This is a genomic window from Streptomyces sp. 2323.1, assembly GCF_900221035.1.
In the GTDB taxonomy this organism is placed as follows: domain Bacteria; phylum Actinomycetota; class Actinomycetes; order Streptomycetales; family Streptomycetaceae; genus Streptomyces; species Streptomyces sioyaensis.
In genome coordinates this window covers 976,246-1,032,532 of the sequence record NZ_LT907981.1, presented here as the reverse complement: position 1 = coordinate 1,032,532, position 56,287 = coordinate 976,246, and the positions used below count along the sequence as shown (strand labels likewise).

General features: G+C 70.9%; 53 protein-coding genes (1 of these 53 cut by a window edge). 17 read left to right on the top strand and 36 right to left on the bottom strand.

Going from position 1 to position 56,287, the window contains the following annotated elements:
• Nucleotides 1–204: 204 nt before the first annotated feature.
• The gene (locus CPH93_RS03835; protein WP_096211946.1) at nt 205–1,698 is read left to right on the top strand and encodes an FUSC family protein; all 1,494 of its coding nucleotides are present in this window, start codon (nt 205–207) and stop codon (nt 1,696–1,698) included.
• 131 nt (nt 1,699–1,829) lie between these two features.
• On the top strand, nt 1,830–2,870 hold the full coding sequence (locus CPH93_RS03830) for a lactonase family protein (protein ID WP_096211945.1): 1,041 nt from the start codon (nt 1,830–1,832) through the stop codon (nt 2,868–2,870).
• A gap of 16 nt (nt 2,871–2,886) precedes the next feature.
• On the opposite strand, the gene CPH93_RS03825 is transcribed toward CPH93_RS03830, so the two are convergent.
• From CPH93_RS03825 to CPH93_RS03795, 7 genes are all read right to left on the bottom strand, one after another.
• The gene (locus tag CPH93_RS03825; RefSeq protein ID WP_093487097.1) at nt 2,887–3,228 is read right to left on the bottom strand and encodes a nuclear transport factor 2 family protein; all 342 of its coding nucleotides are present in this window, start codon (nt 3,226–3,228) and stop codon (nt 2,887–2,889) included.
• Nucleotides 3,229–3,560: 332 nt separating this feature from the next.
• On the bottom strand, nt 3,561–4,517 hold the full coding sequence (locus CPH93_RS03820; protein ID WP_443031430.1) for a sirohydrochlorin chelatase: 957 nt from the start codon (nt 4,515–4,517) through the stop codon (nt 3,561–3,563).
• Between the two features lie 91 nt (nt 4,518–4,608).
• Entirely contained in the window at nt 4,609–5,640 is a 1,032-nt protein-coding gene (locus CPH93_RS03815; protein ID WP_096211943.1) for an N-acetylglucosamine kinase, read from the bottom strand.
• Complete coding sequence (locus CPH93_RS03810) at nt 5,633–6,766, bottom strand: phospholipid scramblase-related protein (protein WP_096211942.1); 1,134 nt, start codon at nt 6,764–6,766, stop codon at nt 5,633–5,635. Before CPH93_RS03810 ends, CPH93_RS03815 begins: the two co-directional genes overlap by 8 nt.
• 23 nt (nt 6,767–6,789) lie before the next feature.
• The gene (locus CPH93_RS03805; RefSeq protein WP_093487105.1) at nt 6,790–7,467 is read right to left on the bottom strand and encodes a uracil-DNA glycosylase; all 678 of its coding nucleotides are present in this window, start codon (nt 7,465–7,467) and stop codon (nt 6,790–6,792) included.
• Nucleotides 7,468–7,654: 187 nt separating this feature from the next.
• The gene (locus tag CPH93_RS03800; RefSeq protein WP_096211941.1) at nt 7,655–8,740 is read right to left on the bottom strand and encodes a WD40/YVTN/BNR-like repeat-containing protein; all 1,086 of its coding nucleotides are present in this window, start codon (nt 8,738–8,740) and stop codon (nt 7,655–7,657) included.
• A gap of 146 nt (nt 8,741–8,886) precedes the next feature.
• A complete protein-coding gene (locus CPH93_RS03795; protein ID WP_096211940.1) occupies nt 8,887–9,990 on the bottom strand; it encodes an NADH:flavin oxidoreductase/NADH oxidase in 1,104 nt (367 codons plus the stop codon).
• A gap of 160 nt (nt 9,991–10,150) precedes the next feature.
• Here CPH93_RS03795 and CPH93_RS03790 point away from each other — a divergent pair, with 160 nt between their 5' ends.
• Nucleotides 10,151–10,522 (top strand): ArsR/SmtB family transcription factor, encoded by a 372-nt coding sequence (locus CPH93_RS03790; protein ID WP_006601796.1) that lies wholly within the window; start codon nt 10,151–10,153, stop codon nt 10,520–10,522.
• Nucleotides 10,523–10,586: 64 nt separating this feature from the next.
• Here the strand turns inward: CPH93_RS03790 and CPH93_RS03785 are convergent, their stop codons facing one another.
• The gene (locus CPH93_RS03785; RefSeq protein ID WP_173909709.1) at nt 10,587–11,960 is read right to left on the bottom strand and encodes an FAD-dependent oxidoreductase; all 1,374 of its coding nucleotides are present in this window, start codon (nt 11,958–11,960) and stop codon (nt 10,587–10,589) included.
• 213 nt (nt 11,961–12,173) lie between these two features.
• Here CPH93_RS03785 and CPH93_RS03780 point away from each other — a divergent pair, with 213 nt between their 5' ends.
• Entirely contained in the window at nt 12,174–13,220 is a 1,047-nt protein-coding gene (locus CPH93_RS03780; protein ID WP_096211938.1) for a DUF6214 family protein, read from the top strand.
• Nucleotides 13,221–13,409: 189 nt separating this feature from the next.
• On the opposite strand, the gene CPH93_RS03775 is transcribed toward CPH93_RS03780, so the two are convergent.
• The 16 genes from CPH93_RS03775 to CPH93_RS03690 form a co-directional block, all read right to left on the bottom strand.
• Nucleotides 13,410–14,057, bottom strand: a complete 648-nt coding sequence (locus tag CPH93_RS03775; protein ID WP_093487112.1) for a TetR/AcrR family transcriptional regulator — start codon at nt 14,055–14,057, stop codon at nt 13,410–13,412.
• 369 nt (nt 14,058–14,426) lie between these two features.
• Nucleotides 14,427–14,849: a PP2C family protein-serine/threonine phosphatase gene (locus CPH93_RS03770; RefSeq protein ID WP_231977169.1), complete on the bottom strand. Its 423-nt coding sequence runs from the start codon at nt 14,847–14,849 to the stop codon at nt 14,427–14,429.
• 90 nt (nt 14,850–14,939) lie between these two features.
• A complete protein-coding gene (locus CPH93_RS03765) occupies nt 14,940–15,779 on the bottom strand; it encodes a RibD family protein (protein ID WP_159394959.1) in 840 nt (279 codons plus the stop codon).
• A 43-nt stretch (nt 15,780–15,822) separates the two neighbouring features.
• The gene (folE, locus tag CPH93_RS03760; RefSeq protein ID WP_093487118.1) at nt 15,823–16,560 is read right to left on the bottom strand and encodes a GTP cyclohydrolase I; all 738 of its coding nucleotides are present in this window, start codon (nt 16,558–16,560) and stop codon (nt 15,823–15,825) included.
• A 218-nt stretch (nt 16,561–16,778) separates the two neighbouring features.
• Nucleotides 16,779–17,123 carry a DUF488 domain-containing protein gene (locus CPH93_RS03755; protein ID WP_371126859.1) on the bottom strand — a complete coding sequence of 115 codons (345 nt, stop codon included), beginning with the start codon at nt 17,121–17,123 and terminating at the stop codon, nt 16,779–16,781.
• Nucleotides 17,017–17,406: a SpoIIE family protein phosphatase gene (locus CPH93_RS37550; protein ID WP_443031429.1), complete on the bottom strand. Its 390-nt coding sequence runs from the start codon at nt 17,404–17,406 to the stop codon at nt 17,017–17,019. The genes CPH93_RS03755 and CPH93_RS37550 overlap by 107 nt, the downstream gene beginning before the upstream one ends.
• Before the next feature lie 472 nt (nt 17,407–17,878).
• Entirely contained in the window at nt 17,879–19,129 is a 1,251-nt protein-coding gene (locus CPH93_RS03745; RefSeq protein ID WP_096211935.1) for an NAD(P)/FAD-dependent oxidoreductase, read from the bottom strand.
• 196 nt (nt 19,130–19,325) lie between these two features.
• Nucleotides 19,326–20,441, bottom strand: coding sequence for a transaldolase (gene tal, locus CPH93_RS03740; RefSeq protein WP_096211934.1), 1,116 nt, complete (start codon nt 20,439–20,441; stop codon nt 19,326–19,328).
• 387 nt (nt 20,442–20,828) lie between these two features.
• Nucleotides 20,829–22,232: a cytochrome P450 gene (locus CPH93_RS03735; protein ID WP_096211933.1), complete on the bottom strand. Its 1,404-nt coding sequence runs from the start codon at nt 22,230–22,232 to the stop codon at nt 20,829–20,831.
• Nucleotides 22,229–22,828: a GTP-binding protein gene (locus tag CPH93_RS03730; RefSeq protein WP_096211932.1), complete on the bottom strand. Its 600-nt coding sequence runs from the start codon at nt 22,826–22,828 to the stop codon at nt 22,229–22,231. Before CPH93_RS03730 ends, CPH93_RS03735 begins: the two co-directional genes overlap by 4 nt.
• Entirely contained in the window at nt 22,806–23,168 is a 363-nt protein-coding gene (locus CPH93_RS03725; RefSeq protein WP_096211931.1) for a DUF742 domain-containing protein, read from the bottom strand. The genes CPH93_RS03730 and CPH93_RS03725 overlap by 23 nt, the downstream gene beginning before the upstream one ends.
• The gene (locus CPH93_RS03720) at nt 23,165–23,599 is read right to left on the bottom strand and encodes a roadblock/LC7 domain-containing protein (RefSeq protein ID WP_096211930.1); all 435 of its coding nucleotides are present in this window, start codon (nt 23,597–23,599) and stop codon (nt 23,165–23,167) included. The genes CPH93_RS03725 and CPH93_RS03720 overlap by 4 nt, the downstream gene beginning before the upstream one ends.
• Entirely contained in the window at nt 23,596–24,984 is a 1,389-nt protein-coding gene (locus CPH93_RS03715) for an ATP-binding protein (RefSeq protein WP_096215293.1), read from the bottom strand. The genes CPH93_RS03720 and CPH93_RS03715 overlap by 4 nt, the downstream gene beginning before the upstream one ends.
• A gap of 499 nt (nt 24,985–25,483) precedes the next feature.
• Entirely contained in the window at nt 25,484–27,007 is a 1,524-nt protein-coding gene (gene glpK, locus CPH93_RS03705; RefSeq protein ID WP_096211929.1) for a glycerol kinase GlpK, read from the bottom strand.
• 741 nt (nt 27,008–27,748) lie between these two features.
• Nucleotides 27,749–28,138: a nuclear transport factor 2 family protein gene (locus CPH93_RS03695; protein ID WP_096211927.1), complete on the bottom strand. Its 390-nt coding sequence runs from the start codon at nt 28,136–28,138 to the stop codon at nt 27,749–27,751.
• A gap of 162 nt (nt 28,139–28,300) precedes the next feature.
• Nucleotides 28,301–28,594, bottom strand: a complete 294-nt coding sequence (locus tag CPH93_RS03690) for a hypothetical protein (RefSeq protein ID WP_096211926.1) — start codon at nt 28,592–28,594, stop codon at nt 28,301–28,303.
• 470 nt (nt 28,595–29,064) lie between these two features.
• Here CPH93_RS03690 and CPH93_RS03685 point away from each other — a divergent pair, with 470 nt between their 5' ends.
• Genes CPH93_RS03685 through CPH93_RS03675 form a run of 3 tightly spaced genes read left to right on the top strand, consistent with a single transcriptional unit; the run spans nt 29,065 to nt 30,342 of the window.
• On the top strand, nt 29,065–29,379 hold the full coding sequence (locus tag CPH93_RS03685) for a hypothetical protein (RefSeq protein WP_096211925.1): 315 nt from the start codon (nt 29,065–29,067) through the stop codon (nt 29,377–29,379).
• Nucleotides 29,380–29,415: 36 nt separating this feature from the next.
• A complete protein-coding gene (locus CPH93_RS03680; RefSeq protein WP_096211924.1) occupies nt 29,416–29,874 on the top strand; it encodes an SRPBCC family protein in 459 nt (152 codons plus the stop codon).
• Between the two features lie 54 nt (nt 29,875–29,928).
• Entirely contained in the window at nt 29,929–30,342 is a 414-nt protein-coding gene (locus CPH93_RS03675) for an ATP-binding protein (protein ID WP_159394958.1), read from the top strand.
• Between the two features lie 262 nt (nt 30,343–30,604).
• On the opposite strand, the gene putP is transcribed toward CPH93_RS03675, so the two are convergent.
• A complete protein-coding gene (gene putP, locus CPH93_RS03670; protein ID WP_173909708.1) occupies nt 30,605–32,107 on the bottom strand; it encodes a sodium/proline symporter PutP in 1,503 nt (500 codons plus the stop codon).
• Between the two features lie 574 nt (nt 32,108–32,681).
• Here putP and CPH93_RS03665 point away from each other — a divergent pair.
• Nucleotides 32,682–33,095 carry an Asp23/Gls24 family envelope stress response protein gene (locus tag CPH93_RS03665; RefSeq protein ID WP_093487129.1) on the top strand — a complete coding sequence of 138 codons (414 nt, stop codon included), beginning with the start codon at nt 32,682–32,684 and terminating at the stop codon, nt 33,093–33,095.
• Nucleotides 33,096–33,194: 99 nt separating this feature from the next.
• Here the strand turns inward: CPH93_RS03665 and CPH93_RS03660 are convergent, their stop codons facing one another.
• The 3 genes from CPH93_RS03660 to CPH93_RS03650 all read right to left on the bottom strand — a co-directional run bounded on the left by CPH93_RS03660 (nt 33,195) and on the right by CPH93_RS03650 (nt 35,852).
• Entirely contained in the window at nt 33,195–34,499 is a 1,305-nt protein-coding gene (locus tag CPH93_RS03660; protein WP_173909947.1) for an NAD(P)/FAD-dependent oxidoreductase, read from the bottom strand.
• Between the two features lie 322 nt (nt 34,500–34,821).
• Nucleotides 34,822–35,304 carry a DUF5709 domain-containing protein gene (locus CPH93_RS03655; RefSeq protein WP_093487133.1) on the bottom strand — a complete coding sequence of 161 codons (483 nt, stop codon included), beginning with the start codon at nt 35,302–35,304 and terminating at the stop codon, nt 34,822–34,824.
• A gap of 131 nt (nt 35,305–35,435) precedes the next feature.
• On the bottom strand, nt 35,436–35,852 hold the full coding sequence (locus tag CPH93_RS03650; RefSeq protein WP_093487135.1) for a DUF2795 domain-containing protein: 417 nt from the start codon (nt 35,850–35,852) through the stop codon (nt 35,436–35,438).
• Between the two features lie 307 nt (nt 35,853–36,159).
• Here CPH93_RS03650 and CPH93_RS03645 point away from each other — a divergent pair, with 307 nt between their 5' ends.
• Nucleotides 36,160–37,251 carry a baeRF2 domain-containing protein gene (locus CPH93_RS03645; RefSeq protein WP_096211921.1) on the top strand — a complete coding sequence of 364 codons (1,092 nt, stop codon included), beginning with the start codon at nt 36,160–36,162 and terminating at the stop codon, nt 37,249–37,251.
• A gap of 116 nt (nt 37,252–37,367) precedes the next feature.
• On the opposite strand, the gene uriT is transcribed toward CPH93_RS03645, so the two are convergent.
• Nucleotides 37,368–38,807 (bottom strand): uridine transporter UriT, encoded by a 1,440-nt coding sequence (gene uriT / locus CPH93_RS03640; RefSeq protein ID WP_096211920.1) that lies wholly within the window; start codon nt 38,805–38,807, stop codon nt 37,368–37,370.
• Nucleotides 38,804–39,751 (bottom strand): uridine-preferring nucleoside hydrolase UriH, encoded by a 948-nt coding sequence (uriH, locus tag CPH93_RS03635; protein WP_096211919.1) that lies wholly within the window; start codon nt 39,749–39,751, stop codon nt 38,804–38,806. The genes uriT and uriH overlap by 4 nt, the downstream gene beginning before the upstream one ends.
• Nucleotides 39,752–40,108: 357 nt before the next feature.
• Between uriH and CPH93_RS03630 the strand changes: the two genes are divergently transcribed.
• The 3 genes from CPH93_RS03630 to CPH93_RS03620 all read left to right on the top strand — a co-directional run bounded on the left by CPH93_RS03630 (nt 40,109) and on the right by CPH93_RS03620 (nt 43,111).
• Nucleotides 40,109–41,128 (top strand): LacI family DNA-binding transcriptional regulator, encoded by a 1,020-nt coding sequence (locus tag CPH93_RS03630; RefSeq protein ID WP_096211918.1) that lies wholly within the window; start codon nt 40,109–40,111, stop codon nt 41,126–41,128.
• Nucleotides 41,129–41,473: 345 nt separating this feature from the next.
• Nucleotides 41,474–41,992 carry a lytic polysaccharide monooxygenase auxiliary activity family 9 protein gene (locus CPH93_RS03625; protein WP_096211917.1) on the top strand — a complete coding sequence of 173 codons (519 nt, stop codon included), beginning with the start codon at nt 41,474–41,476 and terminating at the stop codon, nt 41,990–41,992.
• Between the two features lie 171 nt (nt 41,993–42,163).
• Entirely contained in the window at nt 42,164–43,111 is a 948-nt protein-coding gene (locus CPH93_RS03620; RefSeq protein WP_093487148.1) for a hypothetical protein, read from the top strand.
• 258 nt (nt 43,112–43,369) lie between these two features.
• On the opposite strand, the gene CPH93_RS03615 is transcribed toward CPH93_RS03620, so the two are convergent.
• The 5 genes from CPH93_RS03615 to CPH93_RS03595 form a co-directional block, all read right to left on the bottom strand.
• Entirely contained in the window at nt 43,370–43,786 is a 417-nt protein-coding gene (locus CPH93_RS03615) for a DUF779 domain-containing protein (RefSeq protein ID WP_096211916.1), read from the bottom strand.
• Between the two features lie 340 nt (nt 43,787–44,126).
• Nucleotides 44,127–44,396: a hypothetical protein gene (locus tag CPH93_RS03610; protein WP_096211915.1), complete on the bottom strand. Its 270-nt coding sequence runs from the start codon at nt 44,394–44,396 to the stop codon at nt 44,127–44,129.
• A gap of 111 nt (nt 44,397–44,507) precedes the next feature.
• A complete protein-coding gene (locus tag CPH93_RS03605; RefSeq protein ID WP_096211914.1) occupies nt 44,508–46,055 on the bottom strand; it encodes an ABC transporter substrate-binding protein in 1,548 nt (515 codons plus the stop codon).
• A 37-nt stretch (nt 46,056–46,092) separates the two neighbouring features.
• Nucleotides 46,093–48,108, bottom strand: coding sequence for a hypothetical protein (locus CPH93_RS03600; protein ID WP_093487156.1), 2,016 nt, complete (start codon nt 48,106–48,108; stop codon nt 46,093–46,095).
• 107 nt (nt 48,109–48,215) lie between these two features.
• On the bottom strand, nt 48,216–49,031 hold the full coding sequence (locus CPH93_RS03595; RefSeq protein ID WP_231977168.1) for an AAA family ATPase: 816 nt from the start codon (nt 49,029–49,031) through the stop codon (nt 48,216–48,218).
• A 162-nt stretch (nt 49,032–49,193) separates the two neighbouring features.
• Here CPH93_RS03595 and CPH93_RS03590 point away from each other — a divergent pair, with 162 nt between their 5' ends.
• The 4 genes from CPH93_RS03590 to CPH93_RS03575 all read left to right on the top strand — a co-directional run bounded on the left by CPH93_RS03590 (nt 49,194) and on the right by CPH93_RS03575 (nt 54,017).
• Nucleotides 49,194–49,751 (top strand): PadR family transcriptional regulator, encoded by a 558-nt coding sequence (locus CPH93_RS03590; protein ID WP_096211913.1) that lies wholly within the window; start codon nt 49,194–49,196, stop codon nt 49,749–49,751.
• A gap of 108 nt (nt 49,752–49,859) precedes the next feature.
• Nucleotides 49,860–51,581, top strand: a complete 1,722-nt coding sequence (locus CPH93_RS03585) for an acyl-CoA dehydrogenase family protein (protein ID WP_096211912.1) — start codon at nt 49,860–49,862, stop codon at nt 51,579–51,581.
• A gap of 474 nt (nt 51,582–52,055) precedes the next feature.
• On the top strand, nt 52,056–52,538 hold the full coding sequence (locus tag CPH93_RS03580; protein ID WP_093487162.1) for a hypothetical protein: 483 nt from the start codon (nt 52,056–52,058) through the stop codon (nt 52,536–52,538).
• Between the two features lie 369 nt (nt 52,539–52,907).
• Nucleotides 52,908–54,017, top strand: coding sequence for an IPT/TIG domain-containing protein (locus tag CPH93_RS03575; RefSeq protein ID WP_096211911.1), 1,110 nt, complete (start codon nt 52,908–52,910; stop codon nt 54,015–54,017).
• 133 nt (nt 54,018–54,150) lie between these two features.
• Here CPH93_RS03575 and CPH93_RS03570 read toward each other — a convergent pair whose 3' ends face one another.
• On the bottom strand, nt 54,151–55,389 hold the full coding sequence (locus CPH93_RS03570; protein ID WP_096211910.1) for a cytochrome P450 family protein: 1,239 nt from the start codon (nt 55,387–55,389) through the stop codon (nt 54,151–54,153).
• Between the two features lie 708 nt (nt 55,390–56,097).
• On the opposite strand from CPH93_RS03570, the gene CPH93_RS03565 reads away from it, so the two are divergent.
• Nucleotides 56,098–56,287 carry the beginning of an RNA polymerase sigma factor gene (locus tag CPH93_RS03565; protein WP_159394957.1) on the top strand. 389 nt of this gene lie beyond the right edge of the window, so 190 of the gene's 579 nt are visible here — the first part of the coding sequence; it begins with the start codon at nt 56,098–56,100; its stop codon lies beyond the right edge, outside the window.

Genomic DNA, 56,287 nt, shown 5'->3' with positions numbered 1-56,287 from the left:
CCGTGGCGGGAGGCCGCCAGTGGCCGCCCTCCCACCCATTGGCCCCCTTCTGGCAGGACAGACCGCGCACCCGCTGTACCAATGGCACAGCGGATCCAGCCTCAGTTGAGCAAGCTGTCGCAAGGGTGCTCTGATGTCCCCGTCGATGGCGCTGCGGATTCCGCGGCGCCTTTTTCATGCGGAACCGTCGAAGGGGCAAAAGCCGTGCTGAAGAGGGTGTTCGTGGCTCCGGATCCGGGTCGGCTGCGGCTGCGCAGCGCCGTGCGGTCCGTCCTCGGCATCGGCCTGGCGGTCACCGTGTGCGGTCTCGCCGGGCACTCGCTCGTCGCCGCCGTCATCGGCGGACTGGCCGCGCTGCTCGCCCTCTTCACGGTCACCGACGCGACGGTCCGCGGCCAGGTGGTCACCACGGCGCTGCTGCCCGCCGTCGGCTTCCCGGTGCTCGCCGCGGCGGCGGTGCTGCACGACCACCCGGTGACCCGCGACACGGTCTTCCTCGCCGTGGTCGGTGCCGGGGTCTACGCCCGCAGGTGGGGGCCGCGGGGTCACGCGCTGGGCGTGTTCGCGTTCATGACGTTCTTCGCGGCGCAGTTCCTGCACACCGAGCCGGGCCGGCTGCCCGAGCTGTACGCCGCGGTCACCCTCGCCCTGCTCGCCTCCTCCACCGTCCGCTTCGGCCTGTGGTGCTACGAGCGCCGGCTGCCCCCGGCCGCCGTACCCACCCCGCCGGGAGGCCGTGGGCTCGCCCGGACGACCACCCGCCAGGCGATCCAGGCGACCGCCGGCGCCACCTTCGCCCTCGTGGCGGGCCAGTTGCTCTCCGACCAGCGCTGGTACTGGGCCGTGGGCGCCACCTGGTGGATCTTTGTGAACACCACCTCGCGCGGCGAAACCCTGGTCCGGGGCTTCCGCCGGGCCCTGGGCACGGTGCTCGGCATCGCCCTCGGCCTGGTCGTGGCCGTCCCGCTGCACGGCGCCGTCGTCCCCACGGTGGCCCTGCTCGCGGTCAGCGTCTTCGGGATCTTCTACACGGCCGCGGTGTCCTACACCTGGATGATGCTCGCGGTGACGCTGCTGGCCGGGCTGCTGTACGGGCTCCTGGGGGTGCTGGACCCCGCGCTCCTCGCGCTGCGCCTCGCGGAGACCGGTGTGGGGGCGCTCGGCGCGACGCTCGCCGTGCTCTGCGTGCTGCCCGTCACCACCCACGCGACCACCGACGCCTGGATCCAGCGCGCCCTGCGCTGTGTGCACCTCTGCACCGCCGAGGCCGCCGCCCGCCTCGCGGGCTCCGAGACCGCCGACCCCACCCCGCACGTCGCCGCACTGGAGCCCCTGCTGAGCAGGGTGCGGCTCTCCCTCGCACCGCTCGTGCACCCGCTGAGCCCGCTGCGGGCCCGTAAGGCGCGGGCCCGTCGGGTGCTCGCGCTGCTCGACGACTGCGCGCGTGAGGTCCGCGGGCTGGCGGCCGTCGCCGCCGACCCGGAGGCCTCCCACGACGCCCGGCTCACCGCGGCCTGCCGGCGGGTGGAGGCCGCCGTCGAGGCCCTCACCACTGGCGACGCCGCCGCCACGGTGTCCGTGGCGCACCCTCCTGAGGCGGAACCCGCGCTGGTGCATCTGCACGGCCTGGAGCGGGCGCTGGCCGAACTCTCCGCGCCCCTGCGCAGCTCCCCGCGCTCCCCGTTGGTCGACGCCTGATCCACGGCCGGGTACCGCGCATGCGGCGCCGCGCACCCATGGGCGGAACCGGTCATCGTCCCGGCCGCGCCGTCCGTGACTGCTAGCGTCGCCCGAGCAGCTCAACGGGCAGGCGGACGAAGGGCGGAGCCGTGGCGACGGTCGAGAGCGGACTACGGGCGTACATCGGATCGTTCACCTCGGCGGGCGGCCCGGGCCTCACCACCGCGGCCGTGGACCCGGAGTCCGGCGCCCTGACTCCGCTGCACTCCACCGACACCGTCGCCAACCCCTCCTACCTGGCGCCGAGCCCCGACGGCCGGTACCTCTACGCGGTCAGCGAGACCCCGGACGGCGCCGCGGCCGCCTTCGTGCTCGCCCCCGGCGGACCCGAACTGCTCGCCCCCGCCGTGCCCGTCCAGGGCGCCGACCCCACCCATCTCACCCTGGCCGCGGGCCGTCTCGTCACCGCCAACTACAGCTCCGGCAGCGTCAGTACGCTCCCGGTACGGGCCGACGGCACACTGACCGGCCCCGCCACCGTGCTCGCCCACGAGGGCAGCGGCCCGCGGACCGACCGCCAGGAGGGCCCGCACGCCCACGCCGTGCTGCCCGACCCCAGCGGCCGCTGGCTGCTCAGCGTCGACCTGGGCACCGACTCGGTCCGCAGCTGCACCCTGGCCGCCGACGGGGCGCTGACCGTACGCGCCGAGACCCGGCTGCGGCCCGGCAGCGGCCCGCGCCACCTCGCCTTCCACCCGCGGGGCGACCTCGCCTATGTCGTCCATGAGCTGGCTCCGATGGTGACGGTCTGCCGGTGGGACGCCGGCGCCGGTGCGCTGACGCCGGTGGGGGAGACCCGCCTGCTGCCGGACGGCGCCGCCGCGGACGGCACCTTCCCCTCCGGACTGGCCGTCTCCCCGGACGGCCGGTTCGCCTGGGCCGCCAACCGGGGCCACGACAGCGTCTCCGTGCTCGCCCTCGACGGCGCTGCCGCAGCCCTCGTCACCACCGTCCCCTGCGGCGGCCACTGGCCCCGTGACCTGGCGCTGCACCCCGGCGGCCGGCATCTGTACGTCGCCAACGAGCGCTCCGGCGACGTCACCTGGTTCACCGTCGACCCGGCGACCGGCATCCCCGCCCGCACCGGATCCGTCGCGGCGCCCGCGGCCTCCTGCGTCGTCTTCGCCTGACCGGACCCGCGGCCGCTCAGCCCTGCGGAAAGCGCCCGCCGAAGTACACCTGGGTCTCGGTGAGCCGGCCGTCCCGTACCGTCGTCACCTCGACATTGCGATGCCGCTCGCCCGTCGTCAGCTCGTACTCGTAGCGCACACAGACCTGCTCGTCGTCGAGGGCCACCGCATCGAGGATCTCCTGCCGGCGCAGCCGGTCCGCGGTGGGGAAACAGACCTCCAGGAACGCGGCCTTGCCGATGTGGTCGTCCTGCGGGCTGGTGAAGACGTAATCCTCGGCGAGCAGCCGGTCCATGGCCGTGCGGTCCTGGGCGAGATAGGCCGCGAAGGCGGCGCGGACGACATCGACGTGCGACATGAACTTCCTTCCGTGGGCGGCCCGCTCACGCCCCCGGGCGCGCGCGGCCGGCGAGTGACCTGTGCAGGACGCTAGGGGTTGTCCGGCGGGTGCCCACACTCCTCGCCCGGCGCGTCAGGCGTACGGCAGGCGCCCTGCGCGGTGCTCTGGCAGCCGTAGGGCCGGTGGGTGCTCGGCACCTTGGTCACTGCTCTCCCGGGCCGTCTGACGGGCATCTGTGCCGCTCGGGGCGGGAACGGATTCCGCGCCTCCGTCTGAACGAGGCGAAGGGCCGCCCCCGCGCGCTGCGCGAGGACGGCCCTTCGAAGCCGTGTGTCCAGGAGGGAGGAGTCCTAGCGGACCGGTACCCCCTGCGACTGCGTCGGGAGGTTGATGCCCACCGCCGCCGCGTAGTTCGAGAGCACCAGCCGGCCCACCGTGCTGTAGGCGCCCAGCGCCTCGGCCGAGGCGCAGCCCGCCTCCGCCGCGGCCGCCCCCAGAAGGCCGTCGGCGATCTCCGGGCCGATCAGGTACGGAGCCAGCGCCAGCTGCTGCGAACCGGACTCGCGCAGCTGCTCGGCCGTACGGGAGATGGCGCCCTCCTCGTCGAGGGCGGCGGCCAGCACCGGCACCGCGAGCCGCGCGGAGAGCAGCATGCCGGTGATCCCGGCGGCCTGCACGGCCTCCTCGCCGCCCACGGTGGCGAGGATGATGCCGTCGGCGGCCGTGGCGACCGTGAACAGCCGGGCACGGTCGGCGCGCGCCAGACCGGACTCGGAGAGCCGGACGTGCAGCGCCTCGGCGAGCAGCGGATGCGGGCCGAGGACATCGGTCAGCTCCGCGCCGGAGCCGCTGTTCATGATCGCCTGGCGTATCCGGCGCAGCAGGGCGCTGTCCGGCCCGGCCAGCAGCGGCACCACCACGGCGACGGGGCCGGAGTCGGGCTGCCCGTCGGCGTCCTCCCGCGCCTTGTGCTCCGTGGCGGCGTGCGCCAGCACGGCCTCCAGCGACGGGAACTCGTCGTCTCCGCCGTCCACGTAGCCGATGCGGGCGTCGAGGCCGGGGAGTTCGGAGCGGGCGATGCTGGAGACCTCGTCGGCCAGGCTGCGCGCGGCGGACGAGGGGGTGCCGGGCACGGCCAGCACCAGGGCGGGCGCGCCCTCGGGCGCGGCCAGCGGTTCCGGCTTGCGGTGGCGGCCGGACTGCCGCGCGCGCGGCATTCGTACAGGCAGGCCGGGTGCGGCTCCCGGGCTCGGGGGTGCGGCGTCAAAATGGGGCGAGCCAGGTGCGGGCCCAGTGGGGGAACTCATGGCGCCGCATGCTAACGCCTCGGGTCCTACCCGCGCGGAGGGAGGGTTCGGTGGAGCGGTATCCGTCCCGTTTTATCCCGCGCGTCAAGGGTCACGGACCTGGCGCAGGCCGTGTGATCTGCAACAACTCGGCGTCGGCGGGGAGCTTCAGACGGTCGCCGGCCAGTGCCGCGGCGATGGCCAGCGCCCCGTCGAGCGGGCTCCCGGCGGCGACCGTCCGGCGCGCCCGCGGCAGCCGCTCGGCGAGCGCCGTACGCAGCGGCGCCAGCAGCGGCTCGCCCAGGTTGAACAGCCCGCCGGTGCAGGCCACCACGCTGTCCGCGGCCGGCGGGCAGACCGCGGCCGCGGCATCGGCGAGATGGCCCGCGGCGGCCCGCAGGATGCCGAGCGCCACCGTGTCGCAGTCGGTGGCGCAGCCGGCCACCTCCGGGGCGAACGAGGCGAGTACGGCGGGCCGGTCGGGGCGGGGATAGAGCGCGCCGGGCAGTGCGCCGGCCGGCCCGAACACCGTTTCCGCGCGCGCCAGGAGGGCGGCCGAGCCACCGGGCCGGCCGTCGTACTCCCGCAGCGCGGCCTCCAGTCCGGCGCGGCCGATCCAGGCGCCGCTGCCGCAGTCGCCCAGCAGGTGCCCCCAGCCGTCCGCGCGGCGCCAGCCCCCCGCCGCGGTCAGATCCGTGCCCAGGGCGACCATGCCGGTGCCCGCGGCGACCACGGCACCGGGCCGCTGTCCCAGTGCCCCGGCGTACGCGGTGACCGCATCGGCGGCCAGGGCGCAGTGCCGCGCCCCGAAGGCGGTGGCCAGTGCGGCGGGCAGCCGGGTGCGCAGCTCGTCGCCCAGCGTGGCCGCACCGGCCGCGCCCACGCACACCGCGGTGAACCCGTCCGCGCCCGCTTCCCGCTGCAACTCCTTTGCTGCGGGCAGCAGTTGGGACAGCAGATGTCCGGCGTCGATACCGGCGGGGCCGATGCGCACCGGCTCGCCGGAGACGCGTACGGCCAGCGGGCGGGCCGCCTCGTCGTCCGCGCGGGCGACGGCGATCCGCAGGCCCGACCCGCCCGAGTCGACCCCGAGCACATGGCCGGCCCCGACGGCTCCCCGGCCGCGGCCGGAGGGCTCACCCAAGGCCGCGGGCGTCCTGCTTGAGGGCGGTGTCGACGGTCAGGGCCGTGGCGACGACCAGGCTCAGCAGCGGGTCGGGCAGCTGGTGGTGGATCTGCAGGACGTAGTTGTCCGCGGACGTGAACATCGTCTTGGCCAGGCCCTCCCAGGTCTTGGTGATCCGGGCGATCTCGGTGTCGGCGTGGTCGACGATGGCGAAGTTCCAGGCGCGCCAGTTCTCGGCCTTGATGGCGCCGATCTGCTGGCCGTTGACCATCATCCCGAAGTTGATCTTCCCGATGGCGTTCTGCTGCACGATCTCGCCGACGGGCGAGCCGTCCGGACGCTGCACGATCACCTTGGACTTGAGGATCTTCGCCGGCCGGGTCAGCACCAGCTGCGGCTGGCCGTAGGCGTCCCGGATCTCCAGCTTGTGGGTCATGTACTGGTCGAGGCTGGAGACGACGCGCAGCACCTTCTTGGCCGTGCTCTGGCCGACCTGGACGACCGTACCGATGGTGTTGCCGTGCTGGTCGAAGACGCTGTACTCGTTGCTGACCTCGATGAGCTTGGCCTTCTGGTTGACCACCAGCACCGGTTCGGTGAACAGGCTGCCGCCGCCCGGCCCGCCGGGCGCCACCCCGGCCTGCTGCTGCACCTGCCGCTGCACGGCTCCCGGATTCCCGGCGGGCTGCCCCGGCATCGGCTGCTGCCCGTACGGCTGCTGCATCGGCTGGCCGGGCGCCTGTTGGGGGTGCCCGTAGCCCTGCTGCGCGTACGGTGCGCCGCCTTGCTGCGGGCCCGGCTGCGGGCCCGGATACGGGGCCTGACCCGGGGCCTGGTGACCCGGTGCCTGCTGGCCCGGAGGCATCGCCTGCTGGTGCGGCATCGGCTGCTGCGGCGCCGACTGATGCGGCATCTGCTGCGGGGGCTGCTGGGTGGCCTGTTGCTGCGGAGCCTGCTGCTGCATCGGCTGCTGTTGGGGTGCCTGCTGGGGGCCAGGTTGCGGTGGCTGGTTCTGGGCCGGGGCCGCGGGCTGTTGTCCCGCGTGGGTGTGCTCCGTCCACTGGGACCCGTCCCACCAGCGAAGTTGGTGGGGGGTGCCCTGAGGGTCGGCGTACCAACCCGCAGGGATGTTCGCATTCGTCATGCCAGGCACACTATCGCCCGGTGTCAGGGCAGCCTCCAGTCGACGGGCTGGGCGCCCTGTCGTGCCAGCAGGTCGTTCACCCGGCTGAAGGGCCGCGAGCCGAAGAAGCCCCGGTCGGCGGACATGGGGGAGGGGTGCGAGGACTCGACTGCCGGCAGATCGCCGAGCAGCGGCCGCAGATTGCGCGCATCGCGTCCCCACAGCACCGACACCAGCGGGCGCCCGCGGGCCACCAGCGCGCGGATGGCCTGCTCGGTGACCTCTTCCCAGCCCTTGCCGCGGTGCGCGGCCGGTTTGCGGGGCGCCGTCGTCAGCGCTCTGTTCAGCAGGAGTACGCCCTGGCGTGTCCACGGGGTCAGATCGCCGTTCGACGGCCGGGGCAGCCCGAGGTCGGAGTGCAGCTCGCGGAAGATGTTCTCCAGGCTCGGCGGCAGCGGGCGCACCTCCGGCGCCACGGAGAAGCTGAGCCCGACCGCATGCCCCGGTGTGGGGTAGGGGTCCTGCCCGACGATGAGCACCCGCACCTCGTCGAAGGGCTGTTGGAAGGCGCGCAGCACATTGTTGCCGGCCGGCAGATAGCTCCGTCCCGCGGCGATCTCCGCCCGCAGGAAGTCGCCCATCGCGGCGATCCGGTCGGCGACGGGCTCAAGTGCCTTGGCCCAGCCTGGTTCGACAATGTCTTGGAGAGGTCGTGCAGCCACGGGATCACCCTACTGGCCCGGACCCGCTCCCCTTCAATCGATGGCCACGCCCCGGCCGCCCAGGATGACGCGACCCCGGTGGAACCGCCGCTCCCACACACCTCCGACCCCAACTGCCGCTCCTTCACACCTCGTTGCCCGGTAGACGGATCGCCTTGCCCCCACAGCGCCCGGGGCCTGTATCTCCTCAGGCCACGGCGGCCGCCCGTACGCACAGCACATCCGGCAGATGGGAGGCGAGCTGCTGCCAGCTGTCGCCGTCGTCCGCACTGGCGTAGACCTCGCCGTTGCGGTTGCCGAAATACACCCCGGCGGGATCGGTGTCATCGACACACAGGGCATCCCGGAGCACCGTGCCGTAGTGGTTCTCCTTCGGCAGGCCGTCGCTCAGGGGCTCCCAGCTTCCGCCGGCGTCGGAGGTGCGGTAGACCCGGCAGCGGTGTTCGGCAGGCACCCGGTCGATGTCGGCGGTGATCGGGAAGAGGTAGGCCACATCTGCCGTGCGCGGATGAGCGGCCACTGCGAAGCCGAAGTCCGAGGGCAGCCCGCCGCCGATGTCCTTCCACGTCGCGCCCGCGTCATCGCTGCGGTAGACGCCCCAGTGGTTCTGCAAATACAACCGGTCGCGGTTGACCGGGTCCGGTGCGATCTTGTGGACGCACTGGCCGAACTCCGGATGCTGATCCGGCAGGAAGACCGCCTTGACGCCCTTGTTCGACGGCGCCCAGCTGGCACCCCCGTCGAGGGTGCGAAAGACCCCGGCCGCCGAGACGGCCACGGTGACCGCGTCGGCGTTCCGCGGGTCCGTGAGCACCGTATGGACGGCGAGCCCGCCGCCGCCCGGTACCCACTTCTCCCGGCTCGGGTGGTCCCACAGCGGCCGGACGAGGTCGAAGGTCTCGCCGCCGTCCTCGGAGCGGAACAGGCCGCCGGGCTCGGTGCCCGCATAGACCACCTCGGGCGCGGTGGGGCCGGCCGGATGCAGCTGCCACACCCGCTCCAGCGAAGTCCCGGTGTACTTCGGGTACTTGACCGCGGGGCGGGCGGGCTCCTGCCAGGTCTCGCCCAGGTCGTCGGAGTGGAACACCGACGGCCCCCAGTGGGCGCTGTCGGCTCCGGCCAGCAGCCGGGGCGTCGCGCGCCGGGTGTCGATACCGAGGGAGTAGATCGCCTCGGCGGGGAAATGCGGACCGCTCAGTTCCCAGCTGCCGTGTTGTCGACGGCCGAGGAAGAGGCCCTTGCGGGTGCCCACCGCGAGAAGTACATCAGTCATGCCGGAACACCTCCGGGACGCCGTTGTCTGGAGACAGTGGCAAGTCTGCACCCGACCACTGACAATGGCGCCCCGAAGGATGTCCGCGCAGGTCGCACGGTGCGCCCTCCCGCGTCTGCCGCGGGAGTCGCGCGCGGCCGACCCGCTCAGGCGGCCCGGAGGTACTGCGGCGGCACCGTGAGCTGCGCCCCCAGCTCCCGCGCCGCGTGCTGCGCGAAGCTCGGGGTGCGCAGCAGCTCCCGGCCGAGCAGTACGGCGTCGGCCTGGCCGTCCGCGAGGATCTTCTCCGCCTGCCGCGCCTCGGTGATCAGACCGACCGCGCCCACCGCGAGACCGCTCTCCTTCTTCACCCGCTCCGCGAACGGCACCTGGTAGCCGGGGCCGGTGGCGATCTTCGCGTCCGGCGCGTTGCCGCCCGTGGAGGTGTCCAGCAGGTCGATGCCGCGCTCGCGCAGATCACGGGCGAAGCGCACGGTCTCGTCGGCGGTCCAGCCCACGCGCGCATCGCTCGCGTCCTCGGTGAGCCAGTCGGTCGCCGAGATCCGGAAGAAGACCGGCAGGTCGTCGGGCCACACCTCGCGCACGGCGTCCACGACCTCCCGCGCGAGGCGGGTCCGGTTCTCGTACGAACCGCCGTACTCGTCGGTGCGCCGGTTGGTGAAGGGCGAGAGGAACTCATTGATCAGATAGCCGTGCGCCCCGTGGATCTCGACCACCTCGAAGCCCGCCGCCAGCGCCCGCCGCGCGGTGGCGGCGAACTGCCCGACGATCTCGCCGATCTGCGCCACGGACAGCTCCGCGGGGGCCTGGTAGCCCTCGTCGAACGGCACCGGGCTCGGCCCGACCGGCTCCCAGCCGTAGCGCTGCGAGGGGAGGATCGGCCCGCCACGGTTCACCCAGCCGCGCTCGGTGGAGGCCTTCCGGCCGGCATGCGCGATCTGGATGCCCGGAACCGTCCCCTGTGCCTTGAGGAAGCCGGTGATGCGCCGGAACGCCTCGGTCTGGGTGTCGTTCCACAGCCCGAGGTCGTACGGGCTGATGCGCCCCTCGGGGCTCACCGCGGTCGCCTCCGCGAGGATCAGGCCGGTGCCGCCCACCGCCCGCGCGGCCAGATGCTGGAAGTGCCAGTCTCCGGGCGCGCCCACGTCCGGGCCCTCGGGGGCCGCGGAGTACTGGCACATGGGCGCCATCCAGAGGCGGTTCGGGACGGTCAGCGAGCGGAGGGAGAGGGGCTCGAACAGTGCGCTCACAGCAGACTCCTGTGCCTGGGGAGGAGTGGGTCCGGTCGGATCCAGGCTCATACGATAAGCGTCGTACTACGGTGGATGTCAAACTACGATGCTTCTCGTACAATGGGCGGGCGGGCGCACCAGGACGGACCGAGCCCCGCAGAACGAGTCAGGAGCCGTGATGCCGACCGAAACGACCTCCACCCGTGCGCCGTCGGGCGCCCGGTCGCTGGAGCACCCGGACCGGGCGGACATCCGGCTGGCCGACGTGCTGCATGCGCTGGCCGACCCGATGCGGCTGCGGATCGTCCGGGTGCTGGCGGCCGCCGAGGGCGAGCTGAACTGCGCGGACATCGAACTCCCGGTCAGCAAGTCGACCTGCACCCACCACTTCCGGGTGCTGCGCGAGCACGGCGTCATCCACCAGCTCTACCGCGGCACGGCCAAGATGAACGGGCTGCGCCGGGACGATCTGGAGGAGCTCTTCCCCGGTCTGATCGACAGCGTGCTGCGGGCGGCGGATCTCCAGGCCGACCGCCTCGGGGAGGAGTGAACGGACCGGTCCGGTCCGGTGATCCGGGGCGGATCAGCCCGGCCGCGCCCGTCCGGTCGGTGACTCACCCGTTCGCCTGTGCCGCCGCCAACAGCCCCGCCCAGTCCGGGAGCTTGACGGTGCCGCGCCCCAGACCGTGACCCCAAGCGGCCTCGGCGGCCTCGATGGCCAGCCAGCCCGGCCAGGGAACCGGCCGCTGTCCCGCTCGTGCCAGCGCCGCCACCGGATCATCGGCCGTGTGGCGCTCCGCCAGCATCGGGGCATCCGCCAGCAGCGACGAGGCGGTCTCCTTCGCGCACGGCCGGTTGGTGCCGATCACGCCCGTGGGCCCGCGCTTGATCCAGCCCGCTACGTAGACACCGGGAAGCGGTGCCCCGTCCCGCAGTACCCGGCCGGCCAGATGCGGCACGGTCCCGGTGGCATCGTCGAACGGCAGGCCCGGCTGCGGCGTCCCCCGGTAGCCGACCGACCGCAGCACCAACTGCCCCTGGATGTCCTCGAATTCACCAGTTCCCGTGACCCCGCCACGGCCGTCGGGCGCGGTCCGCTCGAACCGGACGGCGCGCACCCCCGAGGCGTCCCCGAGCACCTCGGCCGGCCGCAGGAAGAACCGCAGATGGATGCGGCGCCGGGCCCGGGCCGCAGGCGCCGCGTCCGCCGGACCGGCCGCCGTCTGCTCCGCCCAGCCGCGCAGCACCGCGACGTTCCGCCGTGCCACCGCGGGCAGCTCGCCCGGATCCCGGTACGCCGGATCCAGCGCCAGCTCCTCGGGCCGGACGCATACCTCCGTATCCGGCAGGGAGCCCAGCTCCCGCAGCTCCTTGGTGGTGAACTTGGCCTGGGAGGGGCCGCGTCTGCCGACCATCCAGACGTCCTCGACGCGGCTGTCCGCGAGCGCGCCGAGCGGTCCCTGCGGCATATCGGTGGCGGCAAGCTCGGCGGCGCCGCGCGAGAGCATCCGCACCACGTCCACCGCCACATTCCCCACGCCGATCACGACCGCGGACCGCGCCGCGAGCGTGAAGCGGACCGCGGCCGCATCCGGATGTGCGCTGTACCAGGCGACGAACTCGGTCGCCGGGTGGCTGCCGGGCAGCCCCTCACCGGGGATGCCCAGATGCCGGTCGGTGGCGGCGCCCACACAGAACACCACCGCATCGAAGATCTCCCGCAGCTCCTCGACGCCCAGCCCCGGCGCCCCCGCCTCGACATTGCCCAGGAAGTGCACCCTGGGGTGCTCCAGGACCATCCGCAGATTGTTCTGCAGCGACTTGATCTTCTCGTGGTCGGGCGCGACGCCGTAGCGCACCAGGCCGTACGGGCAGGGCAGCCGGTCCAGGACGTAGACCTCGATGTCCGGGACGGCCTGCTGCTCGATCAGGGACTGGGCGGTGTAGACACCGCTGGGTCCGGAACCGATCACTGCGACACGAAGCACGGTGGCCCCTTCTGCGGGATACCCCCAGGGTCGCACCGGTGGGCGCGCGACGGGAGATGCGCTATCGGGGTTGCTCCCGGTGGGATGAGCGTGCCGCGCTACTGGGCCGGGTGAGCTGGAGGCTAGGTTTTCAATGTGTCGGAAAGTGACTTTTATACCGTTAATCACCGATATGAAGCCCAGGGCGCGCCACTGGAGTGGCCCACATGGGAGGTGCGGGCGCACGGTTCTGCCGCGCCCGCCTCCGAGTCCGCCACCCCGTACGATCCGGCCGGCTCCGACGGTTCCGGGTGCCCGCTGCCCCGGCTCGATCCGCTGGGCCCGTGGTGCAGCGCCCGGCTGACCTTCGCCGACGGCGCCCGGATCGATGTCCTGGTGACGGTCTCCGACGAACGCCTCACCGTCGAGGACGTACGGGCCGACCCGCCGCTGACCCTCGCCGCCCTCGCCGGCCTGGCCCGCTGGATCGAAGGCCCCCTGGACGACGCCTTCCGGGCGGCCACCGGGCGCCCGCAAAAGGCCCGGCCCACACCCCGCCAGCCCGGCCCCCCGGCTGTCCCGGCGGCGGGCGACGAGGCGCTGCCGGCCGGCCCGCAAACGGAGCCGGCCGACGACGCGGCGCCCCGGCCGGCGTCGGGCCCCCGGCCGCCTTCGCCGCACCAACCGGTGCCGCCACCACAGCCGGTGCACGGGCCGCTGCCGGAACGCGAGCCGGAACCGGCGGGTGCCGGGGCGGGGGAGGGCCCGGCACCTTCGGTGACGGAGGCGGCGGCATCGGGGGAGGCGCCGGCGGGGGCGGCGGGCACGGTTCCGGACGACGGCGCGGTCGATCCGACGGCATCGGGCGCCGGGCGTCTCGCCGAAACGTCCGACGGGCCGTCGGCCGAACTGCCCGCCGACGCCTCTGCCGCACCACCCGCCGAACCGTCCGCCGAGCCGTCCACTCCGTGCGCCTCGGCCTCGCCGTCCACGTCGTCCACGGCTTCCGCGTCCTCCACGCCCGGCACTTCACCGCCGCCGTCCGCGCCCCCCGCCGCCGTCCCGCCCCCCGAGCGGACGCGCTCCGCCGTCCTCGCCCGGTCGCGGTCCGGTGAGCGCCGCAGGATCGCCGCGGACGCCTACCGTCAGGCCCAGCAGGAAGGGAGCGATCCGGTACTGGCCGTCATGCTGGCCACCGGCCGGAACCGCCGCAGGTCGCTGCGGCTGATCGCCGGCGCCCGCGACGAGGGTCTCCTGACACCACGTCACAACAAGCGCTAGCGGGGCGACACCAGGACGCCGGACCGCCTTCGCCCGCATCCGCCCGCGCCGTGACGGTGACCGGTCGAGGCTCCGTGCGGTGCACCGTGGCCGGACAACCGGCCTTCCATGGCGCCGGTTTCGGCCTGCGAGGCTGCGGTGATCCGCACCGCCGGCCGCCCGCTCTCACCCCGGCTCATCGCTGACCGGCTACCCCCGTACGGGTCCCCGCGAGCGCGCCACCCGGGGCGGTTCCTCGCCCGGAGGGAACCCCAACTCCCATTCCAGCTCGTACCGTTGGAACAACTCGGCGCGCAGTCGCACGCGCGGCATCGGCGCGCCCGGCAGTAGCATCGGCACCACTGCGCCCATCAACAGGGCCCTCAGCAGCGGATAGTCGGCGTCGGGATCCGGCGATCCGTACGCCACGACCGTCTCGCGCAGCAAGTGCGCCAGCCGTTGCTGCTCGGGGCACTGGATGAACCCCTCGGCGGTCAGAATTCCCGCCATGTGCGTCCGCATCAGCAACGGCCGGTCATGTGCGAGCCCCAGGACGGCATCGATGGCCCGGGCCAGCAGCTCCCGCCCGGCGTCCGGTCCGCTGGGCCGCGGCTCCCGCTCCAGCGCCTCCTGCAGGGTCAGATGCATCAGCCGGTGCACGGCCGACTGGAGCAGTTGGCGCTTACCGGGGAAGTAGTAGGAGATCAACCCCCGTGCGGTTCCGGCCCGTTGGGCGATGTCGCCGAGTGTCGTGGCCTCGAATCCGCGCTCCCCGACCAGCTCGACCGTCGCCCGCAGCAGCCGCTCCCGGGAGCGCCGCCGCAATTCTTCATTGACCGATGCGCTGCGGGGGGACATCCTGATACTCCTGCGTTGACTGGCTGAGAGCCAATATACTCAGGACGACTCCGGATATCCGTCCCAGGACAGGAATCCGGTCAAGCTGCCCGATTCGGGCGACGCGGGGGATCGCCCGAATTGGGTAAGGGCTGGGCCGGGGTCGGCCTCGCAGCCTGCGTTTGCAGGTCAGGAGGGCTAACCCCGGCTCGCGCCGGTTGGGGTGGCGGGCTGCGTCGGGAAGCCCTCTTCCCGGACTGGCTGGCCTGTGCTTCGGCTATACCGCCCGCTGTTCGGACGTCTCAGCGATGAAGCCCTTGCACCGGCTGAGTCGCTGGCGGCGGCGCGTGCCAAGACGGACCCCTCGGAGGTGGACGGTTGGACTGTCCGTCACCTCGACGGTCGAGGTCCGGAAGTAATGGCGTTTTCAGTCGCTTTGGACTCCGTGTCATCCCTGAATCGATCAATGACGAGTACCGCCACGTCGTCTGTCAGCTGCCCCCGGGTGTGGCGGATCAACACCTGATGCAGCCACTCCAGGAACTCCGGCGGTGTACAGGCAGGCGCTGCTTCCAGCGCTTCGGGGAGAGGGAAGAAGTCGTTGTCGATGTTGCGTGCTTCGACCACTCCATCGGTGTACAGCAGGAGACGGTCACCCGGCGCGAAGACATAGCTGTCCGGCCCAGCGGTAGGGCTGTTCATGAGGTCTTCAAGGCCCAGAGGAGGTCGTGGCGAGGCAGGGTGCAGCGCTTCGATCTTGCCCCGGCGCAGCACCAGCGGAGGGGGCGGACCGCAATTGACCACCTGGATCACTGATCCGTGCAACACCTGGAAATCCAACCCCGCTGGTGGACGGCGACATCGCCCGCCCGCAGTCGGAGGTTCGGCGTCGGCTCCTCGGCGTCAATCGGCCATTGCTGGGCCGTCGTTTGCGCGGGGGGCCCGGAGGCGATAGCGGAGGAAAAGATACGAGCCCCGTCGCCGTGCACTGATCAGATCGGTCCACGCTGGCCGGTTCGGCAGTAGTTCGATCCCGGCGACCAGGCCGGGTCGGGAGGTGTCGGCACGGCCGGCGAGTACGGGGGACGTCGTGAGGAACACTTCATCCACCAAGCTCTCACCGAGCAGGTGACCGATGAGGTGAGGCCCGCCCTCGGTGAGCACCACGGTGTGCCCGTGGGAGTGGAGAGCCGCAAGGACGTCATCCATGCGGAGGGTGGATCCTTCGACTGCGGTGAGTAGCGAACATGCGGCCGGAAGGCGTCCGTCCAGTCGGCGGGCGCCGTCCAGCGTGGTGGCCACGCGCGCGCCTGACTGCAGCGCTGGGTGCTCGGTGGGCAAGTCGCCGCTCGCGCTGACGACGACCAGTTCCGGCTGAGCGGCGCGTCCCAGGCTCCGCCGCAGTTCGGCGAAGGCCGGGGCGGCTTGTGGACAGACGTGGTCGGGTGTCCACCGGTGGCGGGGCGTGGCTCGGAGCGTGCCGGCCCCGATGAGTACGGCGTCGGCGCACGCACGCAGCAGCCCCATAACGAATCGGTCCGCAGGCTCACGCCCGCTGATCGCCGAGCCGGATGACGGGTATTCGGGACCGAGGGCGACCACTCCGTCAAGGGAGGTGACGAAGTTCGCGTACAGGCATGGCGAGGTGAAGCCCAGATCACCGCCGTAGGCCGTGGCGAGCGCCGGAGGCAGGCTGAAGTGGGGCTGCCCGGCCTGCTCGTACAGCAACTCCAGCGGATCCACAGTTCCTGGAGGTGTTCCGCCGGCGGGGTGCGGGGTGGTGTGCTCAGCCAAATCCGGCCGGTCCCCGTTGGCCGCACAGCGTGAAGAATTCGGCACGCAGTTGCGGATCCTCGTCGTAAGTGCCGCGCCAGTGGGTGGTACGTGTGCTGGACTCGATCTCCCGTACGCCGCGCATCTGCGTGCACAGATGCACCGCTTCCAAGTGGACCGCGACGCCGTGCGGTTGAAGGATCTGTTGGAGTGATTCGGCGAGTTGGCGGCCGATGCGCTCCTGCATCGAGAACCGGCGGGCGAACAGCCGCACCAGTCTCGTCAGCTTGGACAGTCCGAGGATGTGCTCGTGGGCGATATAGCCGACATACGCTTTGCCGAAGAAGGGCAGGCTGTGGTGCTCGCACAGAGAGAAGAACGGGATCGGTCCTTCGATGATCTGACTGATCCGGCAGTCCGAACCGCCATGGCATTCGGTCTCGAACGCGGTGACCAGCTTCTCGTCGCCTTCGTACCCGCTGGTGGCGTCGAAGAGGGCGCGGAGGAAGCGGCGAGGCGTGTCGGCTGTGGCCGCTGACTCAGCCGCCAGGCCCAGCGCCTCGAAGATCTCCTTCAGGTATTCCTCGAACCGTTGCCACTCGTCGGGGGTGATCTGCCGCGGGGAAACGGCCGCCCACTCGATCTCGTCCGTGATGCGTACGAGCCGTTCGCCGACCATCCCTGCGACGGGTGGCGGACCGTGCATGTGCTCGGATGCATCATTCATATGCAGCCTCAAGGTGGGATGCATGTCTCACTGGAGCTGGCCGCTTCCATTATCGACCGTTCTCTGTGCGAGCGCTGGATGAGCCAGGGATGCCTCCCGCGCCAGCTCACTGAGGTGCTGGTCAGGGCATCGGTCCGCTGCTGGCTGGGGTGCTCCGAAGCCGGTCGGTCCTGCTGCCTTCCTCGACGATGCGGGTGCCCCCGCGGATGGTCATCTGCCGCGATGAGTGCGGACGCATGCTGTCAGCCCCGGAGCAGCTCGGCGAGCACCTCGGCTTCGCTGATATCGGGGTGCTTGGTTGCGGTGAGCAGTGTCAAGGGCCGGTTGTCGGCGAGGTCGCGCAAGTGCGCCAGCGCGTCTGCGTGCTGGGGATCTTGGAGCTCGGTCCGGTAGCGGCGGCTGAACTCCGCGAATCGCTCGGGGGCGTGGCTGTACCACTTGCGCAGCTCCGTGGACGGTGCGACCTGCTTACACCATTCGTCAAGGTGGGCCTTCTCCTTGGTCATTCCCCGGGGCCAAATCCTGTCGACCAGCACCCTGGCGCCGTCGGCCTGCCCCGGATCCTCGTAGACGCGGCGGACGTTCACCGTCCTCTTGTGTGCCATGACGCGCCTCCTCCTGAGTTGGGCACTCCGCTCCTTGCGGGGTCACGCGTAGTAACGGGAGACACCCTCGTACCGCACGACTTCGTCCGGTCCCGGATAGGCCACCAACACCGGAAGGCCGGTTGCCGGCGAGTTCCCAGGGGGAGATGTCCGCCCATGTCCGCAGGCGCTCTTCGAGGGGGTAGAACGTGCCCGTGCTGTTGCGGGCCTCGGTGACGCCGTCGCTGCAGCTGATGAGGGTGGCGCCCGGGGGAAGGGAAACCATGCGACGATCCTGCGATGACATAGGCAATCGGCGCCCTGACTGAACTTCTGAGAGATGGCTCGACATCGCTCTCGGCGCGCGACGTGAGTGGCGCGCCGGGCACACGGGCCGCGACACGTCTGCGGATCACGTATCCAGGTTCCCGCAGTCCACCCGGTCGCCGCAACGTGGGTGAAGGGTCTCCGGCCGCGCCGGCCAGAGGAGTCCTCCACGTCGCGGTCGTCGCGTACAACGGCCCATCAGCCGCATCAAGGCGAGTCTCTCCCTGGGCGCGGATTCATCGTCGCCGTAGCCACAGGACAGCTCGAAGAGATGAAGTAGCCAGGCCGCGGTTGAGCTGTGAGTGACCGCAGCCCTACCACGAGCCACATGGCGGGCGGCCCACAGCCCGGGATTCGCGACCTGGAAGGAGGCAGTACAGCCCGGCTCCAAGGAGCGGCCATCCTGTGCATCAGGCCAGCCCCTTCCCGTGTTATGCCGTCGAGTCGGGACGGTCCAAAAGTTCGTCCAGGGGGACATCGGGGTCGGCGAGCCTGGCGCGGTCGATCTGGTGCCTGGAGGTGACGAGGCTGCGGATCGGGTCCGTGACGTCCCAGACGTTGACGTTCATGCCGGCCAGTACCCGGCCCTCGGCGAGCCAGAAGACGATGAACTCGCGGGTGTCTCTCTGGCTGCGGAAGACCACCTGGTCGTATCCGCCGGGTTCGACGTACCCGGTGTACTCCATGCCCAGGTCGTACTGGTCGGTGAAGAAGTACGGAACGCGGTCGTAGCTTACGTCTTGGCCCAGCATCCCCTTGGCCGCGACCTGGGGCTGGTTGCGTGCGTTGGCCCAGTGTTCGACACGGATGTGCTTGTCGAGCAGCGGGTGGAAGGCGTTGGCGACGTCCCCCGCGGCGTAGATGTCCGGGTGGGAGGTGCGCAGGTGGGCGTCGACGCGGATGCCGTTGTCGACGTCGAGGTCGGCGGCTGCGGCGAGTTGGGTGTTGGGCGTGATGCCGACCCCGACGATGACCGCGTCGGCGTCGATGCGGCTGCCGTCGGCCAGCAGCACACCGTTCGCCCGGCCATCAGCCCCGGTGATCTCAGCGACTTGGGCACCGAAGCGCAGGTCGACTCCGTGGCCGGTGTGCAGGTCGGCGAAGATCTGGGCCACTTCGCGGCCCAGCACACGCAGCAGGGGTAGTTCCGCCGTCTCCAGCACCGTGACCTCCGCGCCGGCCGTGCGGGCGGCGGCTGCGGTCTCCAGACCGATCCAGCCGGCGCCGATCACCGCGATGCGGGATGCGGACGCAAAGGACTCTTTGATGCGGTCGCTGTCGGCGAGCCGGCGCAGGTAGTGGACCCCGTCGAGGTCGGCTCCGGGCACCGGCAGGCGCCGCGGTGAGGAGCCGGTGGTCAGGAGCAGCTTTGCGTAGCCGAGCCGGCTGCCGTCAGCGAGCGTCACCCGATGTTCGGCCGGGTGGATCGCGGTGACGGTGGTGCCCAGGCGCAGCTCGACGTCATGCTCGGCGTACCACTTGGGAGGGTGGACGTAGACCGTCTCACGCTCGTCCTTGCCCAGCAGGTAGCCCTTGGAGAGCGGCGGTCGTTCGTAGGGGCGCTCGCTCTCCTCTCCGAGCAGCACGACCGGGCCGTCGAAGCCTTCTTCCCGGAGGGTTTGTGCTGCCTTCGCACCAGCCAGGCTGGCTCCGACGATCACGAATGCTGTGTTCGCGGCCATGTCCTCTCCTCTGCTGGGTTGGCTCGACCAATGGCGGTGTGCTCGGCGAGTTGGTTCCCGCCGGCGTCGCATGTGGTAAGTCCATCGTCGTCGATACCGCTGCGCTGCGGGCGGTTGAGGTGTTCCCGGTGTGTCTGTCGATCGGTGGTCGCAGGAGGTTGCTCCGCCGGGATCGTGCGGTCGGCGACCGGCTGCATCAGGCGGCGGCGCGCTTGGTGTGCAGTTCGGTATTCAGTTGCTCGAACAGCTCGTTGCCGGAGGCCGTGAACTTGCTGATGCCCTCATCCTCCAACACACGCACCACGTCGTCATAGGACACGCCGACAGCCTCCAGGTCAGCGAGTACCTGGTGGGCTGCCGCATAAGTGCCATGGACGGTGTCGCTCTGGATACGGCCGTGGTCCACGACCGCGCGCATTGTCTTTTCCGGCATGGTGTTGACGACTCCCGGCGCCACCAGTTGGTCGACGTAGCGGGTGTCGTCATAGGCGGGGTCCTTCACCCCGGTGGAGGCCCAGAGCGGGCGTTGCGGGCGCATCCCGGCCGCCGTCAGGGCCTTCCATCGATCTGATGCGCACGCCTGCTCGAAGTTTTGGTAGGCCAGGCGGGCGTTGGCGATCGCGGCCCGGCCGCGCAGGGCCCGCGCCTCCGGCGTGCCGATCTTGTCCAGTCGGCTGTCGACCTCGGTGTCCACCCGGCTGACGAAGAACGAGGCCACCGACGCGATGGACGCCAGGTCACGTCCCGCCGCATGCGCCCTGCCCATGCCGTCCAGGAAGGCGCGGAGCACCTGGTCGTAGCGGTCCAGAGAGAAGATCAACGTCACGTTGATACTGATGCCCTCGCCGAGCGCCGTGCTGATCGCTTCCAGGCCCTTCTGCGTGGCAGGGATCTTCACGAACATGTTCGGCCGGTCCACCAGCCACCACAGGGCCCGTGCCTCGGCGACCGTTGCCGCCGTGTCGTGGGCGACGCGCGGGTCCACCTCGATCGAAACCCGACCGTCCACCCCGTTACTGGCCTCGTACACCGGGCGCAGCACGTCGCAGGCCCAGCGGACGTCGAATGCGGTCAGCAGCCTGGCGGCTTCCTCGACCCGAACCCCCCGCCGGGCAAGATCGTCTACCTGCTCGTCGTAGTGGGAACCCGAGCGGATCGCCTTGGCAAAGATCGTCGGGTTGCTGGTGATGCCCACTACCTGCTGTCCACGCACCAAGTCGGCCAGCTGGCCACCGGCGAGGCGCTCCCGGCTCAGATCATCCAGCCAGACCGCTACGCCTTCTGCGGCCAGCCGGTCCAGGTTCTCACTCATGATCTTCTCCCTTGCGTCGCTTCGGGCGATGCCCTCTACGTGCTACCAGGATCGTCTGCGGGCGGGGCAATCACATCCCCAGGAGGCCGGCGACCACGCCGGCGACTCGATGCCGGGCAGGTGTGGACCTGCCCGCCGAACTCGGCTCCTTGCGGACTGCCAACGAACGACTGATCAGGCGGGCCGTGGACCGGAGGCGACCCGTCGATCACCTCCGGTGATCACACCAGGCGTCCACCCTGCTTCGGCGTGCTGTCCGGGAACGGCTCGTTCGCACCCATTGCGCATCTGTCAAAGGAGAGATGCGCAGGTGTGCCGTCGGGGTGTGGAAGCCGGGTTCCTCCAGCCGGTGACCGGTTCAGCCGCCGAGTGAGCGCGGGCCGTGGCTCATTGCCCATGCCACCACCGTGTCAGGGCGCTCCACCGGAGCTGTCGGACCGTGTGCGCGGATTCCGGTTGCCTCGCCGGGGATGTCGGCACCGGAGGGAGCGATGACGACAGGGCGGGGTTGGAGTTTTGTTCGTCGCGTCGAGGAGGGCGGTCGGCGGGGCCGATCGGCGGGAAGCGTACGGGCAGAGCGGTCAGCGCCCGGTGGAAGGGTCCCTGCCGCCACTCCAACTGCTCGACGGTGATGGCCAGTTCGATGTCGGGGAGCCGGTCGAGGAGCTTCTCCAACGCGATCGTGGCGATCAGGCGGGCGGGGCTCTTCGCAGGGCAGGTGTGCGGTCCCGCGCTCCAGGCCAGGTGGGCGCGGTTGCCGGCCCGGTGGTCGCCGGTGAGAGTGGGGTCGGTGTTCGCGGCGGCGAGGCTGATCAGAACGGGCTCGCCCTCGGGCAGGAGGGTTCCGTCGAGCTCAAGGTCCTGGATCGGGTAGTGAATGGCGTAGTTGGCGATCGGCGGGTCGGTCCACAGCACCTCGTCGATGGCGTCCTCGACGGGCATGCTGCCGCCTGCGAGATCACCGGCGAACCGGTCGTCGGACACCAGCAGCCGCAGCCCGTTGCAGATCAGGTTCTGCTGGGGCTCGGTGCCCGCGCCCATGAGGACCACCAGTTGGTGCCTCATCTCCTCGTCGGTGAGCCGAGCCGGGTGGGCCATGAGCCAGGACGTCACGTCCGGCCCCGGCTGTCTCCGCTTGAGTGCGACCAGCTCGGTGACGCCCTCGGTCAGCACGGCGTTCGCCTTCTCGGAGTCGGCATCGGCGTCGAAGATCCCGGATACGCCCTCGACCAGCTTGTCCCCGGTGTCGGGCGGGCAGCCGAACAGCTGGTTGAAGACCAGCAGGGGCAGGACGGCGCCGTACTCGCCCAGCAGATCCGCCCGCCCCCTGGCTCCGAACCGGTCGATGAGGATGTCGGCGCTGTGTGCCACGTAGCCCCTGAGCGCGCCCGGGTCCACGCGGCCGAGGCTGTCGGTGATGGCGCCGCGCAACCGGCTGTGCTCACTCCCGTCGGTCCACAGGGCGTTCGGCCGGTACATCATCATCGGCACGACCGGGCTGTCCGCCGGCACCGTCCCGTCGGCGAGAGCCCGCCATCGCCGCGGGTCCTTGGAGAAGCGCTCCGGACTGCGCAGCACCTCCAGAGCGCTCTCGTAGCGGGTGACCAGCCAGGCACGTACGCCGGGTGCTATCTCCACGGGAGCGACGGAGCCGTGGGCGCGCAGTCGGGTGTACGACGCCATGGGGTCAGCGGCGAACTCCGGGCCGTACAGCCGCTCGACCGCAGGCGCAACGGCGTGTGCCGGGCAGCCGGGAGGAGCTACCGCGCGCGTGGGGCGGGGGGTCGTCATCCGTGCTCCTGAGGGGTGCGGGTCTGGAGGTATTCGACGAGCGAGATCAGCGCTCTGGAGGACGACGCGGCATCCCGCGCGTCGCAGGTGACCAGGGGAGTTTCGGGAAGCAGGTCGAGCGCCTCGCGGATCTCCGTCTCGGGGTGGACCGGCGCGCCGTCGAACTGGTTGACGGCTACTGCGTACGGCATGCCGTGCTCTTCCAGTAGACCCATGACGTCGAAGGACTGGGCGAGCCTTCGGGTGTCCGTCAGCACCAGTGCGCCGAGCGCTCCGTACAGCATGTCCTTCCACAGCTGGGTGAAGCGTTTCTGTCCAGGGGCGCCGAAGAGATAGAGCACCAGAGACTCACTGAGTGTGAGACGGCCGAAGTCCATGGCCACGGTCGTCGTGGTCTTGTCGGGGGTCCCCGTAAGGTCGTCGACGAGTTCGCCGGCCTGCGTCATCGTTTCTTCGGTGCGCAGCGGCCGGATCTCGGAGAGGGTGCCGACGAACGTGGTCTTGCCGACGGCGAAGTGGCCGACGACGAGGATCTTGACCGTGGTCGTGACCGTGTCCGCGACGTAGACCGGATCAGAAGCGGGAGCGGAGCCCATCCAGTACCTCCTGCAGGAGTCGGGCGTCGGGCAGTTGGGCCTTGGGGACGGGAGGCCGGGCGAGGACGTGGCCGCTGTCGATGAGGTCGCTGAGCAGAACCTTGGTGACGCTCATCGCCAGGCAGAGGTGCCCGGCCACTTCAGCGACCGACAGCGCTCCACCTCGGCACAGTTCCATGATCCGCCGATTCTCCGGGCTCAGGCCGTTGAAGGGACGGTCGTTCACAGCCGTCACCAGCGTCGCCATGTCCAGTGTGTTGCGCGTCGGATGGGCGCGGCCCTCCGTGACGACGTACGGCCGCACGAGTCCTCTCTCACGCCCGGGGCGTGCCGGGGTCATGCCGTACCGGAGCCGTCTGGCGAGCCGGGTGCGTAGTTCAGCCGCGGCGGGCTGGTCAGCTCCTTGCCGAGCCGGTCGACCAGCTTGTGCATGCTGTAGGTGACGGCTTCCATGTCGACTTCCTGCCCCGCGGAGACGGCCAGATAGGCGCCGGCGCCGGCGGCCACCAGGAAGACGTACCCGTCGACGAACTCGACCAGGGTCTGCTGCCACGGGGAGGTCTCCCGTGCGCAGAACTCAGCGGTGCTACGACTGATGGACTGCAGTCCGGACAACGCCGCGGCCTGCCGGTCGGCCTCGTCGCGCTCGATGCCCCGGGAATGGGCGCGGAGCATGCCGTCCGCGGAAAGCAGGATCGCGTGGCGGGCTTTTGGGACCTTCAGGACCTCGTCGAGCATCCAGCCGAGTTCGTTTGCCGTATGGCCGTTCATTCCTGGGCATTCCCTTCGCTGTCGGGAGAGGCGTCGCGGCCGAAGCGGGTGCCGCGGGCGAACGCGCTCATGCGCGAGGCGGCCTCGGCTGCGGGGCGGATCAGCGCGGGACCGGAGCCGGTCGGCGCTACGGGGGCGCCGTCCGCTTGGTGCTGCGGTGTACGTCGGCGGCGCTTGGGCAGGCCTCCCGCGGTGGACGACGGCGCCGCCTCCGCTTCGGGGAAGGGGGACGATTCCACGGACGGCCGGGCAGTCGCTCCGTCCGGACCCGGCTGGGCTGCCGCGTCCCCGACCGCATCGGCCTCGGGCGCCCGAGGGGAGGCGGGTTCCGGAGCGGGAGGCCGCTGCGTCCCCTGCGTGGGGATCGGCGGGCCCATGAAACGCACCCGGTTCAGGAGCGCGTGGGGGAGGAAGAGCACGGCCCGCACACCGCCGTACGGGGACTCGGTGTTGACCGAGACGGTGAATCCGTACCGGGCGGCCAGCACGCCGATGACGGCGAACCCGAACTGCGGTGGCACGCCGAGCCGGTCGATGTCGATTTCCTCGTGGCCGGACAGGCGCCGTGCGGCTTCGTCGGCCTCTCGTGCGTCCATGCCGACACCGGCGTCGTCGACGACGATGCTGACGCCGTTGTGGGCGGGCTGAATGCTGACTTCGACAGTGGTGTTGGGCTGGGAGTGCCGCGCCGCGTTGTCCAGCAGCTCGGCGACCGCGAGGACGACGGGCTCGACAGCACGGCTCGCCACGTCCATGTCGACCCGCGAGTGGACCTGTACGCGTCGGTAGTCCCGGATCCTCGACGTCGCACCGCGTACGACGTCGAGCACCGGTGACGCGGCCCGCTGCCGTCCGAGCCAGGAGCCGCAGAGCACGGTGATGGCCTGCGCCCTCCGGCCGAACTGCGCGTTGGCGTGGTCGATCTCCAGGAGATCCTGGAGCACATCCGGGTCGTCGTGCCGGTCCTGCATGTCTGAGATCCCCAGCTGCTGCTCGTTGGCCAGGGCCTGCAGGGCACGCATCGCCGCCTTCAGCGACGCCTTCGCCGACGTGTCCGCCCGGGACCGTGCGGCCTGCATCACCTCGGTGAACTGCTCGGTGATCCTTTGAAGGTTCTTTCCGTACGTCGTTCCGGCCAGTTCCTCGTCGAGCGGTCCGGGTACGGGCGCGGGCGCGGTACCGAGCGATGCCTCGGCCAGAGCGGGCAGCCGAACCGCTACGAGGTGCCGGACCTCCTCCTCACGGGCGAGCAGGCCGGCATCGCGGCTCGTCAGGTGACGGCGCAGGGTGGCGTTGATCCGGTGCTGGCGTACCAGCAGCGGCAGCGCGGGGAGTGTGACCGCGGCAAGGCACCAGAACACCGCCTCCGGTATGTGTTGTGTCATCAGGTCCTCATGGCGGGGGAGTGCGGCAGGCCCTAGGAGGCGGGACAGGTCGAGGGTTTCGTGGAGTGCGACGGTGAGTGTCGTGCTGCGGCGGTCGGTGCCGTGCTGGTATCCGCAGGGCAGCCGCCACGTGCCGACGGCCCGCAGCTCGCGCAGGTCGACCAACTGCTCCTCCATGCAGTTGCCGAACCCGGCCTCGCGCCCCTCGCGGACCGCCGTCTTACGGGCCGTGGGCTCCTCGAAGCCGCCGGCGGCGAGCACGATGAGGGTGACGGTGTGCACGGCGTCACGGAGCATTGCCGAGAAGCGGGTGCTGGTGGGGTGGTTGAACGTCGGTCCTGAGGCGGGTCCGGCAGGCGGCGCATTCGACCACGCATCCCTCGGTGCCGCGGGGGACGAGGGGGATGCCGAGTACAGCGAGCCGGCGGCGGCCGCTACGGCTGAGGTGGTCACGGTCGCAGCCGCAGCCGCAGCCGGGAAGGAAGAACTCATACCTTTCTCAGTTCTCCTCGTCGATCCAGCCGCTGGCACGCTCGACTGCCTTGATCCAGTGCTTGTATTCGCGCTCACGGGTGTCCGTGCCCATCTGCGGAGTCCATTCGGCGGCGCGGTGCCAGTTGGCGCGCAGCGTGTCGGTGTCCGGCCAGAAGCCCACGGCCAGTCCGGCCGCGTAAGCGGCGCCGAGGCAGGTGGTCTCGGCGACCATCGGGCGCACTACGGGTGCGTCCAGGAAGTCCGAGATGGTCTGCATCAGCAGGTTGTTGGAGGTCATGCCGCCGTCAACCTTCAGTGTGCTCAGGGCGACGCCGGAGTCCTTGTGCATCGCGTCGACGATCTCGCGGGTCTGCCACGCGGTGGCTTCCAGCACTGCGCGGGCGATGTGCCCCTTGGTGACGTAGCGGGTCAGGCCGGTGATCAGGCCGCGGGCGTCGGAGCGCCAGTAGGGGGCGAACAGGCCGGAGAAGGCGGGGACGAGGTAGCAGCCGCCGTTGTCCGCCACCGAAACCGCCAGGGTCTCGATCTCCGCGGCGGTGCGGACCAGGCCCATCTGGTCGCGCATCCACTGGACCAGCGAGCCGGTGACCGCGATGGAGCCCTCCAGCGCGTAGACCGGCGCTTGTCGGCCGATCCGGTAGCCGACCGTGGTCAACAGCCCTTGGTGTGAGTTGACGGGCTGGTTACCGGTGTTCATGAGCAGGAAGGTGCCGGTGCCGTACGTGGCCTTTGCCTCGCCCTCGGCAAAGCACGTCTGGCCGAACAGCGCCGCCTGCTGGTCGCCGAGCGCTGCGGCGACCGGCACGCCGTACAAGACTCCGCCGGCGATGCCGTACACCTCGGCGGACGAGCGGATCCGCGGCAGCATCGCGGCCGGGACATCCATGGCGGCGAGAGCGCGCTCGTCCCACTCCAGGGTGTGCAGGTTCATCAGCAGGGTGCGGGAGGCGTTGGTGACGTCGGTGACGTGGACGCCGCCGCACGGGCCGCCGGTCAGGTTCCAGATGAGCCAGGAGTCCATGGTCCCGAAGAGGATCTCGCCGCGCTCAGCGCGCTCGCGCAGGCCCTCGACGTTGTCCAGCAGCCAGCGGATCTTGGGGCCGGAGGAGTAGGACGTCAGCGGTAGGCCGGTCGTGCTCCGAAAGCGGTCCTGGCCGAGGCTGCCGCCCAGTTCCCTGCACAGTGCGTCGGTGCGGGTGTCCTGCCAGACAATGGCGTGGTGCACCGGCTCACCGGTGTTCTTGTCCCAGAGCACGGTCGTCTCGCGCTGGTTGGTGATACCGATCGCCCTCAGAGCGGGCCGGGCGATCCCGGCTTTGCGGAGGGCACCGGCGACGACCTCCTGGACATTGATCCAGATCTCACTGGCGTTGTGCTCCGCCCAGCCCGGTCTGGGGAAGATCTGCCCGTGCTCCTTCTGGTCGACCGAGACGATCCGGCCGTCCCGGTCGAAGATGATGCAGCGGCTGGAAGTGGTGCCCTGGTCGATCGCGGCGATGAACGGGCCAGCGGTATGCGCGTCGGTCACAGTGTGCTCCTGGAGCGGCTCAATACGGCGCGGGGACGGCGGCTCGATGTCCAGGGGCCAGCTCGTACAGGCAGCGTCGATTGTTCGTCGACCGCACCCAGGCATGGCCGCCCCATCGGGGCGACGCTGCCCCAACTCCCGTCTCCTGTTCGACAATGTCGACCAGTGGGCGGCAGTTTCGCCCGCCCGCGAGAATGACGTCAAGAGGTTGCCGGCCGGTAACTTCGGCGTCGCAAGGATCTGCGCTGGCGAGCGGCCTTTGCCGAGGAGCGCGAACGCCGGGCTGAGTGCACCCGGTTGGCGGTCGAGCGCCAGCAGGCGCGGGCGCCCTTGGCGGAGGACGAGCGGCGTGCCCGGCAGGCCGCGCTCGCGGACCGCCCGCGACCGGTCGGGTCGTGGAGCGCCCAGCGGCTCGGTGTGCACCCCGCCATCCCCGGGCGCCCTGTCGACGACGGCTTCCACGTGCCACGGACCTTTGTCGAATTCCCTGGAGTCCGCCAGGGAATTCGCCTGCGAGGACGCTTCGTTGGCCGTGGCCCTGGACTCTGGCTCGCTGATCTGACCCAGATCCTGGCCGCCGGTCCGGTTCTCGTCGACTTCTACGAGCACCCCGTCGGCAAGGCGGGGATCCACTGCAGGGCCGTTCTCAGCGCCGCGATGGACGCCCACCGCCTTAGGACAGCAGCGCCGACTTCCTCCGCACGCTGAGAGCCATCATGCCTGGACGTGGTCCGCCGCTGGTCACGACCAGAACTCGTCCTCTGTCTGCTGGTCCCCCTGGAACTCGCGGAATGCGACGGCCCTGCCGTCGGCGATCTCCCAGACGTGCACTTCCGGCGAGGACCAGGCCCGACCATTGCGCTCCGCGCTGACCGTGCACAGGACCACGACCCGCGATTCGCCGGTGAGCACGTCGTCGATCCGGATGCGAAAGGAGCCCCCGGACAGCTCCATGACCCGCCCGAAGAATCCGACGAGTTCCTGGTGCCCTCGATAGTCACCGGAGAGCGGGCTGCGTCCCGGAACGTGCCAGGTGATCTCCTCGGCGAAAGCCTGAAGCACCGTGGGGATGTCGCCGGCCCCAAAGGCGTCGTACGCTCCCTCGATCAGTTTCCGGTTGTCGGTGGTCATCGTGGCCTCTCCCGCCCTCCAGAAAGTCAGTCGGGTCTGCCGTCTCCGTTTCCATGCTGGTCCCACAGAGGGCGGGCTGCGAGCCGGATGATTGCGCGTGTGCGGGCCGCGTGCGGGCCCCGGGCCGGTACCCCGCCCGTGCGCGGATCTGGCCGCCGGGTTTCACTCTCCGTCGATGTCCGGCTGGATCTCGATCATGAAGGCCGCGTCCTCAGGACCGGCATCTTCCTCGTCCTCCCAGATGATCACGCGGACGTGCTTGTGGGCGGCGCCGCGGCTGTCCCACTCGGACACCAGGTCGGTGATGACCAGGGCGGCGACGTACTCGGCGTCCTCCTTCGGATCGTCGGTGGTGATGGTCCCCTGCCAACGCTCGGGATGGTCGCCGTAGGGGCGCCAGCCCTCGGAGCCGTGCGGCTCGTCCACCCGGTACACCCAGACCGTCTCGGTGCTCATGGAGCCGATCCTGCCACTTGCCGGCGGTCACCACGTCGCTGTCTGCTCGGCGCCGCACCGAGCGCAGCGTCGCCGCCCCGCCTGGTCGGAGGATGTCGAAACAACCTCGACCCACCTCTGTTCAGGAGGCGCGACCGCATCCGCTTGAGGAGCGGGCCGAGATGTACGTCCTCACCAATCGGTCCACCGCCTTGATCACCACGATGAGTGCGATCGGGACCGGCAACAGCGTGTGGTTCGACTGTCGTGGCTGTTGCACACCAGCCAGGCCGTGCCCGGCGTTCACGCTTTCCCATTGCCACCGTCGGGACACCCGAGCACAGGGACCGCTGTGACCTCCGGCGATAGGTGGCGTGAACCATCGTCCGCGGTCGGGCCCGGATCACCTGTTGCGGAGTACTCCGGGCCGCTTAGCCTGAGATCAAGGTCTTCGAGCGGAAAAAGGTCTTCGAGCGAGAAGGAGCCTTGATATGCATTTCGTCCTGCTGGCGACCCACACGCCGGACACCTGCCCGACCTCCAACGCGACGACGCGCGACCTGCTGCTGAATACCGCTCCGGACATGCCGAACCTCGCCCAGAAGGCAGGCGTCGACATCGTGGCCGGTCCCTTCGTCAACCGCGAGCACACGATTGTCATGGTCGTACAGTCCGACAAGGCCGAGAATGTCGACCGGTTCCTCACGGAGGGTCGCCTCTCCCAGTGGAACAGCGTTCATGTGCTGCCGTCACTGACAATGGAGGAAGGTCTCACCGAGATCCGAGCGCAGACGCAGATCTTCTGACCCTCCCGATCAGGCACGGGGCGGTGCAGGTTCGTGATGACGTACGGCAGCGGGCTGAGTCTGCACATGCGGCGCGTCCTCCGTGCACCGCGCTCGGTTGTATTCCGCGGCTTGACGGAACCAGAGGAGCTGGCCAAGTGGTGGGGCCCTGACGGGTTCTCCACTCCGAGCGTGGAAAGCGACCTGCGGCCAGGAGGTGGTTACCGGATCGCGATGCAGCCTCCGGAAGGCGACCTTTTCCACCTGGTCGGTGAGTTCCTTGAGGTCGCACCTCCTGAACGCCTCTCCTACACCTTCCGGTGGGAGGATCCCGATCCCGAGGATCGGGAGACGGTGGTGACACTGTCGCTCCGCGATATCGGCGGTACGGCGACCGAGCTGGTTTTCACCCAGGGTGACTTCGCCACCGCGCAGCGCCGCGCTCTTCACGAGGAAGGATGGACCCAGGGTCTCGACAAGCTGGAGGAGCTGCTCTCCTCGGCTGCGCCGACCTGAGATCCGACGCGCACGCAGCCCGCTCCTGTGCCGGGGAGAGGTGTCCGGCTCGTCGTGGGCGAGAACGGAAGCGGGGTGCCCCTATGCGTTATTGATCACCACCTGGGGAGGGCATGGAACGCCCACTCGGCCTCACCGCGCGGCCGCTCCGCCGGCCCAGGTAGAGCGCCGAAGTCAAACCGCATCGAGCTCATCGTCGGGGAACTGGCCGGGGACTCGGCCCGCCACGGCCGGGCCGAGACGACGGTGCACCTCACCCTGACCGACCATGACCTGCGCATCGACGTCCTCGACACCGGCCGGCCGATCCACCCACGCCCCCGCCCCACCAGACCCCGGGACGAATGCGGCCGCGGCCTGGGCATCGTCAGCCACCTGGCCGACTGGACCGACATACGGCACCTCCCGCACGGCCGACACGCCCGCGCCGGCCTCCGCGTCGCGCTGGATGTCTGCACTGCGGCATAAGACGCAGTGGCGCGTGTGGAGGAAAGCGTTGAACGGGCTTGCCAGCGGGCGGCTCGGCTTTGGCGAACGTCGTAGCAGGGCGGCGCGGCCTCCTTGCACACTGCGGGACTGAGCGCTTCGTCCGGCCCCGAGCGACCCGCCGTGTCAGGCGGACGCGTACCGGCACCCGGCGCGTCCCCGGCGCCTTCCTGACGCCAAACGACCGGTGTGCCCCGGCACGGGCCCGGCCCGGCGCACCGGCCCGGCCGGTGCGCGCGCGGGTTCAGCCGACCGGCACCGTCGTGGCGTTCTCCCGCTCCATGGAGCCCGACCAGCTGCGTCGCGGCGGACGGCCGACGAACTTCCCGAAGAGCAGCGCCGCCGCGGTGGCCGCGAGCACCCCCGGCACCATCTCGTAGATGCCCGACTGGAGCGGTCCGAGGAGCGGGTCGATCTGCTTCCACAGCACGACGGTGACCGCCCCCGTCACGATGCCCGCCATCGCCCCGGCGCGCGTCATCCGCGGCCAGTAGAGCGACAGCAGGATCACCGGGCCGAAGGCGGCGCCGAATCCCGCCCAGGCGTACGCGACGATGTCCAGCACGGCGCCGCCGCTCAGCGCGATGACGTAGGCGACCACGGCAACGGCCACGACGGTCGCGCGGGCCGCCAGCACCAGCGCCGCATCCGAGGCCTGCCGCTTGACGAACGCCCGGAAGAAGTCCTCGGTGAGAGCCATCGCGGAGACCAGCAGCTGGCTGTCCGCGGTGGACTTGATCGCGGCGAGTACGCCCACCAGCAGGATGCCCGCGATCCAGGGGTTGACCAGCTGGGCGCAGAGCGCGATGAAGACCGTCTCGGGGTTGTCCAGCGGCTGGTCGAGCGCGGCGATCCCCACCAGACCCACGAGCGAGGCCCCGGCCAGGCAGACGACCACCCAGCTCACGCCGATCCGGCGGGCTCTGGGAATCTCGCGGGTGCTGCGGATGCTCATGAAGCGGACCAGGATGTGCGGCTGGCCGAAGTAGCCCAGCCCCCAGGCGAGCAGGGAGATCACTGCCACGGCACCGAGCGAGTGACCGGACGACCAACGGCTGCCGTCGAAACCGGCCTTGGCCCCCATGTCCAGCAGCGAGGCGCTCTTGTGGGTGAGCGCATCGTGCAGGGCACCGATCCCGCCCAGCAGTCCGATGCCGATCGCCGGGAGGGCAACCGCGGCGCCGAACATGACCGTGGCCTGCACCGAGTGCGTCAGGCTCACCGCGCGGAAGCCGCCCAGGACGGTGTAGACCACGATCACGATGGCGAAGACGGTGAGCGCGAACTCGAAGCCGCCGCCGAAGATCCCCTCGAACAGCACGCCCCCGGCCAGGAGGCCGCTCGCCACATAGACGGTGAAGAACACGACGATGACGGTGGCCGAGAGCAGCCGCAGCATCCGGCTGCCGTCCTCGAACCGCTCCTCCAGATAGGCCGACAGCGTCTTGGCGTCACCGGCCAGCTCGGTGTACGTCCGCAGTCGCGGCGCGACCAGCAGCCAGTTGAGATAGGTGCCGATGGCCAGTCCGACGGCGATCCAGGTCGCGCCGATGCCGGCGGCGTACACGGCACCCGGCAGCCCCAGAAACAGCCAGCCGGACATATCGCTGGCCCCCGCGGACAGCGCCGCCAACGGTGCACTCAGCCGGCGCCCGCCCAACGCGAAATCGGAGAAGGTCAGGGTGTCCTGATACGTCCAGAAGCCCACAGCCACCATGGCGAGCAGGAATATCCCAAATGTGATCATGACCGGTACGATCAGGTGTGTCACCACTGCTCCCTCGTTACAGGCATTGCCATGTCATGCACGGGCCCCCGTTGGGGGATCCCACGAGGAAGTCCCGGGGCGGGAAGGCTCCGGCGCGAGCAGACGATACGGATCCTCCATCGGGAGCGGCACCCCTTTGACAGATGTCCGTGGCAATCGCCGTTTCGCCGTCCCCGCAGGCCCGAGGCGGGAGCGGGTTCAGGACCATACCGCGGACTGCCGCTCCGGAGCGCCAACACCCCGCAGTTGACGACGACTTGATATCTCCGGCTGCGTGAGAGGTGTGGTCCGGCAGGGCTCGTGCCGGTCGCCTTGCCGACGGGGGGACGGGCGCGGCCTGCGGGGCGGGGCGCCCTGGCACGGTGACGCGGGCGGGCGCGCAGCCGAGGCGGTTGTCAAGGATTCTTGCCGGAACGGCAAAGTGCCGGGACGGCGCCGCGCGGCGCCCGCAGCGGTGTCACCTTCGGTTCGGGAGGCAGCGTCACCCGTCCGGCCATAGCGTGAAGAGACGGGCCGAAGGTCCCCTACAAGGGAGCACAAGGGGTGATGGGCAATGACCGAATTCGCAGAGCGCCGGCCGCGGAACCCCGGGGAACTGGGGCGGACGACCATCGCCGACAGCGTGGTCGAGAAGATCGCCTACCTGGCGGCCGGTGAGGTGGCAGGGGTGTACGCCCTGGGCAGCGGGCTTTCGCGCTCGGTGGGCGCCCTGCGCAAGCGCGTACCCGGGGGAGGCACGACCACCACGCACGGCGTCAAGGTCGAAGTGGGCGAGAAGCAGACGGCGGTCGATCTGGACATCGTGGTCGAGTACGGCGAGGTCATCCCCGAGGTGGGCAAGGCCGTGCGCGAGAACGTGATTTCCGCGGTGGAGCGGATGACGGGCCTCGAAGTCGTGGAGGTCAACATCGCGGTCAGCGATGTGCGGCTTCCTGAGGAGGAGGAAGAGACGGAACGGGTGCAGTAGCCGTCTCACCGGGCCGGGGCCTCGCGGGGGAGGGGCTCCGGCCCGGTGATGCGGACACCGTGCCCCGCCCCTCCGGGCCCGCGCCCCTCCCAGGGGCCCTCACGCCGATGGGCCGCCCGGTACGCGGGCCACCTCGGGGGATTCGGTGTCCAGTGGCACCGACCAGGAGCTGACCAGACCCAGCTGGACGCCCTGCCGCGGCAGGACCGCGTCCAGCAGCCAGTCGGCGGCCACCCGCACGCGGTTGTCCGGCATTGCCATCAGGTGGTAGCCGCGGGTGACCAGGCCGGCGAGCGGTCCGGAGAGCGGGACGTGCAGGGGGTTGGCCGCAGCCTGGAGTCCGCCCAGGTCGACCATGAACCCCAGGTCGTGGTGCCGATAGGCGCGGGGCGCGCCCCGGCCGCAGGATGCCGCCACATTGCGCGCCGCGACCTTGCCCTGCCGCTGGGCGTGCTGCGCCGTCATCGGCGTCACTTCACCGGGCCGGGTCAGATCCGGGACGGCCGCGGCATCACCGCAGGCGAACACCCCTGGCCGGCCGGGCACGTTCAGGAATTCGTCGACGCACAGCCGCCCCTTGTCGGTGGGCAGCCCCAGCGAGTCGACCAGCGGGTCGGGCCGTACGCCCACACACCAGAGCAGCGAACGGCTGGCGACGAACTCGCCGTCGTCGAGCAGCACTCCGTCTTGGGTCGCTTCCTTGACGGAGGTGCCGGTACGGACGTCGACGCCCTGGGCGCGCAGCACCCGCTCGGCGGTGCGCGACAGCCGCTCGTCGAGCTCGGGCAGCAGACGGTCGGCGATGTCCAACAGCAGCCAGCGGGGGTGGGGGCCGCCGTCTCGCAGTCCGGTGTTCTGCCGGGCCAGCGCATCGGTGAACCGCACGCCCTGGGCGGTGACTTCGGTCCCCGTGTACCCGGCGCCCACCACTACGAATGTGGTCCTTGCGGACCGCTCGGCCGGGTCCTCGGCCGCCCCGGCGAGCTCGATCTGCCGGGTGATGTGGTCGCGGAGGAAGAGCGCTTCGGGCATCCCGCGGAAGCCGTGGGCGTGCTCGGCGACGCCGGGCACGGGCAGCAGCTTGTTGACGCTGCCGACGGTCAGGACCAGCCGGTCGTACGGCAGGGAGCCCTTCCGCTCCTCGGGGTCGGTGTAGTGCACCTGGCGGGCCTCGAAGTCCACGTCATGGGCCTCTCCGAGGACGAGCCGGACGCCCGGAAGGGTCCCGGTGAGCGAGACCGAGATCCGGCGGGGTTCCAGGATTCCGGTCGCCACTTCCGGCAGCAGTGGCACGTACAGAAAGTAGTCATGAGGGTTGAGCAGAACGATCTCGGCGGCTCCCTTTGCCTGCCGGGAGAGCGTGCGGGCACATTCGTAGCCGGCGAATCCGGCTCCGACGATCACGATCCGAGGACGACGTCGATTCACGTGGGCTCCTGCGGTCGAGGATGGTGCGCACGGTGCGGCGGGCGGCCGCGTCGGGTCCGTTACGAGCCGGCGGCTCGCGCCTCCGCACCGGCGGGGGTCGGTGCCCTTCCGGCTTTCCGGCACGCGGCCGGGTACACACATGGATGCCCGCTGTTCTCATTCTGGCGGGATGGGTGCCCGGGCGGCTCGTTGAGGGAGGGGCGTGGGCCGCGCGCTCTACGGCGTATGGGCGCTGGACGTGCTGCGCGGGAGCGCGGCGTAAGCCCCGCGCGTCCGTGAATCTTGCGCGTGTTGCGGGCTAACCCTCGCCGCCCCCGCCGTCCCCCGCATTGTCCCGGGCGATATGCACCGCCGCCTCCTCCGCCGAGGCGGCCCCGCCGTCGATGCCCACGTCGCGGGCGGAAATGTCATTGCTGCCACCGCGCCAGAATCCCTCGTCGGAGCCCACGAGCCGGCCGGCCCGTTCCTCACCGCATTCGAGATCCGTCGGTTCCCCCACCCCGCCCGGCAGATCACCGATCCCGTCGCCGTCGGGTGCGCAGACGTCCGGCACCTCCACCGCCAGCCGGTGGTCGAGCGTCTCGCGGTCGTGCAGCTCCCGTGCGGTGGTCCCGTCGTGATTCACCACGAAGGGCCGCTCCGGAGGCGAATAGCCGGTATCCAGCGTCGCATCGAGGTCCGGCTCGTCCAGGGCGTCTTCCATGTCGAGTTCATTGGGGTTGTCCTGGGGATCGGACCTGGGCGGCTGATAGACCTCATCGCCCATCGTCTCGTCGGACATAACCGCCCTCCCTCTTCCCGTCCACTGGCCCGGCCGCGGGGTGCGGCAGGTGCCGATACCACCAATTGTCCGCCTCCCGGCGCCCGGCGGCAGCGCCAGGAGGCGGAAAGAGGCGGAAACCGGCCCCGGCCTCAGGACCGCCAGTGTTCCGTGGCGATCCCGACGGCCTCCGCGATGCTCTGCACATTGCCGAACCGCTCGTGCGCGGGCAGCCGCTCGGCCATCGTGACCAGGCGGTCCGGGGCGTTGTTGCGCCGGAGGGTCTCGATGATCGCGTTCCGGTCGGCCGGATACAGGCTCCGCCCGAGGTGCCGGGCGAATTCGGAGCGCAGTCCGACGTCCTCCTCGGTCATCCCCCTCGGTGTGCCGCCCCGGAAGTCGCTCTCGGGGGACCACGCCGCCACCGGCTGGTCCTCGCCGGCCGGCTGGAGTTCGTGCTCCTCCTCCAGCCACAGGGAGCGCTCCGCCGTCATTTGCCCCCGCAGTTGCCGCTTCATCACGTCGTCCCGGGCGGGGCCGGTCTTGTCGGTTCCGTGTTCCATGACCATGGGTGCCTCCGGCTCTACGGGTCTGCAGACCCGACGTGTTCCTCCCAGTTTCCCTGGTCCCCCAGCCCTAACAACCCGGCAGCGGCCGTTTCAACCATGCACACGGAAATGGCTGGAACGGGCACGGAACGTGATTGCGGCGGCATATGCCCGCAATGCATATGCCTTTCCGGAACGGGAATTCGTAGGACAGCCGGCTGCTTACCGGCGAATGCCGGCCGCGCACGAATGCGGGCCGCCCACCGACGACCACGCATTGCACCACAGGAGAATCCGCGGAATCCGAGGAAGCCAAGGAGGCAGTGCCATGCACATCTCGCTCCTGCAACCGGTCATCGACCGGCCCGGCCCCTGGGCGTCCGTCTATGCCGATGTCTCGCACGGCACCGAGGACACCGCAAAACAACAGGAGTTGACGGCAAGCGCCACCACGGCGCAGTTGTTCGCCCTCGGCGCGGACGAGGCCACCTGTGGCGCGGTGCACGAGGCCCTGCTCACCCGCCGTGGCGATCCCGGAATGCATGCCGGGCGGGCGCTGTTCGCCGCCCACGGAGCCATCGTCCTCGACACGCCGCTTCCCGGCCCCCCTGCCGTCCCCTTCGCGGCATGGGGGCCGGTGCCCAGGGTCACTCCCTTGCTGGCGGCGATCGGCGACGACCCCGTCTGCCTCGTGGTCCGCCTGGACCGTACGGGAGCGGACTTCGCCGTAGTCGGCGAGCGGGGCGGTGGGGCCGAACGGGGCGACGCTCGCGCCGCCGGGGAACGGTCGGAACGGCACGTCCGGACCGCGGCGGACCACACCGTGGAACAGAACGCCGAGGAGATCGCCGACGCGGTACGCAAGGAGTTCGAGAGCAGTGGTGCCGAGGTCGTCGTCCTGGTCGGTGCGGCGCACGAACGCCGGCTGGTGCACGGCAAACTGCCCGAACCGCTGCGCGCCCTGACCTACGAGAGCGAACACGGCGGGCGGGCGCCGGGCGCCGAGCGCGACCTGGTGGAACGGGACATCGCCCAGGTCAGGGCCGCCCAGGAAAGCGACCACATCGCACAGGTGGCGGACCGCTTCCGCGCGGGTACCGGCCCCGGCGGCAAGCACGCGAAGCCGCACTCCGCGGCCGGTCTCCCCGCGCTGGTCGAGGCGGCCCGGGAACACCGGATCGACACCCTGCTGGTCAGTCCGCACGGCGCGGACAGCGCCCGGCAGGTCTGGGTGGGCTCCGATGTCGACCAACTCGCCGTCCACGGAATGGAGTTGCCGAACCTGGGCGAGCTGCGTCCGGCTGCCGCACGGGCGGACGACGCCCTGGTACGGTCGGCGGCCGCGCACGGCGCCGACATCGTGGTGGTCCACGACCCCGAGCGGGCACCGGCCGGCGGGCTCGGCGCCATCCTGCGCTGAACGGACGCTGACCGGACGAGGCGTCGCGCCACCGTCATGCGACCGCCCGCCGACCGGAAACCGGTCGGCGGGCGGCGGGCGGCGGGCGGCGTGTTGCGCGGCTTTGCTGATACGGCCTAGCTCTGTGCCTCCGCCGTCACCGGCTTCGGGATCAGGAACGACGTGGCGATGGCCGCGGCCAGGATGACCACGCCCGCGATCATGCCCGCGGTGTAGCCGCCGGACGACGCCGGATCCGTCGGCGTGGCCGCCGTCTTGACGGCGTAGAGCACCGCGAAGCTCAGCCCCGCGCCGAGGTTGAACGCACCCGCGTTCAGGCCGGGCAGAAAGCCCGGGTTCTCGGCGGGGGAGAGGACGATGCCCAGCCCGTTGAGGACGATGTTCGCCACGCCCGCGTAGGCGATGCCCACCAGGATGGACGTCACCAGCAGCAGGAGCTGCGAGTGGCTGTGCATCGTGAGCAGCATCAGCACGACCGTCGCCACCGAACCGGCCAGGCCCAGCCGCAGCACCCGGCCGTAGCCGAAGGTGGCGGCGAGCCGGCCGGCCAGCGGGCCCATGGCCAGTCCGGCGAGCGCGTACGGGGACAGCGTCCACCAGGCGGACTGCTCGGCGCTCATCCCGAGGCCGGCCTGGGCGTCCTGGGCGAAGGCCGGGATCAGCCCGTTCATGACGGCGAAGACGCCGGTCATGGTGAGCACGGTGGTCAGCAGGGTCGCCCAGGTCGCCCGCTGCTTGAGGTGCCGGGTGGCGACCAGCGGGTGTCCGCTGCGGTTCTCGGTCCGCCAGAAGAGGGCGAAGGCGGCCGCGGCGACCACGAGAAGGACGGCGATCAGCGGCCAGTTGGCGGCGGCGAGCTTGCCCGCCTCGTTGAGCGCGGTCAGCAGCGAGCCGACCGAGAGCACCAGCAGCGCGACACCGGGCCAGTCCATCCGGCCGGCGACGGGTGCCTTGGACTCGGGGGTGAGCGTGGCGACCAGGACGGTGGCCACGGCCGCGACCGCCGCCATCGCCCAGAAGACCGAGCCGAAGCCGTGCCGGTCGGCGAGGTAGCCGCCCGCGAGCGAGTCGACCCCGGCGATACCGCCGTTGACCGCGGTGATCACGCCGAGCAGGGTGCCGTAGCGCTTGGGCTCCCGCACCTCCACCCGCAGCATGATCAGACACAGCGGGACGACCGGACCGCTGACGCCCTGGATGATGCGCCCGGCGAACAGCATCGGCACGCTGCTCGCCAGCGCCGCGACGACACAGCCGACGACCATCAGGCCGAGCATTCCGGCCAGCACCCGGCGGCGGCCGATGACATCGCCCAGCCGCGGGAGGAACAGCGAGAACAGCGCCGCCGAGGTGAAGAACGCGGTCTGGGTCAGGCCGATCTCCGCCGAGCTGGCGCCGAGGGAGTCCTCGATGTTCTTCAGCGCGGGGCTGAGCATGCTGGCGTTGAGCTGGAAGGCGAAGCAGGCCGCGAGCAGCGCGGTGACCAGCACGCCTATGCGGACACCGGAGCCGCCGGCCGTCGCCCCGGCGGGGCGCTGAGAGGTGGAAACGCTCATGCCTCGACGTCACCGATCCGCTCGAGCGCGTCCACGACGAGGTTCCAGAACCGCTCGTGGTCGAGCTTGACCGCGACCTGGGTGGTGCAGTCGGCCGGGGCGGGCGCACGGAAGTCCGTCACGGTCATCCCGACCGTCAGCGCGCCGCGCAGCTCGATGTCCACCGGGGCCTTGCGCACGGTCATCACGTCGGGGTCGATGACGTAGGCGACCGCGCACGGGTCGTGCACCGGCGGGTGGTCGAAGCCCTGGTTCTCGCGGTAGGCCTCGCGGAAGAAGTCCAGGAGTTCCCCGACGAACCTGGCCGGGCGGGTGCCGACCGCGGCGATCCTGGCGTCGACCTCGGGGGTGGCCAGCGCCTGGTGGGTCAGATCGAGCCCGACCATGGTGACCGGCCAGCGCTCGTTGAAGACGATGTGCGCGGCCTCGGGGTCGATGATGATGTTGAACTCGGCGACCGCGCTCCAGTTGCCCTCGTGGTAGCCGCCGCCCATCAGCACGACCTCGCGGACCCGCTCGGCGATCCGCGGCTCCTTGCGCACGGCCAGCGCGATGTTGGTCAGGCCGGCGGTCGGAACGATGGTGATCTCACCGGGCTCGTGGGACATCACCGTGTCGATGATCAGGTCCACCGCGTGCCGGCGGTCCAGCTCGAAGGCCGGCTCGGGCAGGTCCGGGCCGTCCAGACCGGTCTCGCCGTGGATGTCCGGCGCCGTCTCGATGGCCCGTACCAGCGGACGCGGGCAGCCGGCGGCGAAGGGGACGCCGGTGATCCCGGCGATCCGTGCCACGGACAGGGCGTTGCGGGTCACCTTCTCCAGCGTCTGGTTCCCGACCACGGTCGTCACGGCGACCAGCTCGACATCGGGATTGCCATGTGCCAGGAGCATGGCGATCGCATCGTCATGCCCCGGGTCGCAGTCGAGGATGATCTTTCTGGCCAACGGAAGAGCCCCTTTGCTCTGCTTGCTCGGCTGCGTGGAAAGGCAGCGCGGAGTGGTGGTGTGTGCGGGCCGACATGGGCTCCGGCGCACAGCGCGTCCGGCGGTCACCCCATGGCGAGCCCGGGCGGGGGAGTCAGCCGGCGAGCGAGCAGCATGGGAAAACGTTCTCCGGAAACTTGGCCCATGGACCTGCCGGTTGTCAACGGTTCAATCTCTGACCAACTACATGTTTTCGGGACGAAAGGAGGGCGGGATGACCAGGAGATCCCGCTCTCATGGGACAACGATTGCCAGCAGTTCAAAGGCGCGTATGCTCCCTCCGGTTCGGGCGGGCCGGACGAAGGGAGCCGGGAGACGGTGGCCGAAGTCACGTTGCGGGAGGTCGCGCTGGCCTCGGGCTGCTCCATCGCCACGGTCTCGCGCGTCCTGGCCGGCACCCGCCCGGTCGGTGCCGAGACCGCACGCACCGTCCGCGCGGCCGCCGAGCGCCTGGGCTACCGGCCCAACCACGCGGCCCGCGCCCTGCGCAGCCGCACCACCGGCACCGTCGGGCTGGTGCTGCCGCAGATCACCAACCCGTTCTTCCCCTCCCTGGTCCGGGAGCTGGAACATGCCCTGCACGCCGAGGGCCGGGCCGTGCTCCTCGCCGACTGCGACGACGACCCGGTCACCGAGGCGGCCCGGATCGGCGCGTTCCTCGGCCGGCAGGTCGACGCCCTGCTCCTGATACCCGTCGATGAGCGGCGCAGCCGGGAGGCGGTGGCAGCCGCGGCCGCCCAGGTGCCCCTCGTACTGCTCGACCGCGGATGCGGCCCCGGCGTCGCCGACTCGGTCGCCGTCGACAACGCGGCCGGTATGGCGCTGGTACTCGATCACCTGGCGGCCACCGGCCGCCGACGCCCCTGCTTCGTGGGGGCGGCCGGGACCGCGTCGGCGGCGGTCGAGCGGCGCGCGGCGTACGAGGCGGGAGCCGCGGCCCTGGATCCCACCGCCCCCGGGCGGGTCGAGCTCGGTGACTTCTCGGTGGCGTGGGGCCGGGCCGCCGCCGACCGCATCTGGCCGTCCCGGCCGGACGCCCTGATCTGTGCCAACGACCTGATCGCGGCCGGTGCGCTGCAACGCCTGCGGCAGCTGGGCGCGGACGTGCCCGGGGAGATCGCCGTCACCGGCTTCGACGACATCCCGCTCGCGGGCCTCGCCGACCCGGCGCTGACCACCGTCCGCCAGCCGGTCGGTGAACTCGCCGCCGAGGCCGCCCGCCTGCTGAGCCGGCCCCCGGCCGACGCGGACCCGGCATCACGGCGCACGGTCCGGCTCGCGCCGCAGTTGGTCGTACGGGGGTCCAGCGTCCCGGCCGACGTCATCGCCGGGAGCTGACCGGGGCCGGCGCGCGCCGCCTTGCCCCAGCTCGACAGCGGGGGTCGAGGCGTCCGCCCTGGAAGTGGCTGATGCCCCATCAAAATCGCTACAGGAACCGTCCGTTGGGGCTTCCTTTCCGGTGCGCTCTCTCCACTGCCGCACCCCTTGACCGTACTCGGTCACGCAGTAAAGTCTAGACCAATTGGTTACACCCTCGCGTCACCCATCCCCCCTCAACGAGGCCTCCCCGGGCGGACATTCGGCATTCGGCAGCATCCCCCATCTGTCCTCCGTCTTTCGGCGCCGTCGGCGGCGTCGGTCCGCAGCTCTTGTGTGGGCGGCCTCCCTCGCGAAAGGGTTGACATGCACAAGAAAAGAAGGCTGTCCCTCGCCATCGGTGCGGGCATCGCTCCATTGCTCGTCGTCACCATGCCGGTCAGCCCGGCGAGCGCGCACGGTTATGTGTCCTCGCCGCCGAGCAGGCAGGCGCAGTGTGCGGCGGGCACCATCGAATGCGGCGCGATCAAGTGGGAGCCGCAGAGCGTCGAAGGCCCCAAGGGGCTGACCAGTTGCAGCGGCGGCAACAGCAGATTCGCCGAACTCGACGACGACGCCAAGGGCTGGCAGGTCACCCCGATCGGCCGTGCGCAGACCTTCACCTGGCGACTGACCGCCCGTCATGCCACCAGCACCTGGCAGTACTTCGCCGGAGGCAAGAAGGTCGCCGAGTTCAACGACGGTGGTGCGCGGCCGCCCGAGACGGTCTCGCACACCGTGGACTTCGGTGGCCTCACCGGACGGCAGAAGATCCTCGCGGTCTGGAACATCGCCGACACCGCGAATGCCTTCTACGCCTGCATCGACGTCACCATCGGCGGCTGACCCGGCCGCCCCTCCCACCCCCGGTTCCCCCTCCCGTCCCCTTCACCTCGTCTCCCTGCGCCGGTCACAGCGGTGAGCAGCACCGGCGGCAGGGCGACGAGGCCGGCGCCGCAACCCGTTACGATCGGCCCATTCATGGCCGTTGAGCGTGGCCGCTGCCGGGAGGAAGAGATGGGCCTGTTCCGCCGAGGACCGAAGCGGGATCCCCGCGACCTGGCACGCGACGGGGAGTTCAGCTTCTTCTCCGAGCGCGAGGGCGGCCTCTTCAGATCACAGGTCCGGCAGGCCTTCGCCGAGCACGGGCTCGAAGTCACCGCGTACGCGGGCGTGGTCACCGACTCCGCGGGCCGGCAGTTCGGGCTGGGCAACCTCGCCGCGGTCTGCCATCGCGACCGGCGCGGTGAGCGCAGCTGGCCCGCGCTGATCCGGGACCACGTCGGCAAGGTGCTCCGTACGATGGACGGCCCGCAGCCGCTGGAGATCCTCAGCGAGGACGAGATCCGGGCCTGCCTCTACCCCCGTGTCGTCGCCCAGGAGACGCTGCCCGCCTCGGACTCCTTCCGCTACGGCCGGGCCCCGGCGCCGGGATTGCGGGAGGTACTCGCCCTCGATCTGCCCGAGGCGGTGCAGATGCTGAGCGAGGACTCGCTGACGGACTTCGGGGACGTGGCCGAGCTGCGGATCCGGGCGATGAACAATCTGCGGGCGCTGCCGGTCGAGGGGCATGAGACCGTGCGGCGCGGTGACGGCTCCGCGTTCGAGGTGCTGCTCGGCGACTCCTTCTTCACCGCGAGCCGGGTCCTGGTCCTGGACGAGCTGGTGGAGCGGCTCATGGGCACCGGGCTCACGCCGGACGGTGCGCTGGTCGCCGTGCCGTTCCGGCACCAGCTGGCGTTCCACCGCATCCACGACGCCCGGGTCATCCCGGCACTGCAGGCCATGGCGCAGTTCGCGGCGGCCGGTCACGAGGACGCGGCGGGGGCCATCAGCCCCAGGGTGTTCTGGTGGCGCCGCGGGGTGATGACCCCGCTGAGCGAGCCGGACGGCAACGGGCTGCGGGTGGTGGCGGACGCGGAGTTCCAGGAGATGCTGGAACGGCTGGTGCAGCGGGAAAGCTGACCGGCGAGGGGGAGGCCGGGACCGGTCGCCGCCCTCGCTGCTGCGCCGCGCCGTGCCCATCGCGCCGCACACAGAATTTTCTTGCGAAATCTGCACCCTGGGGGAACCTGCGCGGGCTCCCAACCGTTTAACGGGGTGAGGCCCCACGCTCTCCCCCGTGCGTGGGGCCTCACTCTGTTTCCCTGGGCTCGTCGACCAGCACCTCCGGGCGCCCTGCCCAGCGCTGGCTGCCCGGCCGCCCGCCCGGTCCGGTCGGCCTCAGTCGCCGAGACGCGCCTGTTCCTCCTCGGTGAACAGCCGCGAGCGGATCAGGAAACGCACCCCCTCCGGCGCCTCCAGGGAGAAGCCGCTGCCCCGCCCCGGTACGACGTCCACCGTCAGATGCGTGTGCCGCCAGCGCGCGAACTGGTCCGCCGACATCCAGAATTCCACCGGCTCCGGCACGCCCTCCACGGACAGCCGGCCCAGCAGCGCATCCGACGATCCCGTACGGAATTCCCCGGCCGGGTAGCACATGGGGGCGCTGCCGTCGCAGCAGCCGCCGGACTGGTGGAACATCAGCGGGCCGTGCTGAGCGTGCAGCAGGCGCAGCAGTTCCGTCGCGGCCGCGGTGAGCGCGATGCGCGAGGCGCCCGCGTCGGCCGGGGCGGTCGTCGCCTGCTCGTCGCCGCTCATCAGAAGCGGCCCGATGTCATGGTGAAGCTGCTGACCAGCGGATTCTTGCGCCGAGTTCGGTACATGTGCGGTCCCTCTCTTGCCCGGCTTCTACGGGGGTGATGGCGCTGGACGGTGGCGGTGGCGATCCGGGCCCGGAACCGGCTCGGAACCGACCGGACCGTGGCTCCGGTCGCCCGGGGCAATGAACCAGTGAACGCCCTGCGAGGTTGCGAGGTGGTTGCATGCGGGGGCGGCGCGCGCTCCCGGACGGCCGCCGGCGGTGCGCCCGCCGCTCCGGAAGGTACCGGACCAGGCCGCCGTCCGAGCCGGTGGGGTCTCGGCGCGCCGACGGCCCGGCCTATGGGGCGCCCTCCGTTTGGGCGCCCTGCAGGAACACGGCCTTCTCCGTCGGCGACGGCCGCCCCTCGGCGCGCACCGTGAGGCCGCGGCCGGAATCCCCGCTGAGCAGCCTTTCGTCCAGCAACCGTGTCATCTCGCCCAGGAACCGCCCTCGTTCGACGTCCCGCAGGAACAGGTCGTAGTAGAACGGGATGGCGACGCCCGCCGCGGCGAAGAGCGCGAGTTCATTGAGCGCGGACCACCAGAAACCATGGCGGTCGTTGGACACCGGCGCCAGCTCAGCCCGCCGAGCAGTACACACAAGGTGAGCGCACCGCGGAGCCTGCCCAGCAGACTCCGGCCGCCCGGCACGTCGCTGTTCATCTACCACCGCCGGCCGTCACGGCACCAGATAGGGCGGCTCGGGATCCTTGAGGGGATCGGGGAGTTGGATGACGGGAATCGGCTTGTTGTGCGGCCAGCCGTTGGACGCGTCGTCGAAGCTGAGCTCTCCGCTCGCCGCGGGGACGGTGCTCGCGTCGTGCAGGTTGGTGAGTTCGTTGTAGACGTCCTGGACGTTGGGCGCCTCGCTGGCCGTCTGGCTGGTGACATTGCGGGTGGCCCACACCGCGGTCAGTACGGCGTCGTGGTGCATGATCGCATATCCGTCGTCCATCACCGAGTCGTCGAACTTCAGATCCCGCAGGGCCTGGAGGAAGGGCTTGAAGCCGGCCGGGGCGTGCACGCCGCTGGTCCACTGGTCCGGACTCGTCGCCGAGACATCGACAACGGTGATCTTGTTGGCCTTGAGCAGCCCCCGTACCGACGAGCCCTGGGCGAATGTGCCGGTGGCCCCGGTCATGATCGTGATCGGCTTGTCGTGACCGCATTGGCTGCGGGTGGACAGGGCACGGACGAAGTCGGCGAGATCGCGGTCGCGCCCGGCGTAGAAGATCACTTGCGCCTTGGTCAGACAGATGTTGTTGACGGCGCGGTAGAAGAGCTTCGGCGTGCCGGCGGGCTTGTGCCCCGTCGAGCCGACGAACGAAGCGCGCCGCCGGCCGATGTAGTCGCCGAACTCGTCGTCGAACGCCTTGCGCAGGGTGTTGACGTAGTTGTCGTCCCGGCTGTCGAAGACGAGGTAGCCGCGCTGCTTCACCAGCGGGGATCCGGTCAGGAAGCGGCGGAGTGCCTTGGCGTAGTCGACATTGGACGGGGACACCTTGAACAGACGTGGTGAGTTGAGATCGGTGGCGGTCAGCACTGCGCCGATCGCGGGGATCTTCAGCCGGCTGAGTTCGTCGGCGGCCGCCTGGGTCTCCGGGATGCTGACGCCCATACCCGTGACCGCGACCAGTGGATGCTCGCCCTTGGTCAGCTCGGACAGCTGTTTCACCACCGGCTGCCAATGGGTTTCGTCGCGGCCCTCGTTGGCCAGGACGAGCTCGATCTGCGGGGTCTTGCCCTGGATGCCGAGCGAGTGGGACGGGGGCAGCTGAGGGCAGCCGTTCGCCCGGCACTGCGCGATGAAGGAGCCTTGCAGGCTGGTGAGTATTTCCTTCATGGGCAGCGCGCTGGTTTCGCTGTCCGTCATGGGCGTCAGGACGGCGACCTTGACGTACGGGACGCGGCTCTTGCCCTTGTCGGGCTTCTCCCACTGCTGACGGACCCGTTGGTTCTCCTGCACGATCCGGTCGATGATCCCCTTGAGCCGTGGATCGAAGGTGTACGCCGTCTTGTCCATCAGGCCGACGCACTCGCGCTGCGAGCCCTCGCCGACCCACTGCAGCCCGGGAACGCCCGCCGCGCAGCTGGTGTCCTCCTCGGCGGGCCAGAAATACCACAGTCCGCCGGCGAGGAGGACGAGGGAGAGCGCCAGGGCGCCGATACCCAGCCACCCTTTCCACCACGGGGGGAGTGAGTCGGCCGGTTGCGAGGTCAGATGCATGGTGCCAGCTCCTAGGGGAGGGAACGCTCAGGTGTGCTCACACGTACTTCGCGGCCTCGTGCATGAGCCCGATCCGGGTGGGCACGGAGCGCATGGCCAGGTCCTGGAACATCGCGTTGATGGTGCGGTTGAGCTCGGGGTTGGCGCCGGGCAGCCGATTGCGTGGATCGGACGCCAGCCACAGTGAGAGCACCAGCAGGGTCAGGGGGGTGTGCGCCGCGAACGCGCGCGGCGCGAGCTCCGCGGCCAGCTCCTCCGCGCGCAGCGTGGCGGACTGCTCCGGCAGCACCGGTTCCCGCAGCGGTGCGGCCGTGATGGTGTACAGCTCGTACAGCCAGACATTGGTGTCGGAGAGTTCGACCAGGCGCAGGGCGAGGTGCTCGATGACATCGTCCACCCGGTGCAGCGCCAGTGAGTGGTACAGCACTTCCAGCGGATGGCCGTGCTCGATGTGCCAGGTCCGCAGCCTTCTGTGGACGGCGTTCCAGCGGTCCGGACTGGCGGCGAGCTCCCGCAGTAGCAGCAGGCGGAGCCAGGGGTGCAGCACGGAGCCGCCCCGCAACGGGTTCGGATGGACCCCTTCCAGATATCCGGAGCCGCGGCCGCCACGGGTCTCGGCATCCTGGGGGACGGGGTCGGTCAGCCATAAGCGGGTCGCGACCACCCGGGCCAGCGAATCGCGGGTGTGCACCTGGAAGCGGTCGAGCAGTCCCGCGTCGCACGCCGCGTCGAACTCGCGGGCGGCACAGCACTCGACGAGCGCACGATGCTGGTCGTCGGTCAGACGCTGACGGTCGCCGTCCGGACCGTGGAGCAGATACTCCCGGGCCTTCGCCTCCAGCGACGGCCCCTCGTCGGCGTCCGCCGCGGACGGTGTGGTGCTGGTGAGCACCGCGCGCAACAGCGCCTCCGGTCGCTCGCGGCCCACGATGCGGGCCGAGGCGGTCAGCAGCTGCCGGACGCTCCACGGATGCCCGTCGGTCAACCGGTGGGCGAGCAGCGGTGCCTCCGGCAGCCGCGTGGCGAGGTCCGTCCCGAGCTGGGTGGTCTCCCCGGCCGTCAGACCGCGCAGCTGGACGCAGTACCAGCGCCAAGGGGAGCCGCGCAGCGACCGGTCAATGGACCGTTCCCAGTCGGTGTAGCCGGCCTGTTCGGGGAAGCGGACCTGCACGCCCGCCGGGCCGTTCGCGAACATCCCCGGCACCCGGCCGATGTTCGAGGCGGCGGCCACGGCCAGCAGCGGATCGGGCTCGCCGGCGGCGTCCCGGAGTTCCATCAGCAGGTCGAGGAACTCCCGCCCGCCGGGAGCATCGATGTTGTCCAGCAACACCACGCAGTTGCGGTCGCGTTGGCGCCGCGCGTACTCGCCGCGCAGATCGGCCAGGAACGCCTCGCACAGCCGCCGGTCCACCGCGGCCCGGTCCGTCGGGTCCTCGCTCTTGCTGAGCTGGTTGAGTGCGACCAGGGCGTCCATCGCGGTCAGCGGACCGGCGTACCAGGCGAATCCGGTGTGCCGGGTCACCCGCAGCGGCATGCTGGGCGGCTGCCGGATGAGGCTGGCCAGCAGGCTGATGCCGGGGATCCGGAGGAGGTTGAGGTCCTGCAGCAGCCCGGCGACCGCGACGACCCGGTCGGCCGCGGGCTGGGGTTCCTGGGGTCCGCGCAGCGCCTGGCGCAGCTGCTTCCTGGCCCGCTCGGGGTCCGTCGGGTTGAGGTACAGCTCGGGGGCCACCACGCACAGGCCGAGCGTCAGCCGAGGGAAGACCAGCGGGGTCTGCCGCGGAAGGCGGTGGGACAGCCCGTAGGCGAGGCGGCCGGCGACCTCATGAGGGCGGCGCGCGGCAGAGCCGAAGTCGAAGTACACATGGGGACGCCGCGAGCCGAGGTAGCCGAGCCATTTCAGTGTGGTGGTCTTGCCGCTGCCGTGCGGTCCGACGAGGACGACCGCGGGGAGCCCCGGCCCCGTCGGCGCGGTCCTGTTGTCCTGTACGCGGGTGCGGCACTCCTCGTAGAGGGCCTCGATCCCTTGAATGCCCAACGGACGCTCCGCCATGGCTCATCCCCCTGTTCCGGCCAGCGCCATGACCGCTGGCTGATTACAGAAGGTTGGCACGCGTAAGCGCAAGGTGCCACCGGTTCACCCAAGGTGCCGAAAGCGGTTCACGTTCCTGAGCGGAGGCGTGTGGTTGCGCTGCCGGCCGGCCGCGCGGACCGGGGCGGCCGGGCGAACTCCCATCTTGCAAGGCCCCGGGTCGGGCTGCCGAGCAGGACCACCGAGGCGGCCTCCGCCACGTAGGGGGGAACGAGGAGCGGTGTGCGGTCCGCGGTGACCTCGGGTACCTCGTCCGCGGCGGGCCGGGCGGCGGCCGGGGGCGGACCGGCGGCAGCGGCCTCGGACAGCCGGCGCAGGAGCCGGTCCAGGCCCCGGTGGTGCCGCGCGAACGCGCGTCGTGGTGCGCGCCGGCCGCGGGACTCCTGACCCGACAGCGCTTCGGCCCTGCCCACGTCCAGCAGGACCAGATGCAAGGGGCGGCCCCGGCGCCCCGCCGCCCGGGCCATCCAGCGGCGCACCCACGGCCGGCTGCCGCAGTCGTGGACCAACAGCGGTCCCTCGCCCCGGAGTTCCCGGTGCAGCCAGCGGATGTGCTTCCACCGCGCCCAGGGCCGGTAGAGGCCGTACGGCAACCAGTCCGGCATCACCGCTTCGCAGGCGACATGGACCGCCCGCGGATCGATGACGGTCGCCTGCGCGGGGGCGCGGCGCAGCAGGGTGCTCTTGCCGCTGCCCGGCAGGCCGGACACCACGACCACGGCGTTCGCCGGATAGGCCAGCGTGAACGGGGACGAGGGGGCCGGCGGGGTGTCGGTCCGGCCGCGCAGGTCGAGCAGTCCGCGGTGCAGCGCAAGGGCCGGTGCCTGTGGTGGGCCGGATGGCGCTGCACCCGCCTCCGGCGCGCCAGAGCCTGTGCTGTGCACCGTTGCCTCCCCCGATTCCCCGAAGACGTCATCGTCGCACGGCGCGGCGGGCGGCGGGTGCGTCCTTGAGGGGGTGGGGACGCCGCGGTCGCGTGGGTGAGCCGCGTCTCACCCGCGCGGGGCCCCTTGTTTATGCAACTCGTTGCATAGAAGGATCGGGGCATGGCGCTCGACCACGCGATCCTCGTCTCCCTGCTGGAGAAGCCGGGCTCCGGCTATGAGCTGGCCCGGCGGTTCGAGCGGTCCATCGGCTACTTCTGGACCGCCACCCACCAGCAGATCTACCGCGTTCTCAAGCGCATGGAGAGCGACGGCTGGATCGATGTCCGAGAGGTGCCGCAGCAGGCCCGCCCGGACAAGAAGGAGTACTCCGTCGCCGCGCTCGGCCGGGCCGCCCTCGCCGAGTGGCTGCACCAGCCGATCGAACCGGAGAGCGTCCGGCACGAGCTCGCGGTGAAGATCCGCGGGGCGGCCTTCGACGACCCGGCCGCACTGATCCGCGAGGTCGAGCGGCACCACCACAAGCACACCGAGCGGCTCGCGCACTATCTCGCGGGCGAACTGCGGGACTTCACCGGACCGGACGCCCCTGAGGCCCCCGATGCCGGACAGGAGCTCCAGCACGTCGTGCTGCGCGGCGGCATCGCGTACGAGCGGATGACCATCGCCTGGCTGGAGGACGTGCTCGTCACCCTCCGCCGGCTCGGCACCGCGCCCTGAACCCGGCGCCGACGAGCCACGCGCCGCCCGGCCGCCGCGCTCACACCGGCACCGCCCGCACGTCTCTTGACCTTCCACCCTCCCCGACGAACCGGAAAGGCGAACACCATGGCCGACCCGCTGCTGTTCAACCCGCGTACCTATGACCCCGCGCACTTCGACCCCGAGACCCGCCGGCTGCTGCGCGCCACCGTCGACTGGTTCGAGAACCGCGGCAAGCGCAGGCTGATCGAGGACTACCGCTCCCGCGCCTGGCTGGCGGAGTTCCTGGAGTTCTCCACCAAGGAAGGGCTGTTCGCGACCTTCCTCACCCCGGCCTTCGCCGCCGACGGGCAGCAGGACAAGCGCTGGGACACCGCCCGGATCGCCGCCCTCAACGAGATCTTCGGCTTCTACGGGCTCGACTACTGGTACGCGTGGCAGGTCACCATCCTGGGACTCGGCCCGGTCTGGCAGAGCGACAACGCCGCCGTCCGCACCCGCGCGGCCGAACTCCTCGACCAGGGCGAGGTGTTCGCCTTCGGCCTGTCCGAGAAGGCGCACGGCGCCGACATCTACTCCACCGACATGCTGCTGGAGCCGGACGGCGACGGCGGCTTCCGCGCCAGCGGATCCAAGTACTACATCGGCAACGGCAACGCCGCCGGACTCGTCTCCGTCTTCGGCCGCCGCACCGATGTCGAGGGCCCCGACGGCTATGTCTTCTTCGCCGCCGACAGCCGCCACCCGGACTACCACCTGGTCAAGAACGTCGTCGACTCCTCGAAGTACGTCAGCGAGTTCCGCCTCGACGGCTACCCGGTCACCGAGGCCGACATCCTGCACACCGGCCGCGCCGCCTTCGACGCCGCCCTGAACACCGTCAACGTCGGCAAGTTCAACCTCTGCACGGGCGCCATCGGCATCTGCGAGCACGCGATGTACGAGGCCGTCACCCACGCGCAGAACCGCATCCTCTACGGCCGCCCGGTCACCGCGTTCCCGCATGTGCGCCGCGAGCTGACCGACGCCTACGTCCGCCTCATCGGGATGAAGCTGTTCAGCGACCGCGCCGTCGACTACTTCCGCTCCGCGGGTCCGGACGACCGCCGCTACCTGCTCTTCAACCCGATGACGAAGATGAAGGTGACCACCGAGGGCGAGAAGGTCATCGACCTGATGTGGGACGTCATCGCGGCCAAGGGCTTCGAGAAGGACACCTACTTCGCCCAGGCGGCCACCGAGATCCGGGGACTGCCCAAGCTGGAGGGCACCGTCCACGTCAACCTCGCGCTGATCCTGAAGTTCATGGGCAACCACCTGCTGAACCCGGCCGAGTACCCGCCCGTACCGACCCGCCTCGACGCGGCCGACGACGCGTTCCTCTTCCGGCAGGGTCCGGCCCGCGGCCTGGGCGCCATCCGCTTCCACGACTGGCGCACCGCCTACGACGCCTATGCCGCCGTCCCCAACGTCGGCCGCCTCCGCGAGCAGGCGGACGCCCTGTGCGAGTTCGTCACCACCGCCGCGCCCGACGAGGCGCAGAGCCGCGACCTCGATCTCCTCCTGGCCATCGGCCAGCTGTTCGCGCTGGTCGTCCACGGCCAGCTGATCCTGGAGCAGGCGCAGCTGACCGGGCTCGACGAGGAGGTGCTCGACGAGCTGTTCGCCGTCCTCGTCCGGGACTTCTCCGCGCACGCCGTGGAGCTGCACGGCAAGGACTCCGCCACCGAGGAGCAGCAGCGCTGGGCACTGGGCGCGGTCCGCCGCCCGGTCGTCGACGAGGCCCGCTCGGCCCGCGTCTGGGAGCGCGTCGAAGCGCTGGCCGGGGCGTACGAGATGGCCCCGTAACCAGCGGGCACCCGGACCGCCGGCTCGCCGCCCGCACGGACTCAGCCGACCCCGCCCGGGGTCGGCTGAGCACTGCGGTCCTGGAAGCGAACGGGCGGGCCCGGGGCGGCCGCACGCCGGGGCGCTCCGCGAACCTGAGTACCTACCCGCCGGCGCCGCGCCCGCACCCTCCTCGTGACACGTACGGAAGCACCGCCGCCGACGTCGCCGTCCAAGCACCGGACTGTGCCCGCGGCATGGGCCACCGGCTGCCGGACGGGCCGTGCGATGCGCCCTCTTCACGCCCCGCGCTCACCACGCACGCGCTGTTCACCACCGGTCTCCGCCGGCCGCGCGGACCGCGTTTCGCTTGCCGGTACGGGTCTTCACACCTTCTGCTGAAGGCCTCTGGAGGCAGCCGTGACGCCGGACGGAATCGACCGATCCTTCTCTCGGACCGGGCGCTTCGTGCGCCCACGACGGAAGGACATGGCTATGCGACGCACCATCGTCGGCACCTGCGCCGCCCTCGCGGTGCTGGGTATCGGGCCGGCCGCCCCGGCCGTTGCCGCCCCGGTTCCGGTGACCGCGCTCAACTGCGATGGCGACACCTACAAGTGCACGGCCAACCTCCGCTTCGGCGACAACAATTGGAAGGCCCGGTGGGACGCGTCCATCTTCCACCAGGCGAACCGGTCCGCCTCCCGCGCTCCCGTACCGGCAACGAGCCTGAACTGCGACGGCGACAACGGCACCTGTGTGGCCAACCTGATGTTCGGTGACGGGCGCTGGCGGGCCAGCTGGCCCGCGACCATCTTCCATCCGGCGCTCCGGTCCGCCGAAGGCAGGCTCGTCGCACCCGTGCCGGCGAACAGCCTGAATTGCGACGGCGACACCGGCCGGTGTTCCGTCAACCTCCAGTTCGGCGACGGGGGCTGGAAGGCCGCCTGGGCCGCCACCATTTACCACCAGCCTTAATCGACAGGCCCCGTGGGACCGGGGCTGAGGAGCACGATCAGGCCCGGGGACGTGCGGCGCGCGTCCCCGGGCCGCGCGCATGAAGTCCACAGGCGGGGCGGCGAAATAGCCTCCTGGGAGGCTCGAATGAGGGGGCCGCGGAATAACGGCGCGCGCCGTTGCAGAATGCGGGAGTGACGCTCATCTACGTATTGTCATTTTGATCGCCGAACGCACCATTGCTGTCACGTACGCGCCTTTTTCCGAACTGTCGGGAACCTTACTGTCGCAGGCATCCACCATTCGACGGCAGCAATTTCCGCTCCGGACAGATCCGTTCACGAAAGGGCTCGTGTGCGGAAACGAAGCGGGGCTGCCCAGGGAGAAGCCATGTCCGCAGTCGTACAGCAGGCAGCAATTGCGCAGTCCACGGGTTCCTGGCCCGGCGGGGACGGAGGCGGGGGGAACTGGCCCAGATATCCGAGACTCTTCGAGGCCACCCCCAACTCGGGCCCGACCATGGGAGGAAACACCGTCCAGCTCACCGGGACGGGTCTGCAGGGCGCAAGCCTGGTCACCTTCGGCGGCATCCCCGCCACCATCGTCGCCGTCGACCCCTACGGCAACTGGATCACCGTGATCGCACCGCCGCACGCGGCGGGCGTCGTCCAGATCGTCGCCACCACACCCAGAGGCACGTCCAACCCGGTGTATTACACGTACGTCCCGCCGGCGGGCCCGACCGTCACCTCTCTCGTGCCCAACAGCGGCCCCACCACCGGCAACACCGCGTTCGCCATCACCGGGACCGGCCTCACCGGGGCGACGGTCACCTTCAACGGCGTGCCGGCCACCGGAGTGTCCGTCAATGCCGCGGGCACCCTGCTCACCGGAAACACACCGCCCGGCCCCGTCGGCAATGTGCCGGTCGTGGTCACCACACCGTCCGGCAGCACCCTCGTCCCCGGCGGGTTCACCTACACCGCACCCCCGCCCGTGGCGGTGTCGATCTCGCCGCCGTCGGGGAGCGCGGCGGGTGGTACGGCGTTTGTGATCTCGGGGAGCAATCTGAACGGGGCGTCGGTCACCTTCAACGGGGTGCCGGCGACGGGGGTTTCGGTGAACTCCGCGGGGTCGTCCCTGGTGGGCTTCACCCCGCCCGGAGCGGTCGGCAACGTGCCGGTCGTGGTCACCACGCCAGGCGGCAGTACCACCGTCCCCGGCGGTTACACCTACACGCCGCCGCCCCCGCCCGTGGCCACGTCCATCTCGCCGCCGTCGGGGAGTACGGCGGGTGGTACGGCGTTTGTGATCTCGGGGAGCAATCTGAACGGGGCGTCGGTCACCTTCAACGGGGTGCCGGCGACGGGGGTCTCGTCGAATGCCGCGGGGTCGTCCCTGGTGGGCTTCACCCCGCCCGGAGCGCTCGGGAATGTGCCGGTCGTGGTCACCACGCCAGGCGGCAGCACCCTCGTCCCCGGCGGCTACACCTACGTGTGAGCGGTGACCACGCCACCGTCGCGCGGGGACCGGCGGCGACCGCGTAAGGGGGCCGGCGTCGGGAACCCCGGGCGGGCGGACGAGGTCGGTCCGCCCACCCGGGGCGAGGCGTTCCGGATCCGGCTGCGGCCCGTCAGACGGCGGGCCGCAGCCGGACCGGCAGGCGCTTGTGCCCGTAGGTGAGCAGCGAAGGCACCGGCTCCAACTCCTCGGCGGCTACCGCAAGTTCGGCCTCGGGGAAGCGTGCGAACAGGGCCCGCAGCGCGGTGACGGCTTCGAGGCGGGCCAGCGATGCCCCCAGGCAGTAGTGGACACCGTGGCCGAACGCCAGGTGTTCCGGTCCCGGTGCGGTGCGGGTGAGGTCGAAGGCGGCGGCGCGGGCGCCGTGCCGGCCGGGGTGGCGGTTGGCCGCGGCGTACGAGGCGAGGATCGCTTCGCCCGCGGGGATGACCTGTCCGTCGGGCAGCGGAATGTCACGCACGGCGAAGCGCAGCGGCAGGTGCTTGACGGCCGGTTTCAGACGCAGGGTCTCCTCCACCACATCGGCCCAGCCGGCGCGGCCGGCACGGACATGGGCGAGCTGCTCGGGGTGGGTCAGCAGCGCGGCGACGGCCTGATCGATCAGGTTGACGGTGGTCTCGTACCCTGCCGAGATCACCAGCAGGAGGGTGTCGCGCAACTCGTCGTCGGACAGCGCCGATTCCTCGCCCTCCTCGTCCCGCGCGGCGATGAGCAGCGAGGTCATGTCCTCGCCCGGCTCGGCCCGTTTGGTGGCGATGAGCCGGTCGAGCACGGTGTAGAGGCGCGCTGTGTTCGCCGCCGACTCTTCGGGCGTGAGCGTGGTGGCGAACACCCCGTCGACGACGTCGCGGAAGCCCTCGCGCTGGTTCGGGGGCAGCCCCATGAGGTGGCTGATGACCTGGATCGGCAGCGGGTAGGCGAAACGCTCCCGCAGGTCGACCGGCTCGCCGGGTGCGGTGGCCGCCAGGTCGTCGAGCAGGCCGGTGACGACGGCCTCGATGTGCCCGGCGAGCGCGGCCACGCGGCGTGCGGTGAAGGCGGGTGCCACCAGGCGGCGCAGCCGTCGGTGCTCGCTGCCGTACGCGGTGAACATGTTCTGCACCGTGACCCACAAGGCGAGTGGCCAGGTCCCGCTGACCTCCTCGAAGCGCGGCCAGTGCTGCCGGGCGTCCTTGGAGACGTCCGGGCTGGTCAGCAGCTCTCTCAGCAGGTCGGGTTCGCTGACGGCCCACGCGGTGACGCCGAGGACATCGACGCGGGCCGCAGGCCCCAGGGAGTGCAGCGCGCGGATTTCGGCGTCCGGGTCGGCGCCGTGGGGGTCGAGGACGAGGAGTGCGGGCTCGGGGGGCATGGCGGACTTCCTTGCCTTCGTGGGTCCGGTGGGTGAACGCGCGCTGATGTCGTCAACTCGGCGGTGCGGGGGTAACGGCCGGGCGGGCGCGGACAGTCGTCTCCGTCACCAAGCGTTGATAGCGCCGCCACGACGGCTGCTGCGGGAGAACGCGAGGGCGCTCACCCCGGCGGGTGGCAAGTCATACCGGGGCCGCAGCCGCGGCAGTTCCTCCGGTCGGCCGGCCGACCCCGACCGCACGCCCCGTACGGGCATGTGATCCGCGCCACTCTGCCGCGTCACGCTTTCCCCAACGCCGCAGGTCAGAAGCTCAACGTGAGCATCCGACTGCGGGCCGTCATATGTCATCCCTGGATCTGATTAACAATTTCGGCTTCGCGAACGGTTTACGGACAAGCAAGCGGTCTCCTCGACGTCGCCCGGATGTCGGGGAGTTGACCGTGGAACCTCGAAAGGAGAGGCAGTGGACCACCAGTGGCCCTGGAACGCGCCGGCCATGGGCGGCACGGCCAGGACGACTCCGGCCGTGCGCCGCGCCCGTGTGCGCGAGCGCACCCACACCGCCTCGCGGACCTGCCGGCCGCCGGCCTCCAGCACCTTGCGCCCGCCGTTCCGCGGAAGCCGGTGGAGTTGCGAACGTGATCTTCGTACGCGGGTCCACCCGGGTGCCGTCCGCCCGCCCGTGGCAGGCCGAGGGACGGCGGCCCGGTGAGCGATTACGGAGACGGACAGCAGTTGCGCCCCGACCCGATGGGCCGGCTCCGGGTCGACTTCACCGCCTTCTTCAAGGAGGTGCAACAGGGCTACCTCGGCTACGCGATACAGATGCTGCGGCACCGTCAGGACGCCGAAGACGTGGTCCAGATAGCCGGGATGAAGATCCATGCGAAATGGGACG

Excerpts from the sequence above, each read along its gene's own strand:
- folE (WP_093487118.1), bottom strand. The coding sequence starts at position 16,560 with ATGCATCCCACCTTGAGGCTGCATATGAATGATGCATCCGAGCACATG.
- putP (WP_173909708.1), bottom strand. The coding sequence starts at position 32,107 with ATGATCACATTTGGGATATTCCTGCTCGCCATGGTGGCTGTGGGCTTC.
- CPH93_RS03585 (WP_096211912.1), top strand. The coding sequence starts at position 49,860 with ATGGCCGACCCGCTGCTGTTCAACCCGCGTACCTATGACCCCGCGCAC.
- CPH93_RS03580 (WP_093487162.1), top strand. The coding sequence starts at position 52,056 with ATGCGACGCACCATCGTCGGCACCTGCGCCGCCCTCGCGGTGCTGGGT.
- CPH93_RS03665 (WP_093487129.1), top strand. The coding sequence starts at position 32,682 with ATGACCGAATTCGCAGAGCGCCGGCCGCGGAACCCCGGGGAACTGGGG.
- CPH93_RS03800 (WP_096211941.1), bottom strand. The coding sequence starts at position 8,740 with ATGACTGATGTACTTCTCGCGGTGGGCACCCGCAAGGGCCTCTTCCTC.
- CPH93_RS03620 (WP_093487148.1), top strand. The coding sequence starts at position 42,164 with ATGGGCCTGTTCCGCCGAGGACCGAAGCGGGATCCCCGCGACCTGGCA.
- CPH93_RS03725 (WP_096211931.1), bottom strand. The coding sequence starts at position 23,168 with ATGACCCCGGCACGCCCCGGGCGTGAGAGAGGACTCGTGCGGCCGTAC.
- CPH93_RS03605 (WP_096211914.1), bottom strand. The coding sequence starts at position 46,055 with ATGCATCTGACCTCGCAACCGGCCGACTCACTCCCCCCGTGGTGGAAA.
- CPH93_RS03615 (WP_096211916.1), bottom strand. The coding sequence starts at position 43,786 with ATGAGCGGCGACGAGCAGGCGACGACCGCCCCGGCCGACGCGGGCGCC.
- CPH93_RS03655 (WP_093487133.1), bottom strand. The coding sequence starts at position 35,304 with ATGTCCGACGAGACGATGGGCGATGAGGTCTATCAGCCGCCCAGGTCC.
- CPH93_RS03575 (WP_096211911.1), top strand. The coding sequence starts at position 52,908 with ATGTCCGCAGTCGTACAGCAGGCAGCAATTGCGCAGTCCACGGGTTCC.
- CPH93_RS03625 (WP_096211917.1), top strand. The coding sequence starts at position 41,474 with ATGCACAAGAAAAGAAGGCTGTCCCTCGCCATCGGTGCGGGCATCGCT.
- CPH93_RS03600 (WP_093487156.1), bottom strand. The coding sequence starts at position 48,108 with ATGGCGGAGCGTCCGTTGGGCATTCAAGGGATCGAGGCCCTCTACGAG.
- CPH93_RS03720 (WP_096211930.1), bottom strand. The coding sequence starts at position 23,599 with ATGAACGGCCATACGGCAAACGAACTCGGCTGGATGCTCGACGAGGTC.
- CPH93_RS03590 (WP_096211913.1), top strand. The coding sequence starts at position 49,194 with ATGGCGCTCGACCACGCGATCCTCGTCTCCCTGCTGGAGAAGCCGGGC.
- CPH93_RS03690 (WP_096211926.1), bottom strand. The coding sequence starts at position 28,594 with ATGAGCACCGAGACGGTCTGGGTGTACCGGGTGGACGAGCCGCACGGC.
- uriT (WP_096211920.1), bottom strand. The coding sequence starts at position 38,807 with ATGAGCGTTTCCACCTCTCAGCGCCCCGCCGGGGCGACGGCCGGCGGC.
- CPH93_RS03810 (WP_096211942.1), bottom strand. The coding sequence starts at position 6,766 with ATGACGAATGCGAACATCCCTGCGGGTTGGTACGCCGACCCTCAGGGC.
- CPH93_RS03650 (WP_093487135.1), bottom strand. The coding sequence starts at position 35,852 with ATGGTCATGGAACACGGAACCGACAAGACCGGCCCCGCCCGGGACGAC.
- CPH93_RS03820 (WP_443031430.1), bottom strand. The coding sequence starts at position 4,517 with ATGAGTTCCCCCACTGGGCCCGCACCTGGCTCGCCCCATTTTGACGCC.
- CPH93_RS37550 (WP_443031429.1), bottom strand. The coding sequence starts at position 17,406 with ATGGTTTCCCTTCCCCCGGGCGCCACCCTCATCAGCTGCAGCGACGGC.
- CPH93_RS03825 (WP_093487097.1), bottom strand. The coding sequence starts at position 3,228 with ATGTCGCACGTCGATGTCGTCCGCGCCGCCTTCGCGGCCTATCTCGCC.
- CPH93_RS03685 (WP_096211925.1), top strand. The coding sequence starts at position 29,065 with ATGCATTTCGTCCTGCTGGCGACCCACACGCCGGACACCTGCCCGACC.
- CPH93_RS03715 (WP_096215293.1), bottom strand. The coding sequence starts at position 24,984 with ATGACACAACACATACCGGAGGCGGTGTTCTGGTGCCTTGCCGCGGTC.
- CPH93_RS03680 (WP_096211924.1), top strand. The coding sequence starts at position 29,416 with ATGACGTACGGCAGCGGGCTGAGTCTGCACATGCGGCGCGTCCTCCGT.
- CPH93_RS03730 (WP_096211932.1), bottom strand. The coding sequence starts at position 22,828 with ATGGGCTCCGCTCCCGCTTCTGATCCGGTCTACGTCGCGGACACGGTC.
- CPH93_RS03745 (WP_096211935.1), bottom strand. The coding sequence starts at position 19,129 with ATGGCCGCGAACACAGCATTCGTGATCGTCGGAGCCAGCCTGGCTGGT.
- CPH93_RS03645 (WP_096211921.1), top strand. The coding sequence starts at position 36,160 with ATGCACATCTCGCTCCTGCAACCGGTCATCGACCGGCCCGGCCCCTGG.
- tal (WP_096211934.1), bottom strand. The coding sequence starts at position 20,441 with ATGAGTGAGAACCTGGACCGGCTGGCCGCAGAAGGCGTAGCGGTCTGG.
- CPH93_RS03775 (WP_093487112.1), bottom strand. The coding sequence starts at position 14,057 with ATGTCCCCCCGCAGCGCATCGGTCAATGAAGAATTGCGGCGGCGCTCC.
- CPH93_RS03695 (WP_096211927.1), bottom strand. The coding sequence starts at position 28,138 with ATGACCACCGACAACCGGAAACTGATCGAGGGAGCGTACGACGCCTTT.
- CPH93_RS03790 (WP_006601796.1), top strand. The coding sequence starts at position 10,151 with ATGCCGACCGAAACGACCTCCACCCGTGCGCCGTCGGGCGCCCGGTCG.
- CPH93_RS03570 (WP_096211910.1), bottom strand. The coding sequence starts at position 55,389 with ATGCCCCCCGAGCCCGCACTCCTCGTCCTCGACCCCCACGGCGCCGAC.
- CPH93_RS03735 (WP_096211933.1), bottom strand. The coding sequence starts at position 22,232 with ATGACGACCCCCCGCCCCACGCGCGCGGTAGCTCCTCCCGGCTGCCCG.